This window comes from Nocardia sp. (assembly GCF_025465275.1).
Taxonomy (GTDB): Bacteria; Actinomycetota; Actinomycetes; order Mycobacteriales; family Mycobacteriaceae; genus Nocardia.
In genome coordinates this window covers 1-57671 of sequence record NZ_JAODNK010000104.1, presented here as the reverse complement: position 1 = coordinate 57671, position 57671 = coordinate 1, and the positions used below count along the sequence as shown (strand labels likewise).

Here is a 57671-nt window from a genome sequence, read left to right as displayed (position 1 = left end):
GGCGCCACAGTCGCATCCGAGGTGTTCTCCGCAATAGATTCCAGCGCAGCCCGAGCCAGCCCGTCCGCATCGAGAAACTCCGGATCCCGCCCACACAGCGAAGGCAGCAATTCCCGCGCCCCCACCACATCCCCCGCCTCCAGCCGATCCGCCATCTCCCGCCCCGTCCGCGCCAGCGTGGTCCCACCCAGCACAGTCCAGGTAGCAGCCGCAGTCAGCAGAATCTCGCCCACCGCCCGCCCCGCGCTGCCCCGCCCGCGCCCCGCATTCGAGCGCCTGTGCCCGGCGAGCGCCATCGATCCGGTGCGAGACCCGTCGCGCCCGGATCGTCGTCCGCGAACTGCCGCCCGAGCCCCGATGCCCAGCGTGGTGACGGCCCCGACCAGGGCAATTTCATACACCACCCCGGCCCCGCGCCCGTCCCGGTAAATCACCTTCTCCAAAGCCAGTGCCGCCGACCCGAACCCAGCCACCGGATGCCCCCGCCGCGGATCCCCGAGCCCCCGATCCAGCGCAGCCCCGAGCACCAACCCAGCCGCAACAGCAGTCCCCGTACGCACCCGGCGAGGTTATCCACCCCCGCCCGTCCCACCCTCACCGCCCTCACAAGCCCGGCGCCGACCACCCCAAGCAAGCTATCCGCCCCGTACTCGCGTAAGCCGCACCAGTCGGGCAGCGCTCCCCCTCCGGCGCTATTTCAGCCCGACGGAACAGCCCGTGTCCCCGCGGCACAGCTTCTACACGGCGTGCACGACTGAGACACGGGCTGTTCCGCCGATGCTTCGGGTGATCGCCGCCGGGCGGGACCCTGCGCGGCTGCGCTCGGATGGTCCTGGAGCCCAACGGTGGATCGCGCAGCGCGGGTCTCAGTGGGACAGCGTCTACAGGGTGTGTGCGGCTTGGACACGGGCTGTGCGGTCGATGCTTCGGGTGATCGCGGTCAGGTTGGGACCTTGCGCGGCTGCGCTCGGATGGCCTTGGAGCCCAACGGTGGATCGCGCAGCGCGGGTCTCAGCGGGACAGCGTCTACAAGGTGTGCGTGCCTCGGATACAGGCTGTGCCGTCGACGGGACAGCTTGTGTTCGGCGGTCGATGTGACGGCTGGACGGGTTACGCCGGGGGCAGCGGCGGGCCGGCGGGGTTCGCCGGGGTCAGCGGCGGGTGTCGCCGTAGCGGCTGGCCAGGCGGGCTTCGTTGGTCGGAGGCTTGGGGGCGGGAGGCGTGGTCGGGCTGCCGGGGGTACTGCCGGGAGTACGGGCTTCGAGCGTGGGGGTGGGTTGTTCGGTGGGGGCGGCTTCGGCGCGTTCGCGGCGGCGGGCGCGGATTTCGGCGAAGACGAAGTAGCCGAGGCCCAGGGGGGCCATGATGCCGAAGGCCAGCCACTGCAGGCCGTAGGAGAGGTAGGGGCCGGCGTCCAGTTGGGGGAGGTCTACGGGGGTGAAGGCGCCGGGCTGGTGTTCGTCGAGCTGGAGGTAGCCGCCGCGGGCATTGGTGGGCAGTGGTGTGAGGGGGATGCCCATGACGGTCGATTCCTGTTGGGTATCGATCGAATACACCTGGCGGTAGCCGTCTCCGGTCATGGGTGGCTTGGAGTCGATGATGCCTTCGGAGGCCCGGACCCGCCCTTCCAGATGCTGCTGGCCGGCGGGCGCATCGGGGACCCGCGGTGTGCCCGAGCCGTTGACGGCGGCCAGCAGACCGCGGTCGATGAGCACGGTGCGGCCGTCGTCCAGCTTGAAGGCCGAGAGCACCGAGAACGCGGGCGCGGAGCCGAGATGCTGCAGGCGCACCAGCAGTGTCGATTCGGGGACGTAGCTGCCGTTGGCGGTGACCCGCCGCCATTCGGTGTCCTTGGTCGACCCGCTGAGCAGTGTGCCCACATCGAGGGGCGCGGCGTGCACCGAATCGGCAATGCGCTGATTGCGCGCGGAGGTGGTGGTGTTCTTACCCAGCTGCCACGGCGCGAGCACCGTGAAGCACAGGTACGCGAATCCGGCGACCACGGCGGCGAGGATCAGCCAGCTCGGTCGCAGCAGGAAGGTGAGGCGGCGCAGCAGTGCGGTTTTCGAGCTCATGCGCGATCGCCTGCACCGAGCTGTGCGTGCACCCAGTCCAGCATGCCCGGCATCGCGGCCTCGATCTGTTCGCGAACCAGGACGAAATCGGACTGGTCGCCGTAGTAGGGGTCGGGCACATCCGGCCCGTCGGCGTCCGGGTCGAAACTGCGTAGTAGTCGCCTGCGTTCCGCTGGCACACCCAGGTGCGCCAGCGCCCGCTCGTGCCCGGAATCCAATGCGACCAGCAGATCCGCGTCGAGATGATCGTCGCCGATCACCGCCGCGGCATGCCCGACCGGATATCCGTGCGCACGCAATTCGCCGGTCGTGCGCCGATCCGCCTCGTCCCCGACATGCCAGCTACCGGTCCCGGCGCTGCTCACCCGCACACGATCGGCCAGACCCGCCTGCTCGAGATGCGCCGCGAAGATCTTCTCGGCCATCGGAGAACGGCAGATATTGCCCGTGCAGATGAATGTCACATGCAGCTCGCCCACGACAGCCATTCTGTCCGGTGTGCCCCGAGCCCGGCCACGTAGGGTGTTCGCTGTGCCGCAGAACACGGCGGAAAGCCGCGACCCAGACCCCGCCGCGAGCCGTGAATCGGCCCGCGCGACCGGTCTTGTCGCTGGTACCGCCTCGAACTGCGCGGACAGGGCCCCGGCCACCGCGGCGAACGGTGCGACGGACGTCGGTGCTCGCCGTGATACCGCCGATGTGGTGGGCGGCGAGTCGGTGTCTACCCGCGGGCGAACATCGAACTCTCCCGCAGGCAGCGACCGGATCGTCGCTGCGGATGCGGCAGCCGTGGTGGGCGACGCACCTGGGAGCGAACCAAGTGTCGGGCTGGATCATGGCGAGAGTCCTGTCGACTACTCGAAGCTGCGGCATCACGGGGATGTCGAGGCGTATGCCGGGATGATCGACTTCGCGGTGAATGTGCAGGGGAGTGCGCCGCCGGAGTGGTTGCGGGAAAGGCTGGCCGGGCGGCTCGGGGAGCTGGGGCGGTATCCGGATGCGGGGGAGGAGCGGGCGGCGCGGGCGGCGGTCGCGGCGCGGCACGGGCGGCGGGCCGAGGAGGTGCTGCTGCTGGCGGGGGCGGCGGAGGGCTTTGTGCTGTTGCCGCGGTTGGGGTCGAAACTTGCCGCGGTGATTCATCCTTCGTTCACGGAGCCGGAATTGGCGCTGCGCGAGGGCGGGGTTCCGGTGGCCCGAGTGGTGCTCGAGGCGCCGTACACGCTGGATTCGGCGCAGGTGCCGGAGGCGGCGGACCTGGTGGTCGTGGGCAATCCGACCAATCCAACATCGGTGCTGCATCCGGCCGAGAGCCTGCGGGCACTGCGGCGACCGGGCCGAATCGTGGTGGTGGACGAGGCATTCGCCGATGCCGTGCCGGGTGAGCCGGAATCCCTTGCGGGAGAGTCGTCTTCCGATGTGCTGGTGCTGCGCAGCCTCACCAAGACCTGGGCGCTGGCGGGATTGCGCTGCGGATACCTGCTCGGCGACCCGGCGCTGTTGGCGCGGTTGAATCACGGCCGCCCGCATTGGCCTTTGGGCACACTGCAATTGGAAGCGATCACCGCTACCAGTGCGCCTGCGGCCGTCGCCGAATCACAGCATCAGGCCGAGGCGATCGTCATGAATCGGCGTGCCATGATTCCCCGACTGTGCGAACTCGGTATCGACGTGCACGAACCGGCGCAGGGACCTTTCCTGCTGATTCGGGTCCCCGATGCCGAACTGTTGCGAAAGAAGCTTGCCGACAAGGGAATTGCGGTCCGCCGCGGTGATACGTTCCCCGGGTTGGAAACGGGATTCCTGCGATTGGCGGTACGCCCGGCCGGAGAAGTCGATCGGCTGGTGGCGGCCATTCGGGAAGTCGGTCTGTGAATCACCCGCACTGCGGGTGACATTGGTGAATGTGTCTCGGAGGAGGTTCGGTTGTGGTGACGGCGAGCTCGCAGACGGTACGACTTTCCGATGTCATGGCGGCATTGGATGCGGCATATCCGCCGAGGCTCGCCGAATCATGGGATTCGGTCGGGCTGGTCAGCGGTGATCCGGCCGATTCGGTGTCGCGCGTCCTATTCGCCGTGGACGCCACCGCCGCAGTGGTGGACGAGGCGATCGCCTGGGGCGCACAGGCATTGGTCGTGCACCATCCGCTGCTGCTGCGCGGGGTGGACACGGTGGCGGCGAGCACCCCGAAAGGCGCACTGCTGCACCGGCTCATCCGCTCCGGGTGCGCGCTGTTCACCGCGCACACCAATGCGGACTCCGCCGATCCGGGCGTCTCGGATGCACTCGCGGCTGCCATCGGATTGACGGTGACCGGGCCGTTGGAGCCGAAACCCCTTGCGGCTCTGGATACCTGGGTGGTGATGGTGCCGACGTCGCATGCAGAGTCGGTGCTGGACGCCCTCTTCGCCGCGGGTGCGGGCGCGACCGGGAACTATCGGGACAGCGCCTGGCGTGCGGAGGGCATCGGCCAGTTCCGTCCCATGGAGGGTGCGAATCCGACCCTCGGCGCGATCAGCGAACTGCACAGTTCCGAGGGTTACCGCCTCGAGGTCGTCGCGCCGCCCGCCCGGCGCACGGCGGTGCTGGCTGCGCTGCGCGCCTCCCATCCGTACGAGGAACCGGCCTATGACGTGACCGAGCGTGCGAAGCTGCCGTCCACCCTGGGAATCGGGCGGGTGGGCGAGCTCGCTGCCCCGGAGACGTTGCGCGAGTTCACCGCTCGCGTCCGAGCGGGGTTGCCCGCGACCACCTGGGGTGTGCGGGCCGCCGGTGATCCCGACCGGATCATTCGCACGGTGGCGGTGTGCGGCGGTGCGGGTGATTCGTTCCTGAATACCGTCGCGCGGCTCGGCGTCGACGCGTATGTCACCTCGGACCTGCGCCACCACCCGGCCGACGAACATTTGCGTGCCGGTGGGCCCGCGCTGATCGACGCCGCCCACTGGGCCACCGAATTCCCTTGGTGCGCACAGGCCGAGGGGGTTGTTCGGGCGGCGCTACCGGGGGTGGAGACGCGGATGTCGGGTGTGCGGACGGATCCGTGGAGTATCGGGGCGGCTGAATGACACCGGCCTGAGCGGTCACAAACCGCCGCTGACCGTCAGTATTTGACGCCCTACGGTGAAAATTGACCGCTCCGGCCGGATTTCACGACCCCGCGACGATCGTCGGCTCGTGCCCCACCGGGAAATTCACCGAATTGGCGATGAAGCATTTCTTGTGCGCGTCGGCGTGCAACCGCTCGGCGGTCTCGAGCATGCCGGGTTCGGTCACCGTGATGGCGGGGCGCAGCGTGACGCGCTGGAACCGCTCGTCGTCCATGGTCCCGATGGCGCTGTCGCGGTACTCGGTCACCACCACCCCGGCCTCGGCGCACAGATGCAGATACCAGAGCATGTGACACTCCGACAGTGCTGCGACCAGCAGCTGTTCCGGATTCCACCGGCTCTTGTCGCCGCGGAATTTCGGATCGGCGGTCCCGGGAATCGGCGGGCGACCGGGTGCCAGCACCGCATGGTTGCGTGAGTAGGACCGATAGTCGGTGGTCGCGCCCGACCACGTGACCTCGACCTCATATGTGTGCTCTCCCATGGGCCGACCCTGCCATATTCCCGCCGTCGCGCGCCCGCGGATTTCCGGCCTTCACGATCGAATGTCCAGCTAGATGCGGGGTTGGCCGATCGGGCCTGTTCGGGCGGGTACGCTGGCAGTCTTGAACCGTCCATAGCGTCCAGGAGACACTCCGCGTTGAATGCCGAACCTTCGATCCAGTCCAAGCTGCTCGACCTCGCCGCTGTCGACGCCGAGCTGTCCCGGATCGAGCATCGCCGCAAGGTGCTGCCCGAGGAGCAGGAGGTGCAGCGGCTGGAGACCGAGCGGACATCCCGTAAGGATGCCGCGGTGAAGGTGCAGATCCTCATCGACGATCTGGACCGCGATATCCGCAAGCTGGAGGGCGAGATCGACGCCGTCCGCAAGCGTGAGGATCGCGACCGCACCATGCTGACCTCCGGTTCGGTGGGCGCCAAGCAGCTTTCGGAGTTGCAGCACGAGCTCACCAGCCTGGAGCGCCGCCGCAAGGTGCTCGAGGACGACGAGATCGATGTGATGGAGCGCCGCGAGGCCGCCGCCGCCGATCACGCGCACGCCGGCGCCAACCTCGACCAGGCCGAAACCGATCTGATCGACGCGCAGCGCCGCCGCGACGACGCCCTCGCCGACCTGGCCGTCGCCCAGCAGCGCTGCGACTCCGACCGCGAGGCGCTGTCCACGTCCTTCCCGGCCGACCTGATCGCCGCCTACGAAAAGCAGCGCGCCTCCACCGGCATCGGCGCCGCCCTCCTCCAAGCCCGCCGCTGCGGCGCCTGCCGCATCGAAATCGACCGCGGCGAAATCTCCCGCATCACCCAGACCGCCCCCAATGTGGTCGTCCGCTGCCCCGAATGCAACGCAATCCTGGTGCGCACCAAGCACTCCGGACTCTGATCTGACGGCTGCCGGAGCTCCCCCCGGTGGCGTTCCGTGCTGAGTGGTGACTTCCAGACCCATGGAGGGTGTGTAGCGGTGGTGGACAAGGTGATCATCGAGGCCGATGGCGGGTCGCGGGGGAATCCGGGGCCGGCCGGGTACGGCGCGGTGGTGTGGGATGCCGATCGGCAGCGGGTGCTGGCCGAACGGAAGGAATTCCTCGGTGTCGCGACCAATAATGTTGCCGAATACCGGGGATTGATCGCCGGGTTGGAGGCGGCCGCGGAGTTGGGTGCGCGTGAGGTTTCGGTGCGCATGGACTCCAAGCTGGTTGTCGAGCAATTGTCCGGGCGCTGGAAGGTCAAGCACCCGTCCATGATTCCGCTCGCCGATCGTGCTCGCCGGCTGGTGGCGGGTTTCGATCGGGTGAGTTTCGCCTGGATTCCGCGCGCGGAGAATTCGCACGCCGACCGCCTCGCCAATGAGGCCATGGACGATGCGCCCACCGTCGACGAGGTGCGCACGGCGCTCTTGTCGCCGGCCGACCTCGCCGTGGAATCGGCTCGCGCGGAGGCGTTCTCGTCGCCGACCGATACCGCCGCGAACCCCACCCGAGTGGACGCCGCGGCACCCGGATCACCGGTCGCAGCATCCACAGCGGCGGGATCACCGGCCGGGGCATCCACAGTCGGGGGGGCGCCGGCAGGGGCATCTGCCGTCGCGGGGTCACCGGCTGGAGTATCGGCCATCGCGGGATCGGCACAGGGCGCCAAGGATTCGGCGCCCGGCTGGACCGGTGCGATGGGGAAGCCCACCCGCTTGTTGCTGCTGCGTCACGGGCAGACGGAATTGTCGGTGGAGCGCCGCTATTCGGGCCGCGGTAATCCGCCGCTGACGGAGCTGGGCCGCGAGCAGGCGGCCGCGGCCGCGAAAATGCTTGCGACCAAGGGGAATATCGCCGCGATCGTGTCATCGCCACTGGGCCGGGCCCGCGAGACCGCCGAAGCGGCCGGGCGGGCGCTCGACCTTCCGGTGCGCGTCCTCGACGGCCTGATCGAAACGGATTTCGGTGCCTGGGAAGGACTTACCTTCCCGGAGGCCGCCCAGCAGGACCCGGAACTGCACGCACGCTGGCTGGGTGACGCGTCGGTCCCCCCGCCCGGCGGCGAGAGCTTCGACGAGGTGCGCGAGCGTATCGAAGGCGTCCGCCGCGACCTGGTCGCCCTCTACCCCGGCGCGAATGTCCTTGTGGTCAGCCATGTCACGCCGATCAAAACGCTTCTTCAGCTGGCCCTGGGCGTAGGCCCCTCACTCCTGTACCGCCTGCACCTGGACCTGGCCTCACTCTCGATCGCCGAGTTCTACCCCGACGGCGGCGCCTCGGTCCGCCTGGCCAACGACACCTCATACCTGTAGCCCCCCACCGGCTTTGCGCCGAGACCTACGGGCGGAGAACTGCGGTGAGGAATTCCGTTTGGTCGTAGACGGCCTTCTCGAACCAGTCGTCGAAGTAGATGTCGAAGTGGCCGATCGGGTACTGCTTCACGACCGCGTGCTTGGTGCGCTCGGCCGCGCGCAGTGTGGGGCCGGCGGGCGCGACGCTGTCGTTATCGCAGATCGCGTAGAACACCGGCGCCTTGATGTCCTTGGTGCGCCGAGCAGGGGCGTCGAACAGTGTCGACATGCCGATCCGCGCAGGTACTTTCGGCCGGTAGTGGGTGCTCTCCTCGGCTAGGCGGCCGAAGCCTTCGGGCACATCGGCGGCGCTCATCAAGGCCGACGAGTGCCGCTTGCCGGCCAGGCGAGTCGAGATCGGCCGGCGGATGATCGGGCTGACTACCAGATCCGTGAGGGCGAGGGTTCCCGTCTTCACCAGGCTGATGGGCCCCTTCGCCATGGCCGACGCCCAGCCGCTGGTGAACGGGCACTGCGCGACCACAGCGGCCAGGTAATGGTCGTCCGGCGCCACGGACAGCGCGTGCCCACCACCGAACGAACTGCCCCACAGCGCGATTCGCGTGGCATCGATGCCACGGATCGTGCGCGCGTAGGCGATTGCGGCATGCCAGTCGGCCCGCTGCTTGCCGATATTGATGACCTGCCGGGGTTCACCCGCACTGGCCCCGAAATGCCGATAATCAAAGGCCAGCACCGCGATTCCGGCCGCGGCGAAGCGCCGCGCATACCGGTCGAGTCCCATTTCCCTATCCGCCCCGAGCCCGTGTCCCATCACGACCAGCGGTCGCGGCCGCAACGGCCCATCCGGCATATACAGCCACCCCGCGCACTGTTCCCCACCAGAAGGGAACCCCACCTCGACACGCTCCATGACCCGTTACCGTACCCTGGTGCGCGCGGACGAGTCGGTCGGGCGGCCGCGGCGATGGGAACGGGCATGCGAATGCCGCTGCTCGTCGCCGAGGAAAGTCCGGACTCCACAGAGCAGGGCGGTTGTTAACGGCAACCCGGGGTGACCCGCGGGACAGTGCCACAGAAAATAAACCGCCGGTGGCGCGCTCGCGAGAGCGCAATGCCGGTAAGGGTGAAACGGTGCGGTAAGAGCGCACCAGCGTGCCGGGTGACCGGCGCGGCTAGGTAAACCCCGCCCGGAGCAAGGTCGAAGGTCGCACTCGCGAGAGTGCGGCTGCGCAGGTGCCTGAGGGCTGCTCGCCCGAGCCTGCGGGTTGACTGCTCGAGGCACCCGGCAACGGTGTGTCCAGATGGATGGTCGCCACCCGGTGCTCGCACCGGGGACAGGATCCGGCTTACAGACCGACTCGTCCGCCCCTTTCGGTCATGATCTCGCGGTGCCATGATGGTGGTGGGCTGCGGCCGGATACCCGTGGCACGGTGGGAAATTGGCGCGCTATGGACGTTCTGTCTGTACTGATCGCAGTGATCGCAATTCTGTTCGTGCTGACGGGGCTGGTGCTCGCCTCGGGGGTTCGGGTGATCGCCCAATACGAGAAAGGCGTGGTCTTCCGGCTGGGCCGGGTGCGCGCGGTGCGTGAACCGGGTCTGCGGATGCTGATTCCGGGCGTGGATCGCATGCGCAAGATCTCCACGCAGGTCATCACCATGCCGGTGCCCGCGCAGGACGGTATTACCCGCGACAACGTCACCGTGCGGGTGGACGCGGTCGTCTACTTCCGGGTCGTCGACCCGCTGCGCGCGATTATCGAGGTGCAGAACTATCTGTTCGCCATCGGACAGGTGGCGCAGACCTCGCTGCGTTCGGTCATCGGCAAGAGCGACCTCGACGATCTGCTCTCCAATCGGGAAGAGCTCAATAAGGGCCTGGAGATCATGATCGACAATCCGGCGCTGAGCTGGGGCGTGCACATCGATCGGGTCGAGATCAAGGATGTGGCACTACCGGATTCGATGAAACGGTCCATGTCCCGGCAGGCCGAAGCCGAGCGTGAACGCCGCGCCCGCATTATCTCCGCCGAGGGCGAACTGCAGGCGTCGCAGATGCTGACCGATGCCGCCACCAAGATGGCTGTGGCCCCGGGCGCACTGCAACTACGACTGCTGGAAACGGTTGTTCAGGTTGCGGCGGAAAAGAATTCGACACTGGTGCTGCCGTTCCCGGTGGAGTTACTGCGCTTCCTGGAGAGCAGCACCAAGGCCAATGAGCGTGCGGCGGCTGCGGACTCGGCCGCCGAAGACGCGACTGAGTCGAACTCGAGAGCGCAACAATCGGCGATAGCCGATGGGAATGAAAAAGCGGCGCAACCGCGGGCGGCCGCCCCCGGTGCGATCGAAGAAAAATGATGAGGAGCAAGACCATGTCCGTACTGATCCAGCCGTTGGCGGTAATCGTGCTGTTCGTGATCGCCTACCTGTTCAAACTGCTGTCCACGAAGTACCCGACCGGATTACGCAGCGAGTAGCCGCCGGGCGGGCAGCCGATAACCACCAGGCACGCAGGAGATAGCTGCTGTCCGGCGTGACAGAGCGGCGTGAGCTACACCGCTTTGCCGTACGGGTGCGAAAACCGCCGAGTTGGACAACAATGACAGCGCGTCGCATGGCGTGTATCGGCGCGGCTCGGCGTGTCGACTGGGTGATTGACCCGGGACTGGCACCAGACGTGATCGACGTCATAAAGTGTGCGCGTTGGAAAGTTCCGTTGCGGCCATGCAGCGGGCAAAGGGTGTTCAACAAACGTCGGAAAGCAGGTCTCGTCTATATGCGAATTGCTCGCAAACTGGCAGCGGGTGCGATTCTCGCCGCTGCCGCCTCCGTCTCGGTTGTGCTTGGCTCCGGTGCCGCTTCGGCTCTCGTGGTGACTCCGCTTCCGGGCGGGGTGCAGGTGGATCTCTCCCCGGCGGATACCGCCTGGGTCGCGAGTTCCCACATCGGGCAGGCGATTGCGGGCCTGCCGCATCCGTCGGCCGCGTCTTTCGGTGAGTCGCTGGATTCTGCCGCCGCATTGTCGACGGAGTACCCCAACGGCCGCGTGGTCTTCACTGTCTACGGTCCGTTCGATCAGTTGAACGGCACGATGCTGGCCCTGCAGTAGGGCTGGGCTGACTAAACCCACCCCACCGCAGTGGAATTGCATCAGCGGATCGTGTCGGCGCCGGTTGATTTCGGCGCTGTCCGAACCGAATTCGGATTGGCCTCGGACTATCCGTCCGAGGCCGTCTCGGAAGCCCGCAGCGCGGTCGACGCGTTCGCGGGCGCTCGGGTCGATCGCACCGAGATCCCGCTCGTCACCATCGATCCGCCCGGCGCACTGGATCTGGATCAGGCGCTGGCTCTGGAACGCACCCCCACCGGGTTCCTGCTCTACTACGCGATTGCCGATGTCGCCGCCTTCGTCACTCTCGACGGGCCGCTCGCGCATGCCTCCCTGGCTCGTGGCCAGACCTTCTACCTCCCCGACGGCACGGTGCCGCTGCATCCGCTCGTGCTGTCCGAGGGGCGCGCCAGCCTGCTGCCGGATCAGGATCGCCCGGCGGCGCTGTGGATCATCGAATGCGATGAAAACGCCGAGCCCCAGCGATATTCGGTGACGCGCGCCCTGGTGCGCTCCCGTGCCCGCCTGGATTACGCCGGCGTACAGGGTGATGCCGATGCCGGCCGCCTGCACCCCTCCATTGCCGCACTCCCCGAATTCGGCCGGCTGCGTATCGAAGCCGGTGTGCAGCGCGGCGCGATCTCGCTGCGACTGCCCGCCCAGAGCGTGATCCGCGACGGCTCCGAGGCCGACGGCCGCAATCACTGGCAGCTGGTCATCGAACCGCGCACCGCCGCCGACGACTGGAACGAGCAGGTCTCACTGCTCACCGGCATGTGCGCCGCGCGAATCATGCTGGAATACCAGGGAACCGATCGTCTGGGCCTGCTGCGCACCATGCCGCCGCCCGCCGCGGCCACCGTCGATTCCATGCGCCGCACCGCCACCGCCGTCGGAGTGGACTGGCCCGCAGGTGATTCCGTGGGCCGCATGCTCGCCGGTCTGGACCCCAACTCTCCCGCCGCCCTGGTCCTCATGTCCGAGGCTATCAGCCTGCTGCGCGGCGCCGCCTACACCGTTCTGGATAGTCAGCCCCCGGATACTCTGCAGCACAGCGGAATCGGCGCCGCCTACGCACACGTCACCGCACCGCTGCGCCGCCTGCCCGACCGCTACGCCACCGAGATCTGCCTCGCGCACTGCGCCGGAACCGAAGTCCCGCACTGGGTTCGCGACGGCCTGACCGAGGTCGTCGAATCCATGCGCCGCAGCGACGCCATAGCCGGCAAACTCGAACGCGCCTGCATAGACCTCACCGAAGCCACCCTCCTGTCACCCCGCGTCGGCACCGACTTCGACGCCATCGTCCTGCGCGAATCCAATGGAAACCGCACCGCCGACGTCTTCGTAGCCGACCCACCCGTCCTCGCCAAATGCACCGGCACCCCACCCGAGGGCAAACATGTCACCGTCCGCCTGACGACCGCCGACCCCACCACCCGCACGGTAACCTTCGCCTTCCCTGCCTTACCTGAGCCTTCGGTGACATACTCGGAGCCATGACCGTCGAGCCGTTTCCGCAGTGGCTGCGTCCACCGACCGGGGGATTCGTCGCCGAGGATCTAGATCGCCTGCCCGACCTGCCTCCGCACACCGAATTGATCGACGGGAGTCTCGTCGTCGTGAGCCCGCAGGCGCAGTTCCACGTATTGGCGATCACTCTGCTGGACGGTGCATTGCGCCAGTTGGCCCCGGCGGCGATTCGTATCCGTCGCGAGATGACAGTCACCCTCGGCAGCAATCAGCGCCCCGAGCCGGATGTCATCGCCATACACGCGGACCGAGTCGGCGGGCCCGAACTGACGACGTACCAGGCCGAGGACGTCGTGCTGGCGGTAGAAGTCGTCTCGCCGGAGTCGCGCACCCGGGACCGGGAACGCAAACCGCAGCTCTACGCCAAAGCGGGCATACCGCATTTCTGGCGAGTGGAAAACGTGGACGGTCGGCCGGTCGTGTACGTGTACGAGCTCGATCCCGCGACCAACTGCTACGCACTCGCGGGCATCCATCACGATCAGTTGCGATTGACCGTGCCGTTCGACATCGACATTGACCTCCGCAATATCGATAGCCTCTGACGACCGTGCTCTAGAGGGCGTGGTGGTCGAGGAATTCTGTGGTGGCGGGGTATTGCTCGAGGGCTTTGGCGGCGGCGGCTTCTTCGGCGGCACGGAGGCGTTGGTAGCCGGGTTCTTGTTCGGCGGAGGCGTGGGTGTGGAGGGTTTCCAGACCCTCGACGGCGTCTCGGTGATCGCCGAGGACAGTTTGGAGTTTTTTCGCCTTGCGGGCCAGTTCGGCGGCGGGGTCGCCGAGGACGGTGGTCGCGGCTTCGGCGGAGTAGCGCAATCGCTTGGCGGCCTTGCGGATATCGTGCAGGTGCTCGATGTATTCGTCGCTCGTGGCTTCCGGTTCGGTATGGACCAGGTCGCGGAGTTTGGCGAAATCGTGGTGCAGTACATCGGTGAAGAGGTCGGCAGCGGGCTTGTCGGCCTTGCCGCGCAGCGGGGGATCGGCGAGCAGCGCCGACAGCTTGGTCAGCAGCGTCCGGTAGCGGGGACTGTCGAACGCCTGCACCGCGATCTTGTGCGCCGCAGCATATTTCTCGCGCTCCTCGGCCACCAGTCTTGTCCCGAAATCGACTATGGCAGTTGATTTCTCAGCTGCGCGACCGGCCTTCCCGTTGCCGTTTGCGGAACTCGACCGCTTGCCCGCCGCTGTCGGCTTCTTCCCGGCGGTCGTCGCTGCGAACTTCTTGCTTGCGGTCGATGCAGCGTTCTTCTTGTCCGCGGACTTCTTGCCATCGGCAGCGGATCTGCCGTCCGGAGCGGACCCATCGTCGAAGAGCGCGCCGTTCTCGCCGAGCAGCGCTTCGAACTGGTCGGCGCGGACCTCGGCGTCGCGGGCAACGCCGAGCAGTCCTGCCAGCCAGCGTAATTCGTCGCTGAGCTCGGTGACGGGGCGGCGGGCGAAGGCGGGGCGGTAGGAGCGCAGCAGGCTGCGCAGGCGGCGGGTGGCTACGCGCATCTGGTGGACCGAGTCCGGAAGGTCCTGGCGCACTTCGGGTTCGGCCACCCGCAGCCGGTCCACGTCGGCGGCGAGGGCGTCGACCAGGGCGGGACCGGCTGTGGTGTTCATTTACGTCCTATATTTATCGGTGGCCTCGACCAGATGGTGCGTGATGCCGGGTTCGGCGGCGGCGTGACCGGCGTCGGGTACCAGGTGCAATTCCGAATTCGCCCATGCCCGATGCAGATCCCAGGCGCTGACGGCCGGGCATACGACATCGTGGCGGCCCTGCACGATCACACCGGGAATGTGCGCGATGCGGTCGATATCGCGCAACAGCTGGCCCTCGTCGAGGAAACCGCGATGGTGGAAGTAGTGGTTCTCGATGCGGGCGAAGGCCAGCGCGAACCGCGGATCGGCGGTTTCGGCAACTCGATCCGGTTGGGGCAGTAGGGAACTCGTGGCGCCCTCCCAGGTGGACCAGGCGACGGCGGCGTCGGTGGCGATCTTCTCGTCGGGGGAGTGCAGCAGCCGGTGATAGACCTCGACCAGATCGTCGCCGCGATCGGACTCGGGCACCGGTGCCAGGAACTTCTCCCACTCATCGGGGTAGACGAACCCCGCAGCGCCATTGTAGTACCAATCGATTTCCTTGCGGCGCAACAGGAATATCCCGCGCAGCACCAGTTCGGTCACCCGATCGGGATGGGTCTGCGCATACGTCAGCGCCAGCGTCGAACCCCAGGACCCGCCGAACACCTGCCAGCGCTCGACCCCGAGATGCGCGCGCAGCGCCTCGATATCGGCCACCAGGTTCCAGGTGGTGTTCGACTCCAGGCTCGCGCCGTCCGCGATATGCGGCACGGACTGCCCGCACCCGCGCTGATCGAACAGCACGATGCGATACGCGGCCGGATCGAAGAACTGCCGATGGAACGGCGCGGTGCCGCCGCCGGGCCCGCCGTGCAGGAACACCACCGGCTTCCCGTCCGGATTCCCGCTGACCTCCCAGTAGATTTGCTGACCGTCACCGACATCGAGCAAACCCTGCTCGTACGGCTCGATCGGCGGGTACAGGGTGCGCATCAGCCCACCAGCCCCGCAGCCAGATTCGGGATCTCCAGCGCCGAGATCGCCTGATCGCGAACGTCGGAGCAGCTCTTGGTGGTGACCCGGTCGAGGACTTCCTTGTCGCCGAGCACCTTGAGGTTGATGCCGCCGTTACGCAGCGCCCACTCGTGCACGGACGCATTGAGCGAGATCTTGCCCAGCGTCGGCCCCTGCACCCGCCAGTCCGACAACTGCGGACGCAGCATGTCGCACAGCTGCTTTGCCGCATCATCGGAGACGGTGAGCTGCTCCCCCTGCGTGGATGCGCTGCCACTGGTCGTGGTGGGCGTGCCCGACTTGGTGGTGAGCGGTGCGGACGATCCCTGCGGCTGCGACGATCCGCTGGTCGTGCTGCCACCACAGGCGGCGGTCAATGCGAGGACCGCCGCCGTGGTCACGAAAAGCGGCGCGCGCCGAACTAGGCGAGTGCTGGTCAGGCGGCGATGCGACATGAAGTTCCCTTTGGTCGTTCGAGCTCGTTGTTTCCGAGTCTGCCACCAAACTGTGATGGTGGTCTGTGAAGACCGTAGGGAAATCCGGGACGATAGCGATCGGCTATCGACCGGATTGTGGAACGTCCCCGTTGTGGTTCACGGGGACGAACCTCATGGCGCCGATCAGTAGCTGTGCTCCGGGCCGGGGAAGACCCCGCGCCGTACCTCGTCCGCATAAGTGGCTGCGGCGCTGCGCAATTCGCCACCCACATTGCCGAACTGCTTGACGAACTTGGCCGTCTTACCGCTGGTGTACCCGACCATGTCCTGCCACACCAGCACCTGCGCATCGCATTCCGCGCCGGCGCCGATGCCGACCGTCGGAATGGTCAGCTTGCGGGTGACCTGCCCGGCCAGATCCGCGGGCACCATCTCCATGACGACCGAGAAGGCCCCGGCCTCCTGGACCGAGATGGCGTCGGCGACAAGCTGCTCGGCGCTGTCACCACGCCCCTGTACGCGGAACCCGCCGAGAGTATTGACACTCTGCGGAGTGAAGCCGATATGTGCCATCACCGGGATGCCAGCGGCGGTGATCTTGGCAATGGTGGCGGCCATGCGCTCGCCACCCTCCAGTTTCACCGCGTGCGCGCCGCCCTCCTTCATGAAGCGGACGGCCGTGGCCAGCGCCTGCTCGGGTGAGGACTCGTAGCTGCCGAACGGTAGATCCGCCACCACGAGGGCGTGCGGCGCGCCGCGCACCACGCCGCGCACCAGCGGAATCAATTCATCGATGGAGATGGCCACCGTGGTGTCGTAGCCGTACACCACATTGGCGGCCGAATCGCCGACCAGCAGCACCGGAATTCCGGCCTCTTCGAACAGCCGCGCGGTGGAGTAGTCGTAGGCGGTGAGCATGGACCAGCGCTCGCCGGATGCCTTCAGCTCCTGCAGGTGCGGCACTCGCGTCTTCCGCTTGGCGGGGGTATGCGGTGCAGGTGCTGAGCCGTAAGCGGGTGTTTCCGCATCTGATACGGACATCATCGTCCCTTTCGTCGTTTCCTCGAGGCCCTTGCGGGTCCCCGGGCTTTGCTGACGGTCTAAGTTTGCCACCGCGCGCGCCTCTCGCCTCGATGCAATTCCTCACACTCGCGAACGGCCTTCGCTCCGAACTCCTAGCGGTGCGTGCCCCGTGTTGCGGGTGTGGCCGACGAGCGCGATGTATTCGAAGACGCCGTGGTGACCGAAGGGAATGCGAAGGTGCGTAAAGCGAGATGGCACGATCGGGGCATGGCGTTGAAGCGAACCGGGCGGGTCGTGCTGATAGCGACGGCTTTGGCAATGACTGCGACCGCGTGTTCCACGGTGGTTGACGGGAAGCCGGTGGCGACGGCCCCGGCGGGCATGGGGCAGTACTACAACCAGGCGGTGCAGTGGGGGAGCTGTGCGGAGTTCGGGGACGAGGACATGCCGAAGAACGCGGAGTGCACCCGCGTCACCGTGCCCGTCGACTACGCCAATCCGGACGGCGGCACCGCCAAGATCGCGGTCTCGCGAATCAAGGCCACCGGCAAGAAGATCGGTTCGCTGATGTTCAATCCGGGCGGCCCGGGTGTGCCCGGTATGTCGATCGTGAATATTGCCGACACGACCGCGCTGGCCGACAGCTTCGACCGCATCGGCTTCGATCCGCGGGGCATCGGCGCTTCGCAGCCGTCCATCAAATGCATGACCGCCGCTGAGGACGATGCCCAGCGCGCCGAACCGAACCGGGACAATTCGCCCGCGGGTATCGCGGGCGCGGAGACGGAGAACAAGCAGTTCGCCGACAAGTGCGTGCAGCGCACCGGCAAGGATTTCCTCGCGCACGTCGGTACCCGGGAGGTCGTGCAGGACATGGACGTCATCCGGGCGGCGCTCGGTGATGCCAAGCTGACCTACCTCGGTTACTCGTACGGCACCCGCCTCGGTTACGCCTACGCCGAGAAGTTCCCGGACCACGTGCGCGCTCTGGTGCTCGACGGTGCGTTGGACCCGCAGCAGGATCCGGTGAAGGAATCGGTGGCCCAGGCCGCCAGCTTCCAGAAGGCCTTCGACTCCTATTCCGCCGACTGCGCGTCCAAGGCGGACTGCCCGCTCGGCAATGACCCGGCGCAATCCACGGCCCGCTTCCGGGCGCTGGTGAGTCCGTTGTGGGACAAGCCCGTTCCCACCGACGACCCGCGCGGCCTGCACTACGGCGATGCCATCACCGGCGTGCAGCAGACGCTGTACTCCAACCGGCTCTGGGGCGCGCTGACCAAGGGCCTGCGCGAATTGGCCGCCGGGCACGGCGACACGCTGCTGGCCCTGGCCGATATGTACGACGGCCGGCACGACGACGGCAGCTACGACAACAGCTCCGATGCCTTCAATGCCATTCGCTGCGTGGATGATCCGCCGATCACCGACCGTGCTGTCGCCGCGCAGCAGGATGCCGACTACCGCCGCGTCGCCCCGTTCCTGGACGACGGGCGCGGCAGCAATGCGGCCCCGCTGGAGCTGTGCGCCATCTGGCCGGTGCCCAGTACCAGTAGCCCGCACAAGCTTTCGATCCCCAACCTGCCCAAGACCGTGGTGATCTCCACCACCGAGGATCCGGCCACGCCGTATCAGGCCGGTGTGAATCTGGCCGATCAGCTGGGCTCGGCGCTCATCACCTACAAGGGCACACGCCACACGGTGTCCCTGTCCGGCGTGCAGTGCGTCGACGACCCGGTAATCGCCTACCTCGTGAACTTGACGGTGCCCGCCCAGGGCCTCACCTGCTGAGCAGCTTTTCGAAGACTCGAAGCGAGGTCCCCCGAGTGAACCCGGCAGCCGGAATCATCGGCTCGCCGAGGGCTCGGGGGTAGTTTTCGGAAGTTCGCGAGTGGAGTCTGGGGGCTGTTTCCGGGGTTCGCGAGGGAGTTTTCGGGCGGTTTCCGGGGGTTCGCGGGCCGAGCCCCCGGGAGTCATCGGGGGGTTCGGGGACGCGGCCCCTGAGAGTCGCCGAGAGTTGGAGTCATCCATGTAACACGGATTTAACTCCGGGTGCTTACGCTCGCGGTCATGGACCGTCAGAAGGAATTCGTCCTCCGCACGCTCGAAGAGCGCGATATTCGTTTCGTGCGCCTCTGGTTCACCGATGTCCTGGGCTATCTCAAGTCGGTAGCCATTGCGCCCGCCGAGCTCGAGGGAGCCTTCGAGGAGGGCATCGGCTTCGACGGTTCGGCCATCGAGGGGTTTGCCCGGGTCTCCGAGGCGGACATGGTGGCACGACCGGACCCGTCGACCTTCCAGATTTTGCCGTGGTCCACCTCCAAGGGGCATCAGCATTCCGCGCGCATGTTCTGCGATATCGCCATGCCGGACGGTTCGCCGTCCTGGGCGGATCCGCGGCACGTGCTGCGCCGGCAGCTGAACAAGGCTGCTGACCTGGGCTTCAGCTGCTATGTGCACCCGGAGATCGAATTCTTTCTGCTCAAGAACGGCCCGATCGACGGCTCTATGCCGACGCCGGTCGATCAGGGTGGCTTCTTCGACCAGACCGTGCACGACGAGGCGCCGAACTTCCGCAGGCACGCCATCGACGCGCTGGAGTCGATGGGCATCTCCGTCGAGTTCAGCCATCACGAGGGCGCGCCCGGCCAGCAGGAGATCGACCTGCGGTACGCGGATGCGCTGTCCATGGCCGACAATGTGATGACCTTCCGCTACCTGATCAAGGAAGTGGCCATCGACGAGGGCGTGCGCGCCACCTTCATGCCCAAGCCCTTCGCCGAGCACCCGGGCTCGGCCATGCACACGCATATGAGCCTGTTCGAGGGCGAGCAGAACGCCTTCCACGATCCCGATGACCCGATCAACCTGTCGGAGACCGCGCGGGCGTTCATCGCGGGCATTCTCGAGCATGCGCACGAGATCAGCGCGGTGACCAACCAGTGGGTGAACTCCTACAAGCGCCTCATCCACGGTGGCGAGGCCCCGACCGCCGCCTCGTGGGGCCGGTCGAATCGGTCCGCGCTGGTTCGCGTTCCGATGTACACGCCGAACAAGTCGTCCTCGCGTCGTGTCGAGGTCCGCAGCCCTGACAGCGCCTGCAACCCGTACCTGGCCTTCGCGGTGATCCTGGCCGCCGGCCTGCGCGGCATCGAGAAGGGCTACACGCTGCCTCCGGAGGCGGAGGACGACGTGTGGTCGCTGACCGCCGCCGAGCGTCGCGCCATGGGCTTCCGCGAGCTGCCGGCCAGCCTCGACGAGGCGCTCAAGAACATGGAGAAGTCCGAACTGGTCGCCGAAACCCTCGGCGAGCACGTCTTCGACTTCTTCCTGCGCAACAAGCGCCGCGAATGGGCGGGCTACCGCAACCAGGTCACCCCTTACGAGCTGAAGGAATACCTGGGCTTGTAGTTTCCGCCTCCCCCTCACTCACCCTGCAGCTCCACTCACCCCAAGGTCGCGGCCGTCCCGGTTCTGGACTGAGTGGAGCGGGGGAGCGAAGCGGAGGAGCGGAGGGAGGGAAGAACCGGGACCAGGGGCCGCGACCCCGCCCGGAGCGCAGCGTAGGGCAAAATACTCAGTATGGTCCGGCCACCGACTGCCCGTTCCGCTGTCCCAGGTGTCGGACGGCTCGGTTTGCTCGAGCCGTCGGCCGCCGACTCGCTTCGAGAGTTGGCGTGGGACAACGTCGAGAGTGTTCCACTGCTGTGGGCGCTGTCGCGCTCACCCGACGCCGATCTGGCGCTGCTGACGCTCACGCGTTTGCGGGAGCAGCTCGGAAGCGATTGGGGCGAGCTGGATTCCGCATTGCGGGCGGAGACCGCGCTGCGCGGCAGGCTGTTCGCACTGATCGGATCGTCCAGTGCGTTCGGCGATCACCTGGTGGCAGATCCGGTCGCCTGGCGACTGCTGCGCCGGCCCGAGCTGCCCTCGCGCGAAGAGGTGCTCAGTTCCCTCCTCGACGCCGTGCAGGCGCAACCGGAGACAGGGCCCGATAACGGGCCCATGCTGTTTCGTGCCGCTATCGCGGGTCCGGAGGCAGTCGCGTTGCTGCGCAAGCGGTATCGCGATGAACTCATGCTGCTGGCCGCCATCGATCTGGCTGCCACCGTCGAGAACGAACCGGTACTGCCGTACCAGCAGGTGGGGTGGCATCTCACCGATCTCGCCGATGCCGCACTGACCGCCGCGCTCTCGGTGGCGGTGGCGCGGGTGTGCGTCGACCGCGAGGTGCCGGTGCGGCTGGCCGTCATCGCCATGGGCAAATGCGGTGCGCGGGAACTGAATTACGTCTCCGACGTGGATGTCATCTTCGTCGCCGAACCCGCCGACACCACTGCCACGCGCCTGGCCGCCGAAACGATGAGTGTGGGCGGGGCCGCCTTCTTCGAGGTTGATGCCGGACTGCGCCCCGAGGGCAAGGCGGGGGCGCTGGTGCGCACCCTCGAATCGCATATTGCCTATTACAAGCGCTGGGCGCGCACCTGGGAATTCCAGGCGCTGCTCAAAATGCGGCCCGCCACAGGCGATCTGGAATTGGGGCGGCAGTATCAGGCCGCGCTCATGCCGATGGTGTGGGCGGCGTCCGAGCGCACCGATTTCGTCGCCGATGTGCAGGCCATGCGCCGTCGTGTCGAAGATCTGGTGCCCGCCGATATGCGGGAGCGGGAACTCAAACTCGGGCACGGCAGCCTGCGCGACGTCGAATTCGCGGTGCAACTGCTGCAATTGGTACACGGTAAGGCAGATGAGGCGCTGCATACGCAGGGCACCGTCGAATCGCTGGGGGCGCTGGCGGCGCGCGGTTATATCGGCCGTGACGATGCCGCCAACCTGACCGCCTCCTACGAATTCCTGCGCCTGCTCGAACACCGTCTGCAGCTGCAGCGGCTCAAGCGCACGCACACCCTGCCCGCCCCCGATGACGAGGAGGGCATGCGCTGGCTGGCGCGGGCCGCGCATATGCGCCCCGACGGCCGGCAGGATGCGGTCGGTGTGCTCAGTAGCGAGATCCGGCGCAATGCGGTGCGGGTGCGGCGGTTGCACGCCAAGCTCTTCTACCGTCCGCTGCTGGAATCGGTGGCGCGCCTGGATGCCGACTCGTTGCGGCTGAGTCCGGAAGCAGCCGTGCGGCAGTTGGCGGCGCTGGGTTATGCCGCGCCGGAGAATGCGCTGGGGCATCTGAAGGCGCTTACCGGTGAGGTCGGGCGCAAGGGCCGGATTCAGGCGCTGCTGCTGCCGACTCTGCTCGAATGGCTCGGCGAGACACCGAATCCCGATGCCGGGCTGCTCGCCTACCGGCGGGTGTCCGAGGGCCTGGACAATGAGATCTGGTTCCTGCGTGAGCTCCGTGATGAAGGGGCCATCGCACAGCGTTTGATGATCGTGCTCGGCTCCTCGGCGTACCTGCCGGACCTGCTCATCAATGCTCCCGAAACCATTCGCATGTACGCCGACGGACCGAACGGCCCGCTGCTGCTGGCCCCCGATGTCGGTGACGTCGCGCGCGGAATCCTTTCGGGCGCAAGTCGTTACGACGATCCTCGGCGTGCGGTGGCTACCGCGCGCTCGCTGCGCAGGCACGAACTGGCCCGCGTCGCCTCCGCGGATGTGCTCGGCATGCTGGATGTGCAGCAGGTGTGCAAGGCGCTGTCCTCGGTCTGGATCGCGACCCTGGAAGCCGCACTGCAGGCGGTGATTCGGGCCAGCGGACCGCAGCCCGCCGACTTCGCGGTCATCGGCATGGGCCGGCTGGGCGGTAAGGAACTGGGCTACGGCTCCGACGCCGATGTGCTGTTCGTCTGCGACCCGCGGCCCGGCGTGGACGAGACCGTCGCCGTCAAATGGGCCATCGGCGTCGCCGAGCAGGTGCAGCGGTTGCTGGGCGCACCCAGCACCGATCCGCCGCTCCAGGTTGATGCCGGACTGCGGCCGGAGGGCCGTAATGGCGCGCTCGTGCGCACCCTGGCCGCCTATTCCGCCTACTACCAGCAGTGGGCGCAGTCATGGGAGATCCAGGCCCTGCTGCGGGCCCGCCAGGTGGCCGGTGATCCGGAGTTGGGTGTGCGCTTCCTGCACACCGTCGACCCGGTGCGCTACCCGATCGGCGGCATGTCTCCCGAAGGCGTCCGCGAAATCCGCCGCATCAAGGCGCGCGTAGACGCCGAACGCCTGCCGCGCGGCGCGAACCCCGCCACCCACACCAAACTCGGCCGCGGCGGCCTCGCCGACATCGAGTGGACCGTGCAACTCCTGCAACTCCAGCACGCCCACGAGGTACCCGCACTCCACAACACCTCCACCCTCGAATCCCTGGATGTCATCGAAGCCGCCGAACTCATCGAAGCCGCCGACGTGGCACTCCTCCGCGACGCCTGGCTCACCGCCACCAAAGCCCGAAACGCCCTGGTCCTCGTCCGCGGCAAACCCGCCGACCAACTCCCCGGCCCAGGCCTCCTACTATCGGCGGTAGCCCGCGTAGCCGGCTGGCCCAATGACGACGGCAGCGAATTCCTCGACCACTACATGCGCGTCACCCGCCGCGCGAAAACGGTGGTGGAGCGAGTATTCGGCGGCTAGCACGCCTGATATGAAGCAGCTCTCGGCGGGCTCTCAATGTCAGGGCAGGGTGTCGGTCTGGATGCGGGGATGGGTGGGCCACTAGCCGGGCCGAGCCGGTCCGCGGTGCGGAGTGCCCTTCGCGTTCAGCGGAGTGGTCGGCGAGGAGATGCGTTCTGTGGGAAGGTGATCGGCCGCGCATGCGTAAAAGCAGCTTCGGCAGACAGGTTCTGTTGGTGTGTTCGGCCGGGGCAGTTCGCGGTGCGGGTGGCGGGGAACGCGGTAGCGGTCGCAGCGGGGCGCGTCGGAGGCGGATGAACCTCAGGGGAGTTCGATCCCTCCTCATATGGTGGCGTCCGGGGTGATGAGATCTGTTCGGGCTGCGGGGATCTCGGCTCCGAGGACGGCGGGCACGGTTGGGGGTGGAGTGCCGAGGAGTTCCTGCTCGCGGTTTCGGATCAGCCATTCGGGGGTGCGGTGGGTGCTGTCGGCATCCGAGGCGCTGCGGCCTGCGGGTGGGAACATGCCGGACATTCCGGGTGTCGGCGGTCCTGCTGGTCGCGTGAGCGCGCTGGAAAGTGTTGGTGTGGAGGGTGTTCCGGGGGTGAGTGGAGCCGGGTAGCTGATGCCGGGTCCGCCTGAGGCGGGGGAGCCGGTGGGGTAGCCCAGCGTCTTTGGTCCGTTCGGAACGATGTTTGTGAGTGGGGACAGGGGGCGTTCGCTGTCATCGACGTTCGCGGGTTTGGTGAACACGCCGGTATCGCGGATTGGGGAATCCTGCTTCGACGAAATCGGCTGGGCTTCCTGAACTGACTGTGCTCCAGTGTTATTCGAATCGTCCGTGCGGATATCTCCCCGCTGTTCGGTCTGCTGGTGTGGGCCGCTGGAGGCCACTGAGTCGCCGGAGGCCACTGAGTCGCCGGAGTTCGCGGCGCGGTCTCGGCTTCGCGCGCCGTCGCCGGCCGTCCCGCTACGGCCAACGGGATTCTGGCCGATCCGTGCCGGGGCATTTCCGACGCGCGTGGAATCCTGCCGCAGTGAACTCACGCTCGCGACTGGGCCGGCATCGGCGACAGCGGCTGTTCCGCTCGACCCGAAGGCTGGGACACCCGATCCCGCAGGCGGATACGTTGGTACGTAATTGGCGTCGAGCGCCGCGAGAGCGAGTTGATACTGCTCCGCGCGGGCCGCCTCGAACTGGTGCGCGTCACCGGGTGCGGCAGCGCCGGTCACCAGTGCGGCGTAGGTCGAGATCGGGTCGGACCCGGTGGACTGCAAGGGAACCGGCGGTGGGGGAACGGTTCTGCGCACGGCCTCGGCGCCGTACGCGGCCGCCAGAATCCGATGCCCGGTGCTGTACGCGATCTCGGTCACGTCCAGTGCCCATTGCACGAATTCCCTTGCCGCCGTGTCGGCAGCCGCCGCCGTATGCCCCCGCATCCCGTCGGCCAGCGCACCCTGCACCGTGGTGTACAGCCCGTTCACCGCTCCCGACAGGCTGTCGGCGATCTCCACCCACACCTCGGCGTGCGTATGCATGGCTCCCGGATCCATCGCCTGCACGCATTCATAGATCTCCGCATGGGAGAGCCCGGCGAAATGCTCCAATCGCTGGATGTAGTCAGGATCGACCCCGCCCTGCGAAATCCGCCGCCCTTCGCATTGCGCCCCCTGCTGGGCTTGTCGCGCACTGCGGCGCAGCATATTCGGGTCCACCGGAGTCCTCCCCTCGCCGTGGTCACTCACCGAATTGGACGCGCGAGGCAGGCGCCCGGTTCCCCGGTGTGAGTGATGGTTACCGGGGAGGTGTGCCTACGCGGAGGCGGTTGCCGTCGGGGTCGCGCAGGATGGGGATGAGCTCTTCGTTCATCGGGGTTCCTTACGGGCTTGCAAGGTGTAGGAGAGCGGCACGCGTTCGGGATGCTGGGTGAGCCGCCATTCGCCACCCTCATCGCGGAACATGCGGCCGGGCAGCGCATCCCAGGGCACGCTGTCGTGTTCGACCAGTTCGGTGAGGGTCAGGCCGGCTGTCAGCAGCGCACCGACGATCTGGCCCAGCCCGTGATTCCAGACGTGTGTGACACTGCTGGTGAGTTCGCCGGTCGTCTCGACATAGGTGCCCGTCTCGGCGAACACCATGGGCTCGGGGGTTTCGAAATAGGGATATCCGATGGTCAGCCCGTCGGGCCGGGACTCGTCGATCGACCAGAGCACCGGGTGGCCCTCGCGCAGGAACAGCCGCCCGCCGGGCCGCAGCAGCGCGGCGACGATATCGGCCCAGCGCCGGATATCGGGCAGCCAGCACAGCGCACCGACACCGGTGAAGACCAGATCGAATTGCTCCGTGCCCAGCACCTGCTCGGCATCGTAGACATCGGCTTCGACGTATTCGATTACGGTGCTGTTGGTCTCGGCCAGCGCGCGGGCCTCGGCCAGTGAGGCGGGAGAGAAGTCGAGGCCTGTCATATCCGCGCCGAGTCGAGCCAGCGACAGCGTGTCGGTGCCGATATGGCATTGCAGGTGCACACCGCGCAGTCCGCGAATGTCACCGAGGCGTGGCAGATCGAAGCGGACGACATCGCTGAGGAAGCTGGTATCGGTGCGGAAACGGTTCAGGCCGTATTCCGAGGAGGCGGCGTGCAACGGCGCACGCTCATCCCAATTGGCACGGTTGAGTTTGCGATAGTCGGTCACGTCAACCGACTGTGCCACGGGTTGCCCCGTGACCGTCAGCTATTTTTCCGCGTGGCTACGCCGGAATGTGCGCGTCGAGCCAGTTCACCAGGTCGGTGAGGACCTTGTCCTGCTCGGGTTCGTTGTAGATCTCGTGGAACAGACCGGGGTAGCGGATGACGGTCTTGTCCTTCGACGCCGCATCGCGTTCGAGCAGGTCGGCGCCGGTGGGGGAGGCCAGACCATCGGCGGCGCCGTGCTGGACGAGCAGCGGGACGGTCAGCCGGTCGAGGTGCGACAGCACGAAGGTGCCGGCGCGCAGCATCTCACCGCCGGTGCGGGCCGGGACGCCGCCGTGATGGACCAGCGGATCGGTGTCGTACGCCCGCACCACCTCGGGATCGCGGCTTACCAGCTTCGAATCCAGTTTCAGGACAGGAAGATTCGGGAGGAAGCGGGATACCACCGGGGCGAGGGTCCGCTGCACGATATTTCCGGCCTCGATCACGATCGCGGGACCCGACAACACGATGCCGGTCACCTCCAGCGGTGCGCGGGTGGCCAGATAGGCGGTGGTGAGCCCGCCCATGCTGTGCCCGATCACGAAACGCGGCAGACCGGCATGTTCCGCGGAGGCGAGGGTGAGCAGTGTCTGCACATTGTCGGCAGCCCCGTCGAGCGATTCGATATTCGCGTTCCCGCCGTCGGATCGGCCGTGCCCGATGTGGTCGAGTGCGTACGCCGCGATCCCGGCATCGTTCAACCGCTTCGCCACATGCGCATAGCGCCCCGAATGCTCGGCATACCCGTGCACGATCACGGCCACGGCGCGCGGGTCACCGTCCGGCAGCCACGCCTGCCAGAACACACGCCCGCCATTGCCCTGGAATTCGCCGGTCTCGTTTCGGGTCATCGTCGCTCCCTCTCGATGGGATAGGTGTCGGCACGCTGCCGGGGGCATCCGCACACGTCCCGCGCGGTGCTCCGCCCGAATTGTCGCGTACCGGCCGAGTTATTCTCGCGCACCACCACCGCTCCCGTCGCCGCTCCCGCCGATTCGAGCGCGATGCTCGCCGGACTCCGTAGGTCAGGGCTGGGCGAGGCGGTCGATGAGGCGGCGGTTGAAGGTGATGAGGCGGGCGTAGTTGGCGCGGGAGATGCGCTCGTCGGTGCCGTGAATGCGTGCCAGGTCTTCAGCGGTGAGGATGATGGGGGCGAAATTGCAGCGGGTGGCGGCGAGATCGTCGTAGTAGCGCGCGTCCGTGGCGCCGGGGACGATGCCGACGGTGACCGCGACACCCGGAACTACCTCGCGCGCCAGGTCGGCGACGAGCTCGAAGGCGGGGCCGGCGGCGGGATCCGGGGAGGGTTCGGAGGCGGTGCCGGACAGCTCGATGGCGACGTGCTTGTCGCGGACCACGCGACGGCAGTGCGTCAGCACATCGGCGACCGAATCACCGGGCAGGATACGGAAATTCACGTACGCCTCGGCACGCTGCGGCAGCACATTGGGTTTGACTCCGCCGCTGATCATCGTCGGTGCGGTGGTGGTGCGCACCAGTGCCTCGGTCGTCGGCCGCGCCGCCAGCACCCGTGCCACCACGGGCCCGGCCACGCCCACCAGCCCGAGCAGGGTGCGCCGTGGCTCCGAGATGACACTCCGCAAACGCGAAAGCATGTCGAGCGTCACCGGCGTCAACCGCAGCGGAAACGGGTGATCCTGAATCCGCGCCACCGCCCGCGCCAACTGCCCGACCGCGGTCTGCCGCCCCGGCATGGACGAATGCCCGCCCACCGCGGTGACCGACAGCCGCACCGTCGCAAACCCCTTCTCGCCCACCATGATCGTGGCCACGGGCTGCGCCACTCCAGCAGCCACACCGGTAGTGATCACGCCACCCTCATCGATCAACAGATCGGCTCGAACCCCCGCGGCCCGCAGCCGAGCCGACATCCGCCCGGCCCCACCCTCCCCGAACACCTCTTCGTCATGCCCGAACGCCAAATACACAGTCCCCCTGGGCTGTACCCCTGCTCCCAGCGCCGCCTCGACCGCCTCTAGGATCGCCATCACCCGACTCTTGTCATCGATAGCCCCACGCCCCCAAATGAATTCGTCATCGACCACCCCCGCGAACGGCGGATGCGTCCACCCCGCCTCATCATCCACCGGCACCACATCCATATGCGCCAGCAGAATTGCGCCCACCCGCTCGATGCCACCCGCGCCGCTGCCGATCGCAGCAGTGTCGGCGGCCGTTGCCGGATTCTCTGCAGATGTCGCCATATCGCCTGGACCAGTGCGGGGCGTTGCCGCACTGCTGCCGGCCGGGGCATTGCCATTCGCGAACGTGCTGGGTGCACTGCCGGTGTCAGCAGCCGTTGCTGGACTGTTCGAGGTAGTGGCAGGCCTGCCGGTTGTCGCGTCGCCGGAGGTCCCGGCCCAGCGGTAGAGGCGGCTGTGGCCGAAGGTCTCGCATTCGAGGTGGGTGTGGACCAGGGGAAAGCAGTGTTCGAGATGGGTGGTGAGGCGGTCGAATTCGGCAGGGTCGATTTCGGTGTGGTCCTCGCGGGAGATGGTGGCGCAGCGGAGGGCGGCGGCGAGGCGTTCGGCGGCGGCGGCGTCCACGGTGGGTGTGGTGCGCGAGGCGGTGCGGGTCATCGGTCACCTAACCTGTCCGGGGCGGGAAGTCGACGGTCACAGTCGCATTGTTCAGCAGATCGGCGGGCAGCGAGACGGACTTCTCGTTATGCCACTTCGGGATGCCGTCGGAGACGCCGCCGGGCTGGTCGGGGCTGCGAATGGCGGTGAGCATCGGCAGTTGCACTCGGGCGGAGTTCACTGTGACCTTCGCGAAAGCCGGCGGGTGCGCCCAAATGTCGTCGACCACATCGGTAATGCGGAACCCGATGCGATGCCCGGCGCTGAGCGGCCAATCCTGGGCCAGCAGGCGCAACTGTGTATCAGCGGTCGCCGGTGCGATACCGCGGGTGATGACGGTGGCCAGCCCGTCCGGCGCAATGTCGTACATCTCCAGCGCAACCGTGGTCTGCGGCGGCGCATCGAGCGTCAGGGCTGCCGTGGTAATCCCCGAGAGATGCTGATCCTGCGCCAAAGGCTGGCTGACAGACCAGATTTCGCGATCCGCCCCGGGAACCAGGCCCCGGTCGGTGTAGATCCCGGTGCGCAGATCCACGGGCACCGGCCGGCCGTCGGCAGGCGGCCACGCTGTCTCCGAACGCCACTTCGCGTCGAACTGGCCGACGGTGATTCGTGGCCCGGGCACCGGCGCAGCCTTCCCCGCCACCAGATGATCGAAGAATCCGAGCAGCTCGGAGGTGAATTGTGGGGTGCCGCACTGTGTTTCACACGTCCGATGCCCCCACTGCCCGAACCACGCCTTGTGCTCACCCGGCCCGAGCCCGTTCCACAGCTGGAAGACGCGATCCGCCTTCGTGTTGTAGTCGATGAACCCCTGCCCGAGAAACAGCGGAATGGTGTTCCCGCGCAGCTTCGCCACCAGATCGCGATCCTGCCAGAAGGCCGAGGCGTCATCGTGATTCGTGATCTGGTCGACGTAGTTCGCGTAACACGCCGGGTCGATGCTCACCGCATTCGCCTGGTACTCGGGCGAATCCTCCGGGCGTCCCGGGGTGGAGGCGATGAGCAGATGCTCGAACCCCGCGAGATCCGAGGGCCGCACACCACTTTCGGTGACCGGCTTACCGGAGAACTTCCACGCGATCCCCTGCATGTACAGATACGCGTTCGGATCGACCACCGGCTCGAATGCCGCCACCGCGGCCAGCCCCGCCGGCTTCTCCGCCAAACCCATCAATCCGGTCCACGCCTCGTACGAGGTGCCCACCAGCCCGACCTTGCCGGTGGACCAGGACTGCCCCGCCGCCCACTCGACGGCGGTCTTCACATCGGACCGTTCGCCCGGCCCGCCGAAGTCCGGGCACCCGTTCGACCCGCCGAACCCGCGCAAATCCACGATCACATACGTGTATCCCGCACCGAGGAACATCCCGACATCGAGGTCGACGGTGGACGGCCCGCCATTGAGCCGCGGCTCACTGAGATAGGCGAGATGCGCCCGATACGGACTGACCGTCATGATCACCGGCGTCTTCGCATCGTCCGCCATGCCCACCGGCCGCAAAATATCCGCGTGCAGCCGCGTCCCGTCCGGCGCGGTGATGTACTCCTGCCGCCACTGGTACGGCGCATCCGCTCCGGCCCGAGCCGGTAAAGCCACAACCCCCACCACCAGCAGCACGCCGACCAGGGCCCGCCACAACACCATCCGCATGATCACCATAGTGACCTTGGTGGGTTACCCCGCCGCAGACCAGCCCCAGGAAACGGGGTGTAACAGCGGGGATCGGCCCGGGTATCGCCGTTTTACATGGGGCGCAGGTCGATGATCTTGCGCAGCCGAGCGCGGTCGCGCTCCAGCCGGCGCGCCTCGTAGGCGATGGGGAAGTAGCGAATGCGCTCCGGCAGCGCGGGGACCGTGCGGCCGATGACCCAGCCGAGGGCGCGCAGCGTGCGCTCATCGCTCTCGGTCCAGGTGAGGCCGAGCTTGTCGCGAATGATCTCGGGGGTGGTGCCGACGGTGAAGAAGTACTGCAGTCGCCCGATCGGTGTGGTCGCGGCACGCCAGACCGGTCGCAGCGGCGCCGGAACCTGCTTGGGCGGGGCGATCTTTCGAATGACCTTCAGATAGTCCTCGGCGACAGTGGTTGCCACGAGATGGTTTTCGACCTGGTGTTGGAACCACGGCTCCCATTCGGCGTAGGTCGCGGGAATCTCCTTGGGCGCCACCGAGAAATTGCGCATGAGCTGCACCACCTCCTGGTAGTACGACTCCTTGTCGGCCTCGGTGAGCTTCTCGCTGGAGAAGTACCGATTGCCTTCGGTGAACGCGTGGATCGCGGTGTGCAGCACCCACGCCCACGGCCCGGAGGACAGCGCCTGATGTTTTACGCCGTGCGCATCGGTGGTGTTGAGACCGGCGTGCATAACGCGCAGCCGGTCGGCCTCGGCGAGGGCTTCGTCGCCGCCGTAGATCCACATCATGACCGAGGCGATACTGCGGAACGCGCGGCCGAGCGGATCGGTGCGGAAGGTGGAGTGCTCGTCCACGACCGCGGCAATGCTCGGTTCCATGGTCTGCAGCAGGAAGGCCGAGCCGGCGGTCAGGGAGAAGGTGATGAGACCGGTGTCCTGCCAGACGCGGGTGTCCGGGTCGAAGGGGCGGCGTTCGGGGCGGGCTGCTCTGGACGCATGATCGATCGGCGCGACGGCGGCGGTCATGGTGATCTCCTTTGATCACGATCCTGTCCGAGGGCCACACCCCGACAGGATGAGAGAGTTATGGTCGAATCGTCTCATCTTATCGGTCGAGTGGCAAGCGCCACATACGCGAAAAGCCGGATGACGGGACCGGCCGGGTAGGTTTTTCGGCCCCGTCATCCGGGTCTGGGCGTGATGCGGCGGGCGCTACATCACGATGCGCAGGGGATGCTCGATGAGCTCCTTCAATTGCTGCAGGAAGCGTGCCGCGACCGCCCCGTCGATGGCGCGGTGATCGGCAGAGAGCGTGACGCGCAATATCTTCCGGGCCACCACCTGCTCGCCATCCAGGCGCAGCTCGTCCTGCACTCCGCCGACCGCGAGGATCGCCGACTCCGGCGGGTTGATGACCGCGGTGAACTGCTCGATGCCGAACATGCCCAGATTGGAGATGGTGAAGGTGCCGCCCGACATCTCCTCCGCACGAAGCTTGCGGTCGCGGGCGCGTCCGGCCTTGTCGCGGCTCTCGGCCGCGATCTGGGCGACGCCCTTGTGGTCGGCATCCCGGATCACCGGGACGAGCAGGCCGGTCGGGGTGGCGACCGCGATGCCCACGTGAATCCCGTGGTGCCGCAGCAATTTGTCGCCCGCGAAGCTGACATTCACCGACGGATCGCGGCGCAGCGTGGCGGCCACCGCCTTCACCAGCAGATCGTTCACGCTGACCTTGCCCGCGCCGGCCTCGGCGAGGGTCTCGTTGACCTGGGCGCGGAAGATGAGCAGTTCGGTCACATCGATCGCACTGGTGAGATAGATGTGCGGTGCCTGCTGCTTGCTCTCGGTGAGCCGCTGCGCCGAGACGCGCTGGATATTCGTCAGCGGCACCTCCTCGTAGTCGCGCGAGGCCGGAGCGATGGCCACCGCACCGGAAGCGGCCGGAGACGCCGAGCCGGAAGCAGCCGGGCTTGCCGACGTGGCAGCCGAAGTCGCCGAGGTGGAAGCGGGCGGGCTCGCCGAGGTGGCGGCCGGAGACGTCGAGTCGGCGAGTTCGGCTGTGCGGGATGCGGATTCGACATCCAAACGGGTGACGCGGCCGCCGGGGCCGGTGCCGGCCACGGTCGCGATATCGACACCGAGCTCGGCGGCGATCTTGCGAGCCAGCGGCGAAGATTTCTTCCGCCCACCGGACCCGGCGACGGTCGAAGCGCCGCCCGCGTCATCGATTCCGGCTGCCGACTCGGAATCGCCCGGCGTGCCTGCGATTCCGGCCGCCGACGCCGAATTTCCGGGCGCACCGCCAGATCCCGTGGCGGCGGCTGATCCCGCCGCCGTGGGCTGTGCGGCCGGGGCTGCGGATTCGGTTGCCGGGCTTGCTGGCTGCGAGGTCGCGGCCGCGGCGGACGCACCGCTGCCATCGCCGTAGATGGCGATGGGCTCGCCGATCGGCACCCGTGAACCCACCTCGGCAATGATGCGTTCGAGCACCCCGTCCTCGTAGGCCTCGAGCTCCATGAGCGCTTTGTCGGTCTCGATTTCGGCGACCACCTCACCGCGGGTGATGGTGTCGCCCACCTGCTTGAGCCAGGCGGAGACGACCCCGTCCTCCATGGTGTCGGAGAGCCGGGGCATGGTGATGTCAGGCATGTGTTCCTCCGGTTCTCAGCGTCGCTTGCCCACGGCGGCAAGGGTTTCCAGGGCAGCGGTGTACAGCGAATCGGCCGACGGCAGTGCCAGCTTCTCCAGCGGCTTGGCGTAGGGGAGCGGCACCTCGGCCATGGCCACGCGGCGGACCGGTGCGTCCAGGTAGTCGAAGGCGCCGTCGGAGATGGAGGCGGCCACCTCCGCCCCGATGCCGTAGGTGAGCCAGTCGTCCTCGCCGATCACGACGCAGCCGGTCTTGCGCGCCGAGGCGACAATGGTGTCGCGGTCCAGCGGCCGCAGGCTGCGCAGGTCGACGACCTCCGCCGAAATCCCGTCCGCGGCAAGCCGTTCGGCGACCTGGGTGCAGATGGTCGCCATGCGGGAATATCCGATGAGGGTGATGTCGGAACCCTCGCGGGTGACCGCCGCCTTGCCGATCTCGACGGGCGGAAGGTCCTCGGGCACTTCGCCCTTGGTGTTGTAGAGCGACAGGTTCTCCAGGAACAGCACCGGGTCGTCGTCCTCGATGGCGGCCTTGAGCAGGGCGCGGGCGTCGGCCGGTGTGCTCGGTGCGACCACCTTCAGCCCGGGCACGAACGCGTAGTACAGCTCGATATTCTGCGAATGCGTCGCGCCCAGCTGCTGCCCGCCGCCACCCGGGGTGCGGATGACCATGGGCACATTGGTCTGCCCGCCGAACATGCCGTAGATCTTGGCGGCGTGATTGACGATCTGATCCAGCGCCAGCAGTGAGAAGTTGATCGTCATGAGCTCGACGACCGGGCGCAGTCCGAGCATGGCGGCACCGATGGCGGCGCCGACGAAACCCTCTTCGGCAATCGGGGTGTCGCGCACCCGCTTTTCGCCGAATTCGGCGAGCAGCCCGGCGGTGATCTTGTAGGAGCCTTCGAAGACGCCGATCTCCTCCCCGATGAGGAAGACATCGTCGTCGCGCAGCATCTCCTCGCGGAGGGTTTCGCGCAGCGCTTCCCGGTAGGTCATGACAGCCACAGCGATGTCCTTAGCTGGTGAAGAGCGGGTCGGCGGGCAGGCGGCGGGAGTCGCCGGCCACCGGGGTGGCGTAGTTGTAGTCGAACAGGCTCGACGGATCCGGATGCGGGCTGGAGTCGGCGAATTCGACTGCGGCGGCGACCCCTTCGGCGACCTCGCGCTCCAGGGCGGCGGCCGAGTCCTCGGTCAGCACGCCGGCCTCCAGCAATCTGGTGTGCCACAACATGATCGGGTCGTGCTCGCGTACAGCCGACACCGTGTCCTGGCTGCGATACTTCGCCGGATCGACCACCGAGTGGCCCTTGAGCCGGTAGCTGACCGCCTCCAGCAGCGCCGGTTTCCCTTCGCGCCGTGCGGTTTCGATGAGCTCGCTCGCCATATCGCGGACGGCAAGCACATCGGTGCCGTCCACCCGCTCGCCGCGCATACGGTAGGCGGCGGCCCGCTTCCACAGATCCGGCTCGGCCGAGGATTTCTCCACCGTGGTGCCCATGCCGGTCTGGTTGTTGATCACCAGGAACACCACCGGCAGGTTCCACAGGGCAGCGATATTCAGCGACTCGTGGAACGCGCCGATATTCGTGGTGCCCTCACCCATCTGGCACACCACCACGTCGTCGCCGCCGCGGTAGTCGATGGCCAGCGCCGCGCCGACGGCGAGCGGAACCTGGCCGCCCACAATGGCGTAGCCGCCCAGCAGCCGGGTGGCGGTGTCGTACATGTGCATGGAGCCGCCCCAGCCCCGGGAGGTTCCGGTGGAGCGCCCGTACAGCTCGGCCATGACCCGGCCGGGCTCGATGCCCTTGGCCAGGGCGTAGCCGTGCTCGCGGTAGTTGGTGAACAGGTAGTCGGTGGGCCGCATGGCCGCACCGAGGCCGACGACGGTGGCCTCCTCACCGAGATTCAGGTGGCAGTAACCGCCGATCTTGGCCTGCTGGTACGCCTGCGCGGTGCGCTCCTCGAAGCGGCGCACGAACAGCATGTCGCGATAGAGGCTGCGCAGGGTCTCGGAATCTTCACCGCCGAACGGCATGTCGGCGGCGACTGCGCGCGCGGGCTTGCGGCTGCTCTTGCGCGGGGCCGTTGATGTGGTCACGATGCTGCTCCTGGGCGCTTCCGGGGCGGCGCGATGTGTACCGGCAGGCCGAGCCCGGCCAGCGCCGTCTCCATGCCGATCTCGCCGAGGGTGGGGTGGGCGTGAATGGTCTCGGCGAGCTCATCGAGGGTCGCCTCCAGCGAAATCGCCAGTGCGCCTTCGGTGATCAGATCGCTGGCCGACGGGCCGATGATGTGCACGCCGAGCACCTCCCGATGCCGTTGCCCGGCAACGATCTTCACGAAGCCCTCGGTCTCGCCGAAGGTCTTGGCCCGGCCCAGCGCCGCGAACGGGAACTTGGCGGTGAGTACCTGGTGGCCGGCGGCGCGGGCGGCATCCTCGGTGAGGCCGACGCTCGCGATCTCCGGATGGGTGAAGGTCGCGGCGGGGATGACGGTGTAGTCGATGTGCGCGTCGTGACCGGCGATCACATCGGCGGCGGTCAGGCCCTGATGCGAGGCGACATGTGCGAGCAGCGCTTTGCCGGTGACATCGCCGATGGCGTAGACGTGCTCGACGCCGGTGCGCAGCTGCTCGTCGACCGGGATGAAACCCCGTGCATCCGTGGTGATTCCGGCGATATCCAGGCCGAGTTCCGCGGTATTGGGGCGGCGGCCCACGCCGACCAGCACCACATCGGCGTCGAGTTCCCGCGCCTGGGGCCCGCCGACGGTGACCCGCAGGGCGCCGGTGGCCTGGGCGACGGCAGTGACCGTCGAGCCGGTCAGTACTGTAATGCCGCGCTTGCCGAACGACCGGCCCAGCGCGACGCCGATCTCCTTGTCCTCCAAGGGGACCAGGCGATCCTGCATCTCGACCACGGTCACTTCGCTGCCGAAGGTGGCGAACAGGCTCGCCCACTCCGCGCCGACCGCGCTGCCGCCGATGATCGCGAGACGCTTCGGTACCTCGGTCAGCCCGAATGCGCCGTCGGAGGTGATCACACCGGGCAGCTCCGCGCCCGGGATGGGCAGCAGCGCGGGCACCGAACCGGTCGCGATGATCACATCCGTCGCGCTGACCTGCCGGATCGCGGTGGTCGGAGCGGCGGCATAGCGGGGGCCGCCCTCGAAGATGGGCGATGGGCCCACCTCGTGCACCTCGACCGTGGTCGGCGCGGTGAAGCGCGCATGGCCCTCGATCACGGTCACGCCATTGGCCTTCAGCAGGCCGGCGACGCCGTCGGTGAGTTCTTTGACAATCCCGTCCTTGCGCTGCCGTACGGCCGCGAAATCGAAGCGCACATTATCGGCGTGCACGCCGAAATCGGCTGCCGCCCTGACGGTGTGGTAAACCTCGGCGGACCGCAGCATGGCCTTGGTAGGAATGCAGCCCCAGTTCAGGCAGACGCCGCCCGGGCGCTCCTTCTCCACCAGGCCCACTCGCAGGCCGCGCTGGGCGGCGCGGATCGCGGCGACATAGCCGCCGGGGCCGCCGCCGACCACCAGAAGATCGAATTCCGGCACTCGTGGTGCTCCTCGTCTCGCTGACTCTTCGGCCCGGTGTCGGGTGTGATCCGGGTCATCCTGTTGAGTCTCGCGGTCGTGAATTGCACAAGCAATTCACTCGCAGCCCAGATATCGGAGCGTGAGATTGGGCGCTGAGCACAATTAGTACCGGCGGGTAGGGGTCAGTCTCGGGACGGCTGTCCGAGTTCGAGTGCGGCCAATGCCAGCGAAAGTTCCAGGTGAGAGCGTTGGCCCTCCAGGGAGCGGCCGAGCAGCGTGGTGATGCGCTGCAAGCGGTTGATCACGGTATTGCGATGGCAGTGCAGGCGCGGCGCGGCATTGGCGGCCGACGAGTTCTCCTCCAGCCAGACGGTCAGCGTGCGCAGCAGGATGTCACGCTCCTTGACCGGAAGCTCGAGCACCGGGCCGAGCGTGCGGGTCACCAGTAACTCGGTCAGATCGGGGGAACGCAGCAGTAGCGCCTCCGGATAGCGCTCGTCGAGTGCGACCACCGGATTCGCGGCGTCACCCGTCTCCAGCGCGAGCACCGCCAGCCCGTGCGCCGTATCGATTCCGGACAGTCCGGGCGCCGCCGGTGAGACACCTGCCCGCCACCGCAGCAATGGTCGAAGTTGTTGCAGCACAGCGTCGCTGCCCCGCTGCTCCAGTGATACCAGGCCCACCGTCGAGTCCACCCGGTCGTGCCACACCGATCGGATTCCCGCCGCCGCCAAGGCCGTCTCGGCGCCGGTCTGTAGCGGCCTCCCCTCGCCGCGCGCGACGACCACGAGATACGCGCCGTGCGCCGGCAGATTCAAGTCGCGGGCGGCCCTCGCGGCGAAGGTCGCGTCCCGGGCGCGCCCGGCCAGCAGGTCCTCGATCAGCGCGTGCCGCCGGCGTTCGTCGCCGCGCACCCGCTCGAGTTCGGTATTGCGATAGGAGGTCACCAGCGCCGACGACATCCCGTCCACCACCGCCCACATGACCGAACCGACCCTCCGGATCTCAGCCGGTCCGATGTCATCCGCCTTGTCCAGCAATGCCTCCCACACAATCTGCCCGCCCAGCCGGAACGTGCGGAGCATGGCCTCCAGTGGCACTCCCTGCTCCGCACGATGCCGCCCGATGGCGGCCGCCACATCGTCGCCCTCGGGATCGGCCGGCTGCCCGCCCAGCAGATCCAGAATCCGCGTCAGATAGCGGCGGCACCCGTCCCGCAGATCCGCCCGCGGCACGGCCGTGTAATCCGTCCACTCTGGATTGTCCGTGAATATGGCCGACATCAACCGCCTGGTCAGCGCCGGCACCTCGGCCCGACACGCGGCCGCCAGTTGCTGGGTACCGGGCGCGGGAGCCGGATGCCTGGGTGCTGCCATACCCGCCAACCTACGTCGCGCCTGTCGCATTCGAGCCGTCGGTGCGGTGGAATTGCTCGACTGAAAAGGATTCGTAAATCTGGGCGCGCGAATCTTGCGCGCCCATCGAATCTTCGGGTGTGCTGTAGACATGGCTCTCACCGGCGCACCCCGTGTTGCGCGGAGCCGCGTCTCCGATACTTCCGGAGGACGCGGCCGGGGGCAGTTACGCCCGGAAATGGTGCCCTCGGTACTGGAACGCGACGGATTCGGCTGCGACGACGAACCTCCTCAGCCCGGTACACCGCACCCGCGCTGCTGAACGGCGGCTGCTACCACGGTCGCGACACGATGAAACCGGCTGCGCTGGTGGGGAATTCATGTTCGCCGGACCGGCTGGCAAAGCTCACCGGGCAGCCGCTCGCTGAGCGCTGATATTCACAAGAGATTTACGGCCACCTGGGCTTTTCATTGGAAGAATGGCTGTTTGAGGGCAATGGATTCAGGAACAGGAGTGCAATGAGCGCAGTGTCATCGGTTCTTCCTATCGCGCCGTCGGTGTCGGTGTTCGATACGTTGCGAGTGCAACTTCGAGAATTCGTTGCACGCCATAGTTTCACGGCAGATGAACGCACTGCCCGTTTCTGTGCGCGCACTCCGCTCGCGGTGCTCGGCGCCGTGGACCAGCGGCGATAGCTGGTCATCGAGGGGAGCCGCGGCCGCACGCAGTCGACTCGGTCGCGGTTCCCGCCGATACACAAGTGCGCCAGAATTATTCGGTGACCCGGAAGATTCGACGGCGTATGATCGGCCTCGATGGGCACCCGGGGGCAAGAACAAGATGAGGCATTGGTAACTTCCGACTGGGACGCGTTTGTGCAGGCACTGGCGCGATGTCTGCAGGAATTACCTTCTCGCGCCACCCTCGTCATTACGGCTGCCGGAAACCGATACGTTCAGTTCCAGCAGTTCGACATCAAACTCTCCGCCGAGCTCACCGGCAATTACTATCTGGCCGAACCGATTCCGGAAGCCGCAGCCCAGCGACTACGCGAGCTCGGCTGGTCCGCCCCCGTGGTCCGGCACGAGATCGAGAACTGGCGCCGCTCCCTGCTCTGGCCCATCCCGCCCAGCCGCCTGATGGAACTCGCCCGGTCCGCGGCCATCGGCCTGCACGACGCACTCGGCATCGTCTCACCGAACGAACTGCGCGCCACCGGCTGGACCGAGGCCTCCGGCGACCTCGACCTCAGCCCCCTGGGCGCGATAGCCCGCCGCGGACTCGGCTAGCCGCAGCAGCCCGAAACATGCTTGGACCTGTGGGTTTCATGACCGAAACCGGGTGAAACCGCAGTGCAGCCACGCTGAAACCGGCGCAGCGCAATCTTCTTCTCGACAGCGACCACCACGGTCGCAGAGACCCGAGGAGCAAGACATGACGACCGGTCACCGCCCACCGGCCATTACGGCCACCGGGCTGCGCAAGTCTTACGGAGCGCACACCGTGCTCGACGGCATCGACCTGAATGTGCCCGCCGGGACGATCTTTTCGCTGCTCGGCCCGAACGGCGCCGGGAAAACCACCGCGGTGCAGATCCTTTCGACCCTGATCGGCGCCGACGCCGGTGACATCACCGTCGCAGGCCACGATCTCACCCGGGATCCGGAGGCGGTGCGCGCCGCCATCGGCCTCACCGGCCAGTTCGCCGCGGTGGACAACCTCCTCACCGGCGAGGAGAACCTGGCCATGATGGCCGTGCTGCACCACCTCGGCCGCGCCGAGCGTAAACGCCGGGTGGCCCGGCTCATCGAGCAGTTCGACCTGGTGGACGCGGCCCGGAAGCCGGCCTCCACCTACTCCGGCGGCATGCGGCGGCGACTCGATATCGCCATGGGGCTCATCGGCGATCCGCAGGTGCTGTTCCTGGACGAGCCGACCACCGGTCTCGACCCGCGGAGCCGCCGCGCCGTATGGCGGCTGGTCCGGGAACTGGTGGCGGGCGGTACCACCGTCTTCCTCACCACGCAGTACCTCGAGGAGGCCGATCAACTGGCCGACCGAATCGCCCTGCTCGACGGTGGCAAGGTGATCGCCGAGGGCAGTCCGGAGGAGCTCAAACGCCTTGTCCCGGGCGGGCATATCAACCTGCGGTTCGTGGAGCCGCGCGCTCTGGAGGCGGCGGTGCGGTTGCTCGGCGCGGTGGTCCGCGATGAGGACGAGCTGACCCTGCAGGTGCCCAGTGACGGCGGTGTCGACTCACTGCACACACTGCTCGACACCCTCAAGGCCGCAGGCATTCCCACGGCCGAACTCTCCGTCCACACCCCCGATCTCGACGATGTTTTCCTCGCCCTCACCGGCAAGCCGAAGGAGTCCGTGCGATGAGCACCATGAAATACGCTGCCACCGATTCACTGATGATGGTGCGCCGCAGCCTGCTGCACATCGTGCGCTACCCGGCCATGACCGTGCCCCTCATTGTTTCACCCGTCGTCGTTCTGCTGCTGTTCGTCTTCGTCTTCGGCGGCACCCTCGGCGCCGGGCTCGGCGGCCACTCCGGCGGCCGCGCCGCCTACGTCAATTACGTGGTCCCGGGCATCCTGCTGCTCACCGTGGCCGGGGCGGCGACCGCCACCGCCGTCTCGGTGTGCACCGATATGACCCAGGGCATTGTGTCCCGCTTCCGCACCATGGCCATTTTCCGGCCGTCCCTGCTGACCGGGCATGTGGTCGGCAGCATGGTGCAGACCCTGCTGAGTGTGAGCGTGGTGCTCGCCGTCGCCGGCATCATCGGCTTCCGGCCCACCGCCGGCGTGGCCGAATGGCTCGGCGCCGTGGGCATTCTGGTGCTGCTGATCATGGCGATCACCTGGGTGTCCGTGATCATGGGCCTGGTCAGCGACAGCCTCGAGACCGCCAGCAATCTGCCCATGCTGCTCATGCTGCTGCCGTTCTTCGGCAGTGGCTTCGTCCCCACCGATTCCATGCCCGCCTGGATCGGCTGGATCGCCGAGCACCAGCCCTTCACTCCGGTGATGGAGGCGCTGCGCGGGCTGCTGCTGGGCACCCCGATGGGCAATAGCGCCTGGATCGCCATCGCCTGGTGCGTCGGCATCATCGTGGTCAGCTTCCTGGGGGCCAAGAAGCTGCTCGATCGGGAACCGGGTCGCTAGGAAGCCCTGTCCCGCAGCGCATTCAGCGCGGCGGTGCGCAGAGCCGGAATATCCAAGGCAGCGTATGTCGAGACAGCCTCGGCATACGCTGCCTTATCGGCGTTTTCGGCATGGGTGCGAATTCGGTTGCTGGACATGGTCGGATGGAATTGGCGCGGGGGATCGAAACGCTCGGCCAGTGCGATCAGGCGGGCTCCGGCCGCGGAGTGGCCGCGCTCGATATCCGCCATGGCCAAGGCCAGAAGCACTGCGCCGGAGGCGGTCAGCTCGGCCAGGAATCCGCCGGGCTGGGTGGCGGGGTGGTCCAGCAGCGCGGTCACCTGGCGGGGTAGATCCTCGACGAGGTCCGCTACCAGCGCCGACTGCCCGCGCTGGGCGTGGGCGAGCACCGTGGCCGAGCGAGACTCCAACGCCCACACCTGAACTCCGCGCGGATCGGGCCGGTAGAAGGGGTTCTCGGTGCCGGACGTCCACGCGGCCACCTCGCGCCAGCCTTGCAGGCCGTCCTCGACATCACCACGCGCGAGCCGGATTTCGGCGGCCGCCACCAGCCGGTACGGGTTGGCGAAGGGGTCCTTGGACTCGGGCGCGAGGGCCAGCCATTGCTGGGCGCCCTCGATATCGTCGAGTTGCAGCGCCGCCATGGCGAGACCGACCAGCAGATCGCCCCGATCCGGACGGGGGCCGAGGTCCGCGATCTGCCGCAGGGCACGTTCCAATTGCTGACGGGCCTGATCGCCGTGCTCCGCCAGCAGCGCCAGCTTCCCGATGCGGCAACGCGCCTGATACTGCATGAAGGTGTTCGAGGTGGTCTCGAAGGCGGCGAGCGTGCGGGTGGTGGCCGCGAGCGCCTCGACGCGGTCGCCGATCTGCTCGGCACGGAAGCTCGCTAGCAGATGGGCTACCCCGGCGAGTAGTCGACTGTCGCTGTCGCACAAGAGATTGAGGGCAGTGGGATCTGCCGCCATCACGTCGGTGGCCGCGGCAAAGATCGTGGCCACCGCGCGCACGAAGGTATCCGGTGAGGCAGTGGGCAGGCGGTGCAGGACCAGCTGGGAGCGGAGTTCGAAGCCGCCCTGGGTGACGCCGCTCAGGGCGCACACGACCGCCGCGGTGCGGGTCACCTCCACCAGTGCCGGCTCCGGGCGGTAATGCGAAAGCACCCAGGCGCATTCGGCGGCCCGCTCGGCGATACGGGCGTAGTGCGAGCCGACGAACCATGCGGGGCCCAAGGTCGCCCAGGCGGCGGCTACCGTCGCCCCGTCCCGGCGGTCGAGGCCGAACCGCAGGGCTCGGATGAGATTGTCCTGCTCGGCACGGAATTCGCTGGAGCCGCCCAGTTCGATGAAGGCGGAGCCATTGTGCCGGATGCCGAAATCTCGGGCCCATGCCAGGAATTCGCGTACGGCCTGATCGTCGTCGCCCGCAGCGATCCGCTCGGCGGCGCTGAAATCGCGGACCGTCTCCAGCATGCGGAAGCGGGTGCCGGATTCGCCCTCGCCGACCTGGATCAGCGACTGCATCACCAGATGCTCGAGCAAATCGAGGTTCGCATCGAAGTCGCTGCCCAGCAGTCGATTTGCCGCCGCCTCGGTGAACCCGTCCGGAAAGATCGACAGCAGGCGCATGGCAGTCTGTGCCGGCTCGTCGAGCAGCTTCCAACTCCACTCGACTACCGCATACAGCGTCCGGTGCCGTTGCGGCGCATCCCGGGAACCGCTGCGCAGCAGGGTGAACCGATCCACGAGGCGTTGCGAGACCTCGGCTACGGACATCACCCGCACCCGCGCTGCGGCCAATTCGATGGCCAGTGGCAATCCGTCCAGATGAGAACAGAGCGCGGCCACCTCCTCGCTCGGCAGGTCGACCTCCGGGCGGACCGCGCGTGCCCGCTGCTCGAACAGTTCGGCCGCCGTCTCCGCACCCAGTGCCGGAAGCAGATGGACCGACTCGGAGCTCAATCCCAGTGGCGCACGGCTGGTTACCAGTACCCGCAACTCCGCGGTCAGTGACACGAGCGGGCCGACCAGTGCCGCCACCCCGTCGACCACCTGCTCACAATTGTCGAGAATCAAGAGCACCGGCCCGGACCCCAGTGCCTGCGTTATGCCGGAGACGACACCGCCCTGCGCTCCGGCCGGTGCATCACCGGTCCCGAGGGCGCCGGCTACCTCGGCCGCCACTGCCGCATCGTCATCGACCGCGGCGAGCTGTACCAGATGCACCCGCCGTTGTTCGGCGCGCTGGCCGACGGCATGGGCCAGCCGTGTCTTACCCAGTCCACCCGGGCCGACGATCGACACCACGCGCGCGGACCGTAGCCGAGCGGTGACGGCGACGATATCGTTCGCGCGCCCGAGCAGCGGGTTGGGATCGTGCAGAATGCCCTGCCGCACGATGGGTTCGCTCGACAGCAGCAGCTGCCGGTGCACGGCCTGCAGGGCGTTGCCCGGGTCCGTGCCGAGCTCGTCGCGCAGCCGCCGTCGGTAACCGTCGTACCGTGCCAGTGCGGTTGCCGCGCCCGACGTCTCGGCCTCGGCGCGCAGCAGCTCCGCGAGCACGTCCTCGTTGCTGGGTTCGGTCCGTACCAGCGCCGCCAAGGGCTCTACCGCCTCGGCGTATCTGCCGAGCTGGGACAGTGTCACCGCGTGCACCATTCGGAGTGTGCGATGGGCAGGCTGCCGTGCAATCCGCAACTCGGACAGCGGATCTCCTGCCGCAGAGTCCTCGACCCGGCCGTTCCACAGCGCCAATCCAGCATCGGACCGAGTCAGTGCGGCCGCATGATCACCGGCTCGTGCATGCCGCTCCGCTGCGGCCGCATGCACCTCCACCGCCGTCGCATCGATCTGTTCCGCCGCCAGCGTCAGCCGATACCCCATCTGCGTGCTCGCGATGAGTTCACTTCCGAGCTGCGCACGAGCCCGGGAAACGACCACCTGTAGCGCCTTGGCGGGATTCTCCGGTTGCTCCTCGCCCCACAACCCGTCGACCAGACGCGCGACGCTGGCCCCGTTCCGCAAATCTGCCGCAAGCAGTGCCAGCAACCCGCGTGGTCGTGCTCCGGCGACCTCCCGGCCCTGCACCGCAACACCCGACAGCAGGGTCAACTCGATACTCACCCACTCACCGTAGCGGGCGACGACCGCTCGCTACCTGGTGCTATTGGTGAGAGTGAATTGCTTCTTGACAGTAACTGTCATATGGATAGATGCTGTCATGGTGTCACTACGCGAGCGGCAACGACGTCAGGTCCGATCCGAAATCCAGCGCGCGGCCTTCGAGTTGTTCGCGGACAAAGGATTCGACGAAGTCACCACGGAGGAGATCGCCGCTGCGGCGGGTATCTCGCCCAGCACCTATTTCCGGCATGTGCGCAGCAAGGAAGATCTGCTGCTGGAGCCGGTACGCGAGGGCGGTGCGGGCATTGCCACGCTGCTCGAGGAGCGTCCCGGCGACGAAGCGGCCGATGTGGCGCTCGCGCAGGCCATTCAGACTCGATCCACCACGCTGTCCACCGCTGATCTCGAACAGTGGCGGGCGGCCTTCCGGACCGCACCGCATCTGCTCGACCGCGTCGCGCTGATCACGCCGGAGCATCGCACCCGATTGGTCGAGCTTGTCGCGCAACGCATGTCACGTGATCCGGATGTCGACAGCAATCCCGGGCTGCTCGTGCATCTGATGCTCGCGGCCGCGGAATTCGGCTATCTGCAATGGCTGCGCAATCCGAGCAATCGGGAAGCGTCGCTGCTGCTGTGCGTCGAAGGGGCGCTCAGCGCCGTGCTCGACGACCGCTGGCGCGCAGGCAGCTGACGCCGCATCAACCTTCAGTACCAAAGGATTCGAAGAATATGCACAACGACAATGCCGATACCTTCGACCTGATCGTCGTCGGATCCGGCGCGGCCGGTATGGCCGCCGCGCTCACCGCCGCCCACCACGGTCTGTCCACCGTGATCGTCGAAAAGGCGCGGCACTGGGGCGGATCCACGGCCCGGTCCGGCGGGGGAGTGTGGATCCCCGGCAATTCGGTACTCCGGCAGCAAGCTCCGGCCGACCATATCGAGGCCGCCCGCACCTACCTCACCAGCATTGTCGGTGAATACGGCGACGCCGGACGGATCGACACCTATATCGATCGCGGGCCCGAAGCCCTCGACTTCCTCATCGCGCACTCGGCCTTGAATCTGAAATGGGTGACGGGGTACTCCGACTACTACCCGGAGGCTCCCGGCGGCCGGGCGCACGGCCGGTCCGTCGAGCCGAAACCGTTCGACGCCAAGGGACTCGGCGCGGAACTGGCCACGCTGGAACCCGACTATGTGGTCGCACCGAAGAACTTCGTCGCCACCCAGGCCGACTTCCGGCAATTCCACCTGGGACTGCGCAACCCGCGTGCGCCCTTCCGCGTACTTCGCATCGGTGCGCGCTGGGCGAAGGCGCAGGTGCTGCGGCAGCATCTGCTCGCTCGCGGTCAGGCGCTGAGTGCCATGCTGCGCGCCGGTCTGCTCGAAGCGAATGTGCCGCTGTGGCTTGATACTCCGCTGCTCGACCTGCGTGAACACGATGGCCGCGTCACCGGGGTAGTGGTGCAGCGCGAGGGGGTCGAGCAGGTGCTCACCGCCAGGCGCGGCGTCGTGATCGCCGCCGGCGGGTTCGAGAACAATGAGGCCATGCGCAAGCAGTACCAGCGCGACCCGATCGGCACCGACTGGACCGTCGGCGCCGCGGCCAATACCGGTGACGGCATCCGCGCGGGTCAATCCTTGGGTGCGGCAGTGCAATTCATGGATGACGCCTGGTGGGGGCCCTCCATTCCGCTACCCCGTCAGCCCTGGTTCTGCCTCGCCGAACGCAATCTGCCCGGCAGCCTCATAGTCAACGACCGCGCCGAACGCTTCATGAACGAATCGCTCCCATACGTCGAAGCGACCCACCGCATGTACGGCGGCGATAACGGCCAGGGCGCCGGCCTCGCCGAAAACCTGCCCGCCTGGCTGATTTTCGACCAGCGCTACCGCAACCGCTACCTCTTCGCGGGCCTACCCCCGCGCCAGCCGCTCCCCGGCCGCTGGTTCAAATCCGGTGCCCTCGCCCGAGCGAATTCCCTCGCCGAGCTGGCCGCTGAAATCAACGTCCCCGCCGACACCCTGCAGGTGACGATCACCCGCTTCAACACCTTCGCCCATACCGGCCGAGACGAGGACTTCGGTCGCGGCGAAAGCGCCTACGACCGCTACTACGGCGACCCCCGCCACCACCCGAACCCGAATCTCGGTGCGCTGGAACAGGGCCCGTACTACGCCGCCAAACTGGTCCCCGGCGACCTCGGCACCAAGGGCGGCCTCGTCACCGACACCGCCGCTCGCGTCCTGCGCGAGGACGGTTCGATCATCGAGGGCCTGTACGCCGCCGGAAACGCCAGCGCCCCAGTCATGGGCCACACGTACCCAGGCCCCGGCGCCACCATCGGCCCCGGACTCGTCTTCGGCTACCTCGCCGCCCTGGATGCTGCCGATTCCTGATGACCCCAACCGGATCTACACCGGCGGGAAGGCGTAGATCCGGTCCGGGATGATGCGGACGATCAGCCGCTCGGCTTCGGGCTCGGGCGGGGGCGTGGCGCCGTCCATGTACCGGCCGTAGACCTGGTCGTGGAACTTCTCGCGGTCCTCGGTGATGTCGACCTTGCCGCGGATATTCACGTACTGACTGCTGGTCTTGCTCAAGACGAGCAGGCTGACCCACGGATTTCGTTTCATATTGCGGGTTTTCATGCGACCCTCGATGGTGCTGAACACGACGGTGTCGTCTTCGTATAGTACGAAGATCACCGACGACTGCGGCCGTCCTTCGTCGTCGCTGGTGGAGAGGATGGCGGAGTGCGGGCCGTCGATCAGCTCGCGAGCCAGGGTTTCGAGTTGGGTTCTCATGAAGGGGTAGACCATGCCCCGTCGCCAAAGGAATCGGGCGGTGCCCAGGAATCCCTCCGGATGGGCGAAGCCCCACCCGGCTCAGCGGATGGGGCTTCACGAGAACACTTGCAGTCAGACGATTCAGGTCAGTCGTGCGGAAATGCCCTTCACCAACTGATCAATTCGCGGCGCGAAAGGCCGGGCAGCTGATGTTGGTCGCGCCCTTCGGCCCGATCTCCCCGTCGTATGCCTGCAAGTTGATGACACGATCGTTCGTGTCGAAGGTCGCCAGGAAGATCGTGTTGTCCACGTCCCATTCGGCAAAGGTCATTCCCTGGTCGCCCAGACCGGTCATCCAGGAGTCGGCCTGATGTCCGTCGACTGTGCCCATCGAGGCCAGTACCGCATCCTTTGCGTCACCGAGATTCAGCGAGCACCAGACGGTCGGCAGGTTCGGATCAGCATAGGCGGGGCCGCTGCCGAGGGCGGCTGAAATGAGAACGGCGGGAAGCACTCCCGCGGTCGCCATACTGAGAATGCGGCCAACGGACCGGCGCTGAATCATCTGTTCCCCTCGTGAGCATGCGTCTCTAACCGGCCAAATGTATAGGTTGCGTGCCATGGGTGCGCGAGTAGTGCCCGCCAAGACTTTTCCCAGGGGAAGAGGTGCAGGCTGTTCTCACCTGTGCCAGGTTCGTGCTGTTCGTAGACGTGCACAGTGACTCCCCACTCCGAGAGCTTGCGGACGGCGTCCTGAATCGCGGGAAACCCGAGCTGTGCCCGATTCGAGAACGGCACCGCTACCACCGGCAGTCGCTTACCCACGGCCTCGACCAGCAGACCCACCGGGAGGGTGTCAGAGATACCAGCTGCCCACTTGGCCAACGAATTACAGGTAATCGGTGCGACGATCATTGCGTCGGCCGGGGGCAGTACGTCCGGTGTGCCGGGGTCCTTGTACCGACTACGAACCGGATACCCGGTCCGTGCTTCGAGCCCATCCACATCGATGAACCGCAGACCGTCCGGCGAGGCGATTACGCACACAACCCACCCCTCGGCCTGTGCCGACTCCACCAGCTTCCCCACATCTCGCGCAGCGGGAGAACCGGTGACGATGGCATACAGAACCGGAGCACCAAGCTCATTCATGGCTACATGGTGTCAGTTGCCGGGCGGCACCGCCCCAACTCGTTTCGCCAATCGACCGAGGTCGCCCGTATTCGTCCTGCACTCCGCAACCACCTGCGCCCGATGGAAGACGGGCGGCCCGAGCTGAACGGGGACTGAGTCGGAGCGATCCGGAGGTTGCAGCCCGGAACGGGCGAAGCCCCACCCGCCGAGGCAGATGGGGCTTCACGAGAACGCTTGTAGCTCAGACGATTTAGACGTCGTAGTAGAGCTCGGACTTATACCTGGGCGTTTGCTGGCGTTGGCGAAGTTGATACGTCCCGCTGACCAGCGGTTTCCATGTTGGCATTGTTGGGTGAGTTTGGGTCGCGGCTGATGCTGCTGCGTACTCTCTGCGTACCGAAATGCTGCCCGCACTAGTTGATTCGGCATTCGGCAGTCTCTCGGGCTATCACGCTATCGCGTCTGTCGGCGGCGGTGGGTTCGGCTCGTCGGTGGTCGGCTAGACATGTCCCCCGACTGTTCCCCTGGCCCTTCCTCCGAAGGCTTTGTGAACACGGATCGGTGATTGCTCAAGGGTGGCCGTTAGGCCATCGCCGTAGGCGACGCGACGCAGGAGCGCCCTTGAACAAGCGCCGGGCCGTGATCAGGCTCGTAGCCGAGGAAGGGCCTCCCTCGTGTCACGGCATCGGCTGATCGGCAGTCGATCAGGGCGTGATCGAGGCGCGAAAAACGCGCGAGAAACCCGCGAATCAGGCATACAAGAGGGTGCGGGTTTTTCGCGCCACGGACCACGACACCAACCCTGTCTGAGCTGGGGTTAAGGACATGATTTCTGCTCACTCCCCACCCCCACCCAGTACGACATCTCATCGCCCACTTCGTGTTCAACGAGATGTCGTACTGGGTGGGGGTGGGGAGTAATCAAAAATCAAAAAGAAGAAGTGAAGTGAGAGAAGAGAGTTGGTGTGGTGGTAGAGAGAAAAAGAAGTGGTTGCGTTGGGTAGGTATCGGAAAGTTAGCGAGTGGCTGGGCTGGTATACGGATCGCCTTGCCTTCGGCGGCGCTTCCAGCTGGTCGACTCATGGACGTGCGTGGCGGTCTAGAGACCGGGACTGTCCGTGATCGCCGAGACGTGTTGTGCCGGGGGCGGTATCGCAGCCTTCGTGTGTCTGGCCGGTTACCGCTTAGCGGGTGTTTTGACGCATATGCATCAAGCGTCGATCGTGGACGAGTTGATGTTTATGGATCAATACCGGGTTGAGGCATACGCATCAACGTCGAGATGTCGGCGGCCGCAGGGATTTCGTAACACGAGCCGCAGCGCGTGTGACGGCATGCGAGGGGGTGCGCGGTCGAGCCCGCGGAAGAGCTCGCACGGCCTGGCGGCCGTGTGTCCCTGGGTGGTGTCGCCTGCATTGTGTTCCCGCGCCCCTCACCGGTCAAGGGCGCCTGCGGCGTCGGCTTCGCCGATGGCCTGCGGCCACCCTTGACAGGCGAGCCTCTGCGCGAGAAGAGCAGGCTTTAAGGGGCAGGCCGGTGGCCTGCCCCGGCGTTGGCGCAAGCGCCACCACCCAGGGACAAAGAACCCGCCACCGCTTGCGGTCCACACGTAGAGGGGCGGGCGAGGATCTGCCGGCAGGACTACCGCATTCGAGATTCCGGATCTCGTGATTCCCTCGTACCGAGAGGATTTCAGTTCTACCGCATAAGAGGTGAGCCATGTATTGAGCCGTACCCATCAACCCGAATGATTGAGGCATACGCATCAATCCTGTTGCAGGGGAGCCTTTTATAGGATCGCCTACCCTGATCGGTGGTTACAGGGGTGAGTCGTGAAATCCACCTCTTAGGCGGTGATTTTCATCGATCCGGAAGACTGGTGACGGACCGCGCGCGCCGTTGCCGATGGAAGACATCGACCGACCGTCGTCTCTCGCGGCTGGCCGTCTCCCTGAGTCAGAGGAGGAGACGAATCGAGTCCAGTGCAACGCAACCGAATGGTTGGAGGAGACGATCGAGCGCCCGGAGGAGACGACGGAGGAGACAGTCTAGGAGATCCGCCAGGGTGGGAACTGGGTCGAGATAACAGCTGCTATAGCCATGGTCGCGGCGTCGACTGTTGCGTGCATTGTTTCAGCTATTACGTTGCATCAAAGAGCGCAGAGCGCATATTGCCCGTGGATGTGCAGCCAATTCGCGGCAAAATGCCCGCGACTCGAATCGATCAAACATGCTGCTAGAGGTAAGGATCGGGCCGTACCGATCGGCTGCCGACCAAAACGTGCCGTAGTCCAGCTGCACTCACGCAGCGGTCCGGCATTACAAATCCGATCACTGGCGCAGTCAGGAAATCCCGAGCAAGCCAGGCGCGCAATGGATTTCGATACCTATCAGGTATTGACACCCACCGTGTCTCCAGGAGACGGCTCAGCGTCTCCTGCCGTCTCCAACCCGTCTCCTGGAGACGACCGAGGAGACGGCATCCGTCTCCTGGAGACACCGATCTGGCGTTAGAGGAGACAGCAGATCGCCCCGAGGAGCGCCAAACCGCCGGCGGTTATGCGACCAGCCCCAGTTTCAGCGATGCGTCCCGGTTGAACTGCTGCACCTGCGGCACGCTCGCGTACGGCCGCAGTTTGCGCTGAAGGTCCGTCACGGCTTCCAGCGAACGCGATGAATTGACAGTCGAAGTGAGTTGTATGACGATCTTGCCGCGATCTGCTGCCGCTTCAACTTCGTTGCGCTGCAAGAACGCTGCTGCTACTGCGGCCTGGCTTAGGCTTCCTCGCCGAGCTCGCCGTTGTTCGACACATTCCGCGATCGACAGGTTCGCAAATCGATCAATCTCGGTCGGTTGGCCAAGATCCCGAAAGACCTGCGCGGCCTCTCCGAAGAAGTAGGCACGGTCAATGAATCGAGCCCATTCGGGCTCGGCATCATGATCAACCGTGTTGAAGATGCGCTCTGCCCGAGCGATCGACTTGTTCGCGGCCGTTGCATCGCCGAGGCTGGCCAGGGCTCGTGCTTCAAGAATCCCGAGATCGGCGTAGCAGGCAGGGGAGTTCCCCGGGGTGATCCCGTGCATCCCGGCGCGAGCCAGTGCGACAGCCTCGTACTTGTGCCCCAGTAGATTCGCCTGATCGGCCATCCCAGCGAGAACGTGTGCGCCAAGAACCGGGTTCTCTGCGGCCTGGGAGAGGCGGAGTGCCTGGATAAGGTATCGCTGGGCTAAGCCGTGTTCGCCGTCGTCGTACGCCATCCAGCCGATCAGATATGCCTGTTCGGCCGCCGCGTCGTACAACGCCAGCTGGACGTCTCGCTCGTGTTCGCGCCTTATCAGCGGAATTACGGTCGAATTCATGTAGCTGATCAGCGCCGTCCGCGCATGTCCGCCACCCCTCATGACGTCCATCTCTTGGAACAGGCTGAACATGTTCCGGATGCCTGCAACCTGGTTCATGCCGATTACCCGGGGACCACGGTCGGACGAGACTTCTTCGAAGGTCGAGAGTAGCCAGTCACGACTCGGTGCGGCGAGCGCCGCGAGGATGAAAGGGGCGCTGAACTGCCCGCTCGCGTAGGCGGTGCCCAGATCTTGAATCGTCTCAAGACTCGATTCCGGGTCATGTGGGTACTGGAGGCCGCGTGATGCCACAGACTCGAATCCTTCCATTCCGATGTCAGCCGGACGGATGCGCCGGCCGAGTCGCTCGGAGAGCACTCGACAAATGAGAATAGGCGTTATGCCCCGAGGCTTCTGCCCCTTGGTCACCCATCGGTTCACCGCGGTGTAGTCGTACCGGAGTGCCTCGCCTTCGTCGGCGCCGAGGTCGTTGATACGCTTCGCGAGCCCAGCCCAGGAGACGCCTGCTTCGCTGATCAGTTCGCGGAGCTCGGAGTTCGGTTCACTCATCGACCCACCTCTTTCACGATGTCCGTGACCTTGGGTGATGATACGCCCAAGGTGTTGGCTATCGCTGAGGATGACTGTTCGCATCGGGCAGCGCTGTCGCACATGGGGTTTCACATGGTGCGCTGGCTATACAGGGTGGGCTTTTCTGGATGAATGACACAGAACTCAGGCGAGCAGGGAGCGTTGAACCTACTGTGGTTCGTCGCTTTGCGGGGCAGGTTGATGCCCTGCCAGCTCGAACAGCTTTGCCACCTGAGTTTCAAGTCGCTGAACGCGGGTTTGCAGATCCGCCTCTTGTGCCGGTTCTTTCGCGCGAACGAACGTACCGACACCTTGATGAGACTCGATAAGGCCAAGGTCACGCAGCACGTCCAAAGCCCTGTCAACAGTGTTGAGGGCGACGCTGTACTGCGCCATCAGTTCGGCTTTCGTCGGCAACAAACCGTCCACTTCAAAGACGCCGGTGGCGATCTTCGCTCGAAGGTCGTTTGCGATGGCCTGGTACTTCGACGAGGCAGCAGACTCGGTCATAGCCCCAATGGTAGGGGGTGAGTCAGCGTCACCCACGTCCATCCCTTGTCCCATTCAACTGAGTGACCTATGATTGACCTAGTTGACAACGTTGGAGACGTTGCAACAAAAAACTCCCCGGCAGTGTCTAGCCACCGGGGAGTAAGCACCAAAGCGGTTCACAGCCGCTTCAGCAATCCAATTCACTTCAGGACGGAAGGTCCCAGAAGCATGTCCAGTGTAGAACGGCAGTTATCGCCGAACCAACGGCTGGCGCAGGTCATGAAGGATCTGCAGATCAGCAACAAGGGCTTGGCGCATCGGATGCAGCAATGCAGCCAGCAGGACGGAGGCCAGCCGGTACGGCCGACACATACGACCGTGGCCCGGTATATCGCCGGTCGGAACCGCCCCCGGCCGCGCACGTTGGAAGTCTTGGCTGCGGCGTTGGGCGAGAAGGCCGGACGCTCGGTCACCCCCGAGGAGATCGGCTATCAAGAGATCGCGCCGCCTCCGAACCCATCGGAGGTGTGGTCACGATGGGCAGAGCGGCAGCTTGCCGAGAAGATGAATCGACAGCTGCGCGAGATTGGCATCAACACTGGCCCCGCCGGTGCTGATGCCGAGCGTGAGGCGCAGGCCGGTCGGGGAGCTGAAATCCCTTCCAGCTCAACAGGTAACGCCTCGCTCGATGAACTCGACGTGGTATGGCGCGCAAAGCACCCGGACCGGGAGGGACGTGTCCAGGCGCGACGTGACGCTCAGGCGGTGCATTTCGCGATGAGCAGTGAACTCGATGCCATGCAGGAGGCAGGCATGGCCGAGTTGATGAACTCGATGCCGGGCACTGTCGGGCGGTCGGCACTGTCGGACTATCGGGCGGGCACCGCTCTGGCGGATCGTGGCGACGGCCACGATCGTGGCGGGTGGGAACGATGAGCGCCAATGCTCAACTGCGGCAAGCGATTTTGGATGCTGGATTGTCTAACGAGCAGCTGGCGCAGAAGATCGGCGTCGATCCGAAGACCGTTGAACGGTGGATCACCAAGGGCCGGACTCCGTATCCTGCGCACCAATACGCGGTGGCAAAGGAGTTGGGGACCGCGCAATCGCAGTTGTGGTCAGAGTCGGGGTCTGCTCAGCGGACCCGGCTGGAAGCTGAGAACTCGCGCCTGCGTCACGCCATTTTTGCGGCAGGCATGACCCGTGAGCAGCTGGCCGAGAAAGTGCAAGTGTCCCCGAAGACCGTCGATCGGTGGGTTTCGAACGGCTGGGTTCCGTGGTCGGGTAACCGGCAGGCGGCATCCGTCGCGGTCGGTGTTCCCGAGTCCGAATTGTGGCCCGAGAAGCAGACGCCAGAAGGTTGGCGGTGGGTCGATATGACGGAGGAGACCGGCCGACGCTTTTCGATTCCGGAAGAGCTGCCTGCACCGGCTGCGGCCAAGCCGCTCACAGCAGTTCGTGAGCATATGGAAGCCGAGTACGAGCCACGGGTGAACGCTGTCACTGAGACGCGGATGCGAGAGTTGATGAGCTGGGTGCCGGCGCCGGAGCCGACGCGTTCCGCACTCGCCGGATATCAGCCCGGTAGTGCCCTGGTGGATGTTCTCGTACGCGACGGCCGCGATGGAGTGGAGCGATGATCCGGCCTGCTCCTCGCGAAAACATCGCGACGCTCGTGTCCAGTTGCCCCCGTGCGGTGAACACCGGTGTCCAGGTGGGGCGGCAGAGTGTCCGCACGCCTGGACGGCAGGTTGCCGCTCAGGCGACGTCGAAGCGACAGCGGGGGACAAGACTTGTCGCCTTAGTGTCCGCAGGCGACACGGACTGGACATCGCTGTCCAGGCTGGCGACACTGCGCGGCCGCCCTGTCTACTCCGAGGTGACGGACTACACCTGTGCCCGCGAGCAGGATAAATGTCCTGTCTTGCAACGAACTTCGGGACTTGTACCCCGCTGCTGCGGGGGAGTCCACAGGGCGACGGCCCGGCGACGCTTGCGTATAGAGACCGAGCCGCGCTGGACAGGAACTCGACGGGATTGGACAGCGATGTCCAGTCGACGTCGCCCGCTGTCGCCTTCCTCGCTTCGCCGCTTCCTCAATTCAACTGATTACGAAAGCTGAGAACCGATATGAACACCGACCGCTACTTGCAGGCCAAGGATTGCGAAGCACTTACCGGTATTCCGGCCGCCACATGGCGCTACTGGGCGCATATGAGTGACCGGACCAAGCCGCCGAGTTTCAAGCTCGGGCGGCGTCGGGTCTGGCGTGAGAGCGCAATTCTGACGTGGATTACGGAGCAGGAGGCCGCAGAGGCTCTTGAGCCGAGCCGCAAGGCTGTCTGACATCAGAAGTCGTCCGGCCGTCCGGTCGTTGCCCGAGTGCAGCGCTGGGCGGCCGGACTGCTGATCGGAGCAAGCGCAGTAGCGCAGCGCGGCAACGTCATTCGACGGTTCGCCGTCCAGTTTTCTAGACAAAGTCTGACCACCGACAGCGAGATAACCGAGGGTGTAGCTAATGACAGCGAGACGAAACCGCCGGGCCGGAGTCGAAGATCTCTGGTCTAAAGAAGAACGCGACGAGAGCGGCAAAGTCCGGCGCGTTCCATCAAAGCTGCACGGTACCGGTAAGCGGTGGCGGGCTCGCTACGTCGATGACACCGGTCAGGAGCACACCCAGCGGTTTACCCGCAAGGTGGACGCACAAGCCTGGCTGGACAAGCAGCTGGCGGCGCTGGTGCATGGCACCCACGTCTCACCGCGCGATGCGCAACGCACTGTGGGGGAGTGGTGCGATGAGTGGATCAAGGGCTATGCGGTGCACCGCGACAGCACAGTCCGGCAGGCCAAAACGCACATCGCACAGATCAAAGCGGAGTTCGAAAATATTTCGCTGTCGGCGATACGACCGTCGATGGTCAAGGCGTGGACCGCCAAGCTTAAGGAACGCAAGCACGAGGCCAGCTATATCTACGCATTGCACTCCCGTCTCTCGCAGATTCTCGGCGACGCTGTACTGGACGGAATTCTGGTGCGCAACCCGTGCTCCAAGCGGACCTCGCCGCCCGCCGGGAGACAGAAGGTCTATTGCGCCACTACCGAGCAGGTATGGGCGCTACACGACGAGGTGCCCGAACATCTGCGGGCGGCAATCCTGCTCGGTGCGTTCGCGGGCTTGCGCGTAGCCGAGGTCTCGGGGCTCAGGGTGACTGATGTGGACTTCATCCGTGGCATCGTGCACCCGAAGCAGCAGTGGCCGGCCAAACCACTGAAGACCGATGGATCCGAAGCACCGATCCCGATTCCGAACGAACTCGCACTCATGCTGTCGGCGGCGGTGAAGCAGTGGCCCGGCGAGCGCATGGTATGCAACGAATTCCGCGAGCCGGTACCGCCCTGGCAGATCGATCGCGCGATCCGTGCTGTCCGCGGTGACATCCCGGGCTTGCCGGAGGAATTCAGTTTTCAGGACCTGCGCCATTACCTCGCGTCGCTGCTCATCGGCAACGGCGCGAACATCAAGGTCGTCCAGGCGCGGATGCGGCATGCAACCGCCAAGACGACTCTCGACACGTATGGGCATCTGTGGCCGGATACGGACGAGTCCACCCGATTGGTGATCGCCGAAGTGATCACAACGCGGATGGACTCAATCTCGTCTACTGCGTACCCACTGCGTACCAAACGCCCGAATTAGGCGTAAACGCGCAGGTCAGGCTTACACGTCGTAGTAGAGCTCGAACTCGTACGGGTGCGGGCGCAGGTTGACCGGGGCGATTTCCTGGGTGCGCTTGATGTCGATCCAGGTTTCGATCAGGTCGGTGGTGAACACGCCACCCTCGGTGAGGTAGTCGTGGTCTTCCTCGAGGCGGTCGATGACCGACGCCAGCGAGGTGGGGGCCTGCGGGATGTTCTTGGCCTCCTCGGGCGGCAGCTCGTAGAGGTCCTTGTCGACCGGAGCCTGGGGCTCGATCTTCTTCTTGATGCCGTCCAGGCCGGCCATCATCATGGCGGCGAAGGCCAGGTACGGGTTACCCGAGGAGTCAGGCGCGCGGAACTCGATGCGCTTGGCCTTGGGGTTGGCGCCGGTGATCGGGATGCGGATCGCGGCCGAGCGGTTGCGCTGCGAGTACACCAGGTTGATGGGGGCTTCGTAGCCCGGCACCAGGCGGTGGTACGAGTTGACGGTCGGGTTGGTGAACGCCAGCAGCGACGGGGCGTGGTGCAGGATGCCGCCGATGTAGTGACGCGCCAGATCCGACAGGCCCGCGTAACCGGCCTCGTCGTGGAACAGCGGCTTGCCGTCCTTCCACAGCGACTGGTGGGCGTGCATGCCCGAGCCGTTGTCACCGAAGAGGGGCTTCGGCATGAAGGTGACAGACTTGCCTTCCTGCCACGCGGTGTTCTTCACGATGTACTTGAACAGCTGCAGATCGTCAGCAGCGCCCAGCAGCGTGTTGAACTTGTAGTTGATCTCGGCCTGACCGGCGGTGCCGACCTCGTGGTGGGCGCGCTCGAGGGTGAAACCCGCGTTCTGCAGGTTGGTCGAGATCTTGTCGCGCAGGTCGACGTAGTGGTCGTACGGGGCAACCGGGAAGTAACCACCCTTGTTGCGCACCTTGTAACCAAGGTTCGGGGAGCCGTCGGCGTTGCGCTCCTTGCCGGTGTTCCAGGAACCCGAGACCGAGTCGATCTCGTAGAAGGACCCGTTCATCTTCGAGTCGTAGCGGATCGAGTCGAAGATGTAGAACTCCGCCTCGGCACCGAAGAAGCAGGTGTCCGCGATGCCGGTGGAGGCCAGGTACTGCTCGGCCTTGCGGGCAACGTTGCGCGGGTCGCGGGAGTAGGCCTCGCGGGTGAACGGGTCGTGCACGAAGTGGTTCAGGTTCAGCGTCTTCGCGGCACGGAACGGGTCCAGCTGCGCGGTGCTGAAATCGGGCAGCAACAGCATGTCCGACTCATCGATCGACTGGAAGCCGCGGACGGACGAGCCGTCGAACGCGAGGCCTTCTTCAGCCAGGTCGGCCGTGAAAGCCTTCGCCGGGATCGAGAAGTGCTGCTGCACACCGGGGAGGTCGGTGAAACGAATGTCGACGTATTCGACCTCCTCCTCCTTGATGTACTTGATGACCTCGTCGGCCGTGCTGAACGCCACTTAGTACTCCTTACGGATCGGTTCCCAGCCAGTTCTACTGCATGGGTTCGTCGCGACCAGACGGTATGGACGCGGTGTTTCCCCGCAATCAAGGCTGTGTTTCGCCAGTGTTACACGTACAGCTGGCCGGGGGTTCG

General features: G+C 66.3%; 47 protein-coding genes and 1 other RNA gene (1 of these 48 running past the window's edge). 21 read left to right on the top strand and 27 right to left on the bottom strand.

The annotated features are described in order from the left end of the window. From JWN03_RS24360 to JWN03_RS24350, 3 genes are all read right to left on the bottom strand, one after another. Positions 1 to 560 carry the 5' portion of a cobalamin biosynthesis protein gene (locus JWN03_RS24360; RefSeq protein ID WP_297619393.1) on the bottom strand. The gene continues 472 nt to the left of window position 1, outside the view, so the window shows 560 of its 1032 coding nt (coding positions 1–560); it begins with the start codon at positions 558 to 560; the stop codon falls past the left edge of the window. A 591-nt stretch (positions 561 to 1151) separates the two neighbouring features. Next, positions 1152 to 2054: an SURF1 family cytochrome oxidase biogenesis protein gene (locus JWN03_RS24355; RefSeq protein WP_441343045.1), complete on the bottom strand. Its 903-nt coding sequence runs from the start codon at positions 2052 to 2054 to the stop codon at positions 1152 to 1154. 17 nt (positions 2055 to 2071) lie between these two features. Then, a complete protein-coding gene (locus JWN03_RS24350) occupies positions 2072 to 2563 on the bottom strand; it encodes a low molecular weight protein-tyrosine-phosphatase (protein ID WP_297619387.1) in 492 nt (163 codons plus the stop codon). 340 nt (positions 2564 to 2903) lie between these two features. Here JWN03_RS24350 and cobC point away from each other — a divergent pair, with 340 nt between their 5' ends. Continuing rightward, entirely contained in the window at positions 2904 to 3947 is a 1044-nt protein-coding gene (gene cobC / locus JWN03_RS24345) for an Rv2231c family pyridoxal phosphate-dependent protein CobC (protein WP_297619455.1), read from the top strand. Positions 3948 to 4042: 95 nt separating this feature from the next. Next, on the top strand, positions 4043 to 5143 hold the full coding sequence (locus JWN03_RS24340) for a Nif3-like dinuclear metal center hexameric protein (protein WP_441343044.1): 1101 nt from the start codon (positions 4043 to 4045) through the stop codon (positions 5141 to 5143). An 82-nt stretch (positions 5144 to 5225) separates the two neighbouring features. Here JWN03_RS24340 and JWN03_RS24335 read toward each other — a convergent pair whose 3' ends face one another. After that, positions 5226 to 5669: an OsmC family protein gene (locus tag JWN03_RS24335; protein ID WP_297619381.1), complete on the bottom strand. Its 444-nt coding sequence runs from the start codon at positions 5667 to 5669 to the stop codon at positions 5226 to 5228. Between the two features lie 156 nt (positions 5670 to 5825). On the opposite strand from JWN03_RS24335, the gene JWN03_RS24330 reads away from it, so the two are divergent. Both JWN03_RS24330 and JWN03_RS24325 read left to right on the top strand, forming a co-directional pair. Next, positions 5826 to 6563, top strand: coding sequence for a zinc ribbon domain-containing protein (locus tag JWN03_RS24330; RefSeq protein ID WP_297619378.1), 738 nt, complete (start codon positions 5826 to 5828; stop codon positions 6561 to 6563). Positions 6564 to 6644: 81 nt separating this feature from the next. After that, on the top strand, positions 6645 to 7961 hold the full coding sequence (locus tag JWN03_RS24325) for a bifunctional RNase H/acid phosphatase (protein WP_297619453.1): 1317 nt from the start codon (positions 6645 to 6647) through the stop codon (positions 7959 to 7961). 25 nt (positions 7962 to 7986) lie between these two features. Here the strand turns inward: JWN03_RS24325 and JWN03_RS24320 are convergent, their stop codons facing one another. Continuing rightward, positions 7987 to 8814 (bottom strand): alpha/beta hydrolase, encoded by an 828-nt coding sequence (locus JWN03_RS24320; protein WP_297619450.1) that lies wholly within the window; start codon positions 8812 to 8814, stop codon positions 7987 to 7989. 90 nt (positions 8815 to 8904) lie between these two features. On the opposite strand from JWN03_RS24320, the gene rnpB reads away from it, so the two are divergent. From rnpB to JWN03_RS24295, 5 genes are all read left to right on the top strand, one after another. Continuing rightward, positions 8905 to 9329, top strand: an RNA gene (gene rnpB, locus JWN03_RS24315) — RNase P RNA component class A. 84 nt (positions 9330 to 9413) lie between these two features. Further along, positions 9414 to 10322: a slipin family protein gene (locus JWN03_RS24310; RefSeq protein ID WP_297619375.1), complete on the top strand. Its 909-nt coding sequence runs from the start codon at positions 9414 to 9416 to the stop codon at positions 10320 to 10322. A 418-nt stretch (positions 10323 to 10740) separates the two neighbouring features. After that, a complete protein-coding gene (locus tag JWN03_RS24305) occupies positions 10741 to 11073 on the top strand; it encodes a hypothetical protein (RefSeq protein ID WP_297619372.1) in 333 nt (110 codons plus the stop codon). 30 nt (positions 11074 to 11103) lie between these two features. Further along, positions 11104 to 12576, top strand: a complete 1473-nt coding sequence (locus JWN03_RS24300) for an RNB domain-containing ribonuclease (RefSeq protein WP_297619367.1) — start codon at positions 11104 to 11106, stop codon at positions 12574 to 12576. Beyond that, the gene (locus JWN03_RS24295; RefSeq protein WP_297619364.1) at positions 12573 to 13151 is read left to right on the top strand and encodes a Uma2 family endonuclease; all 579 of its coding nucleotides are present in this window, start codon (positions 12573 to 12575) and stop codon (positions 13149 to 13151) included. The genes JWN03_RS24300 and JWN03_RS24295 overlap by 4 nt, the downstream gene beginning before the upstream one ends. Before the next feature lie 10 nt (positions 13152 to 13161). On the opposite strand, the gene JWN03_RS24290 is transcribed toward JWN03_RS24295, so the two are convergent. The 4 genes from JWN03_RS24290 to panB form a co-directional block, all read right to left on the bottom strand. Beyond that, positions 13162 to 14208: a CHAD domain-containing protein gene (locus JWN03_RS24290; RefSeq protein ID WP_297619361.1), complete on the bottom strand. Its 1047-nt coding sequence runs from the start codon at positions 14206 to 14208 to the stop codon at positions 13162 to 13164. Continuing rightward, on the bottom strand, positions 14209 to 15165 hold the full coding sequence (gene pip, locus JWN03_RS24285) for a prolyl aminopeptidase (RefSeq protein ID WP_297619359.1): 957 nt from the start codon (positions 15163 to 15165) through the stop codon (positions 14209 to 14211). Next, on the bottom strand, positions 15165 to 15641 hold the full coding sequence (locus tag JWN03_RS24280; RefSeq protein WP_297619357.1) for a hypothetical protein: 477 nt from the start codon (positions 15639 to 15641) through the stop codon (positions 15165 to 15167). Before JWN03_RS24280 ends, pip begins: the two co-directional genes overlap by 1 nt. A 165-nt stretch (positions 15642 to 15806) precedes the next feature. Then, positions 15807 to 16664 (bottom strand): 3-methyl-2-oxobutanoate hydroxymethyltransferase, encoded by an 858-nt coding sequence (panB, locus tag JWN03_RS24275; protein ID WP_297619355.1) that lies wholly within the window; start codon positions 16662 to 16664, stop codon positions 15807 to 15809. A 249-nt stretch (positions 16665 to 16913) separates the two neighbouring features. Between panB and JWN03_RS24270 the strand changes: the two genes are divergently transcribed. The 3 genes from JWN03_RS24270 to JWN03_RS24260 all read left to right on the top strand — a co-directional run bounded on the left by JWN03_RS24270 (position 16914) and on the right by JWN03_RS24260 (position 23222). Further along, on the top strand, positions 16914 to 18434 hold the full coding sequence (locus JWN03_RS24270) for an alpha/beta hydrolase (RefSeq protein WP_441343043.1): 1521 nt from the start codon (positions 16914 to 16916) through the stop codon (positions 18432 to 18434). A gap of 279 nt (positions 18435 to 18713) precedes the next feature. Then, a complete protein-coding gene (locus JWN03_RS24265) occupies positions 18714 to 20054 on the top strand; it encodes a glutamine synthetase family protein (RefSeq protein ID WP_297619352.1) in 1341 nt (446 codons plus the stop codon). 171 nt (positions 20055 to 20225) lie between these two features. Then, on the top strand, positions 20226 to 23222 hold the full coding sequence (locus tag JWN03_RS24260) for a bifunctional [glutamine synthetase] adenylyltransferase/[glutamine synthetase]-adenylyl-L-tyrosine phosphorylase (protein WP_297619350.1): 2997 nt from the start codon (positions 20226 to 20228) through the stop codon (positions 23220 to 23222). Between the two features lie 321 nt (positions 23223 to 23543). On the opposite strand, the gene JWN03_RS24255 is transcribed toward JWN03_RS24260, so the two are convergent. The 11 genes from JWN03_RS24255 to JWN03_RS24205 all read right to left on the bottom strand — a co-directional run bounded on the left by JWN03_RS24255 (position 23544) and on the right by JWN03_RS24205 (position 37748). Then, positions 23544 to 24917 (bottom strand): hypothetical protein, encoded by a 1374-nt coding sequence (locus JWN03_RS24255; RefSeq protein ID WP_297619348.1) that lies wholly within the window; start codon positions 24915 to 24917, stop codon positions 23544 to 23546. A 150-nt stretch (positions 24918 to 25067) separates the two neighbouring features. After that, positions 25068 to 25913, bottom strand: coding sequence for a class I SAM-dependent methyltransferase (locus JWN03_RS24250; protein WP_297619346.1), 846 nt, complete (start codon positions 25911 to 25913; stop codon positions 25068 to 25070). Between the two features lie 37 nt (positions 25914 to 25950). Beyond that, positions 25951 to 26787 carry an alpha/beta hydrolase gene (locus JWN03_RS24245; RefSeq protein ID WP_297619344.1) on the bottom strand — a complete coding sequence of 279 codons (837 nt, stop codon included), beginning with the start codon at positions 26785 to 26787 and terminating at the stop codon, positions 25951 to 25953. Between the two features lie 174 nt (positions 26788 to 26961). After that, positions 26962 to 28536, bottom strand: coding sequence for a M20/M25/M40 family metallo-hydrolase (locus JWN03_RS24240; RefSeq protein WP_297619341.1), 1575 nt, complete (start codon positions 28534 to 28536; stop codon positions 26962 to 26964). A 7-nt stretch (positions 28537 to 28543) separates the two neighbouring features. Next, complete coding sequence (locus tag JWN03_RS24235; protein ID WP_297619339.1) at positions 28544 to 30190, bottom strand: CocE/NonD family hydrolase; 1647 nt, start codon at positions 30188 to 30190, stop codon at positions 28544 to 28546. 92 nt (positions 30191 to 30282) lie between these two features. Next, positions 30283 to 31197, bottom strand: coding sequence for an oxygenase MpaB family protein (locus JWN03_RS24230; protein ID WP_297619336.1), 915 nt, complete (start codon positions 31195 to 31197; stop codon positions 30283 to 30285). Positions 31198 to 31383: 186 nt separating this feature from the next. Then, a complete protein-coding gene (locus JWN03_RS24225) occupies positions 31384 to 32820 on the bottom strand; it encodes a dihydrolipoamide acetyltransferase family protein (protein ID WP_297619333.1) in 1437 nt (478 codons plus the stop codon). A 15-nt stretch (positions 32821 to 32835) separates the two neighbouring features. Then, positions 32836 to 33819: an alpha-ketoacid dehydrogenase subunit beta gene (locus JWN03_RS24220; RefSeq protein WP_297619444.1), complete on the bottom strand. Its 984-nt coding sequence runs from the start codon at positions 33817 to 33819 to the stop codon at positions 32836 to 32838. Positions 33820 to 33838: 19 nt separating this feature from the next. Further along, positions 33839 to 34924, bottom strand: coding sequence for a pyruvate dehydrogenase (acetyl-transferring) E1 component subunit alpha (gene pdhA / locus JWN03_RS24215; protein ID WP_297619330.1), 1086 nt, complete (start codon positions 34922 to 34924; stop codon positions 33839 to 33841). After that, entirely contained in the window at positions 34921 to 36390 is a 1470-nt protein-coding gene (lpdA, locus tag JWN03_RS24210) for a dihydrolipoyl dehydrogenase (protein WP_297619327.1), read from the bottom strand. Before lpdA ends, pdhA begins: the two co-directional genes overlap by 4 nt. Positions 36391 to 36554: 164 nt before the next feature. Next, positions 36555 to 37748, bottom strand: coding sequence for a PucR family transcriptional regulator (locus tag JWN03_RS24205; RefSeq protein ID WP_297619324.1), 1194 nt, complete (start codon positions 37746 to 37748; stop codon positions 36555 to 36557). A 795-nt stretch (positions 37749 to 38543) separates the two neighbouring features. Here JWN03_RS24205 and JWN03_RS24200 point away from each other — a divergent pair. The 3 genes from JWN03_RS24200 to JWN03_RS24190 all read left to right on the top strand — a co-directional run bounded on the left by JWN03_RS24200 (position 38544) and on the right by JWN03_RS24190 (position 40901). Continuing rightward, complete coding sequence (locus tag JWN03_RS24200) at positions 38544 to 39017, top strand: TY-Chap domain-containing protein (protein WP_297619322.1); 474 nt, start codon at positions 38544 to 38546, stop codon at positions 39015 to 39017. Between the two features lie 145 nt (positions 39018 to 39162). Beyond that, complete coding sequence (locus JWN03_RS24195; RefSeq protein WP_297619319.1) at positions 39163 to 40113, top strand: ATP-binding cassette domain-containing protein; 951 nt, start codon at positions 39163 to 39165, stop codon at positions 40111 to 40113. Continuing rightward, positions 40110 to 40901 carry an ABC transporter permease gene (locus tag JWN03_RS24190; protein ID WP_297619316.1) on the top strand — a complete coding sequence of 264 codons (792 nt, stop codon included), beginning with the start codon at positions 40110 to 40112 and terminating at the stop codon, positions 40899 to 40901. The genes JWN03_RS24195 and JWN03_RS24190 overlap by 4 nt, the downstream gene beginning before the upstream one ends. Here JWN03_RS24190 and JWN03_RS24185 read toward each other — a convergent pair. Further along, positions 40898 to 44023, bottom strand: coding sequence for an ATP-binding protein (locus JWN03_RS24185; RefSeq protein ID WP_297619313.1), 3126 nt, complete (start codon positions 44021 to 44023; stop codon positions 40898 to 40900). The genes JWN03_RS24190 and JWN03_RS24185 overlap by 4 nt on opposite strands. A gap of 97 nt (positions 44024 to 44120) precedes the next feature. On the opposite strand from JWN03_RS24185, the gene JWN03_RS24180 reads away from it, so the two are divergent. Further along, the gene (locus JWN03_RS24180) at positions 44121 to 44717 is read left to right on the top strand and encodes a TetR/AcrR family transcriptional regulator (RefSeq protein ID WP_297619310.1); all 597 of its coding nucleotides are present in this window, start codon (positions 44121 to 44123) and stop codon (positions 44715 to 44717) included. 38 nt (positions 44718 to 44755) lie between these two features. After that, positions 44756 to 46429 carry a 3-oxosteroid 1-dehydrogenase gene (gene kstD, locus JWN03_RS24175; RefSeq protein ID WP_297619308.1) on the top strand — a complete coding sequence of 558 codons (1674 nt, stop codon included), beginning with the start codon at positions 44756 to 44758 and terminating at the stop codon, positions 46427 to 46429. A 15-nt stretch (positions 46430 to 46444) separates the two neighbouring features. Here the strand turns inward: kstD and JWN03_RS24170 are convergent, their stop codons facing one another. From JWN03_RS24170 to JWN03_RS24150, 5 genes are all read right to left on the bottom strand, one after another. Further along, positions 46445 to 46837: a PPOX class F420-dependent oxidoreductase gene (locus JWN03_RS24170; protein WP_297619305.1), complete on the bottom strand. Its 393-nt coding sequence runs from the start codon at positions 46835 to 46837 to the stop codon at positions 46445 to 46447. 160 nt (positions 46838 to 46997) lie between these two features. Next, positions 46998 to 47348: a hypothetical protein gene (locus JWN03_RS24165; RefSeq protein WP_297619300.1), complete on the bottom strand. Its 351-nt coding sequence runs from the start codon at positions 47346 to 47348 to the stop codon at positions 46998 to 47000. 32 nt (positions 47349 to 47380) lie between these two features. Further along, positions 47381 to 47971 (bottom strand): flavoprotein, encoded by a 591-nt coding sequence (locus JWN03_RS24160; RefSeq protein ID WP_297619296.1) that lies wholly within the window; start codon positions 47969 to 47971, stop codon positions 47381 to 47383. Between the two features lie 2539 nt (positions 47972 to 50510). Next, positions 50511 to 51866, bottom strand: a complete 1356-nt coding sequence (locus tag JWN03_RS24155) for a hypothetical protein (protein ID WP_297619293.1) — start codon at positions 51864 to 51866, stop codon at positions 50511 to 50513. Between the two features lie 189 nt (positions 51867 to 52055). Continuing rightward, a complete protein-coding gene (locus JWN03_RS24150; protein WP_297619290.1) occupies positions 52056 to 52397 on the bottom strand; it encodes a GntR family transcriptional regulator in 342 nt (113 codons plus the stop codon). Between the two features lie 210 nt (positions 52398 to 52607). Between JWN03_RS24150 and JWN03_RS24145 the strand changes: the two genes are divergently transcribed. From JWN03_RS24145 to JWN03_RS24130, 4 genes are all read left to right on the top strand, one after another. Next, positions 52608 to 53315, top strand: a complete 708-nt coding sequence (locus tag JWN03_RS24145) for a hypothetical protein (protein WP_297619287.1) — start codon at positions 52608 to 52610, stop codon at positions 53313 to 53315. Then, positions 53312 to 54019, top strand: coding sequence for a helix-turn-helix domain-containing protein (locus tag JWN03_RS24140; protein ID WP_297619284.1), 708 nt, complete (start codon positions 53312 to 53314; stop codon positions 54017 to 54019). The genes JWN03_RS24145 and JWN03_RS24140 overlap by 4 nt, the downstream gene beginning before the upstream one ends. Positions 54020 to 54509: 490 nt before the next feature. Next, a complete protein-coding gene (locus tag JWN03_RS24135) occupies positions 54510 to 54725 on the top strand; it encodes a helix-turn-helix transcriptional regulator (protein ID WP_297619281.1) in 216 nt (71 codons plus the stop codon). A gap of 172 nt (positions 54726 to 54897) precedes the next feature. Beyond that, a complete protein-coding gene (locus tag JWN03_RS24130) occupies positions 54898 to 56076 on the top strand; it encodes a tyrosine-type recombinase/integrase (RefSeq protein WP_297619276.1) in 1179 nt (392 codons plus the stop codon). A 21-nt stretch (positions 56077 to 56097) separates the two neighbouring features. Here the strand turns inward: JWN03_RS24130 and glnA are convergent, their stop codons facing one another. Then, complete coding sequence (gene glnA, locus JWN03_RS24125; RefSeq protein ID WP_297619273.1) at positions 56098 to 57534, bottom strand: type I glutamate--ammonia ligase; 1437 nt, start codon at positions 57532 to 57534, stop codon at positions 56098 to 56100. Positions 57535 to 57671 lie beyond the last annotated feature (137 nt).

Coding starts and splice junctions, on each gene's coding strand:
- JWN03_RS24350 (WP_297619387.1), bottom strand. CDS start 2,563: ATGGCTGTCGTGGGCGAGCTGCATGTGACATTCATCTGCACGGGCAAT.
- JWN03_RS24340 (WP_441343044.1), top strand. CDS start 4,043: ATGGCGGCATTGGATGCGGCATATCCGCCGAGGCTCGCCGAATCATGG.
- JWN03_RS24335 (WP_297619381.1), bottom strand. CDS start 5,669: ATGGGAGAGCACACATATGAGGTCGAGGTCACGTGGTCGGGCGCGACC.
- JWN03_RS24320 (WP_297619450.1), bottom strand. CDS start 8,814: ATGCCGGATGGGCCGTTGCGGCCGCGACCGCTGGTCGTGATGGGACAC.
- JWN03_RS24310 (WP_297619375.1), top strand. CDS start 9,414: ATGGACGTTCTGTCTGTACTGATCGCAGTGATCGCAATTCTGTTCGTG.
- JWN03_RS24305 (WP_297619372.1), top strand. CDS start 10,741: ATGCGAATTGCTCGCAAACTGGCAGCGGGTGCGATTCTCGCCGCTGCC.
- JWN03_RS24295 (WP_297619364.1), top strand. CDS start 12,573: ATGACCGTCGAGCCGTTTCCGCAGTGGCTGCGTCCACCGACCGGGGGA.
- JWN03_RS24290 (WP_297619361.1), bottom strand. CDS start 14,208: ATGAACACCACAGCCGGTCCCGCCCTGGTCGACGCCCTCGCCGCCGAC.
- pip (WP_297619359.1), bottom strand. CDS start 15,165: ATGCGCACCCTGTACCCGCCGATCGAGCCGTACGAGCAGGGTTTGCTC.
- JWN03_RS24280 (WP_297619357.1), bottom strand. CDS start 15,641: ATGTCGCATCGCCGCCTGACCAGCACTCGCCTAGTTCGGCGCGCGCCG.
- panB (WP_297619355.1), bottom strand. CDS start 16,664: ATGTCCGTATCAGATGCGGAAACACCCGCTTACGGCTCAGCACCTGCA.
- JWN03_RS24270 (WP_441343043.1), top strand. CDS start 16,914: ATGGCGTTGAAGCGAACCGGGCGGGTCGTGCTGATAGCGACGGCTTTG.
- JWN03_RS24265 (WP_297619352.1), top strand. CDS start 18,714: ATGGACCGTCAGAAGGAATTCGTCCTCCGCACGCTCGAAGAGCGCGAT.
- JWN03_RS24260 (WP_297619350.1), top strand. CDS start 20,226: ATGGTCCGGCCACCGACTGCCCGTTCCGCTGTCCCAGGTGTCGGACGG.
- JWN03_RS24245 (WP_297619344.1), bottom strand. CDS start 26,787: ATGACCCGAAACGAGACCGGCGAATTCCAGGGCAATGGCGGGCGTGTG.
- JWN03_RS24240 (WP_297619341.1), bottom strand. CDS start 28,536: ATGACCCGCACCGCCTCGCGCACCACACCCACCGTGGACGCCGCCGCC.
- JWN03_RS24235 (WP_297619339.1), bottom strand. CDS start 30,190: ATGCGGATGGTGTTGTGGCGGGCCCTGGTCGGCGTGCTGCTGGTGGTG.
- JWN03_RS24230 (WP_297619336.1), bottom strand. CDS start 31,197: ATGACCGCCGCCGTCGCGCCGATCGATCATGCGTCCAGAGCAGCCCGC.
- JWN03_RS24225 (WP_297619333.1), bottom strand. CDS start 32,820: ATGCCTGACATCACCATGCCCCGGCTCTCCGACACCATGGAGGACGGG.
- JWN03_RS24220 (WP_297619444.1), bottom strand. CDS start 33,819: ATGACCTACCGGGAAGCGCTGCGCGAAACCCTCCGCGAGGAGATGCTG.
- JWN03_RS24205 (WP_297619324.1), bottom strand. CDS start 37,748: ATGGCAGCACCCAGGCATCCGGCTCCCGCGCCCGGTACCCAGCAACTG.
- JWN03_RS24200 (WP_297619322.1), top strand. CDS start 38,544: ATGGGCACCCGGGGGCAAGAACAAGATGAGGCATTGGTAACTTCCGAC.
- JWN03_RS24195 (WP_297619319.1), top strand. CDS start 39,163: ATGACGACCGGTCACCGCCCACCGGCCATTACGGCCACCGGGCTGCGC.
- JWN03_RS24190 (WP_297619316.1), top strand. CDS start 40,110: ATGAGCACCATGAAATACGCTGCCACCGATTCACTGATGATGGTGCGC.
- JWN03_RS24180 (WP_297619310.1), top strand. CDS start 44,121: ATGGTGTCACTACGCGAGCGGCAACGACGTCAGGTCCGATCCGAAATC.
- kstD (WP_297619308.1), top strand. CDS start 44,756: ATGCACAACGACAATGCCGATACCTTCGACCTGATCGTCGTCGGATCC.
- JWN03_RS24170 (WP_297619305.1), bottom strand. CDS start 46,837: ATGAGAACCCAACTCGAAACCCTGGCTCGCGAGCTGATCGACGGCCCG.
- JWN03_RS24165 (WP_297619300.1), bottom strand. CDS start 47,348: ATGGCGACCGCGGGAGTGCTTCCCGCCGTTCTCATTTCAGCCGCCCTC.
- JWN03_RS24160 (WP_297619296.1), bottom strand. CDS start 47,971: ATGAATGAGCTTGGTGCTCCGGTTCTGTATGCCATCGTCACCGGTTCT.
- JWN03_RS24155 (WP_297619293.1), bottom strand. CDS start 51,866: ATGAGTGAACCGAACTCCGAGCTCCGCGAACTGATCAGCGAAGCAGGC.
- JWN03_RS24150 (WP_297619290.1), bottom strand. CDS start 52,397: ATGACCGAGTCTGCTGCCTCGTCGAAGTACCAGGCCATCGCAAACGAC.
- JWN03_RS24145 (WP_297619287.1), top strand. CDS start 52,608: ATGTCCAGTGTAGAACGGCAGTTATCGCCGAACCAACGGCTGGCGCAG.
- JWN03_RS24140 (WP_297619284.1), top strand. CDS start 53,312: ATGAGCGCCAATGCTCAACTGCGGCAAGCGATTTTGGATGCTGGATTG.
- JWN03_RS24135 (WP_297619281.1), top strand. CDS start 54,510: ATGAACACCGACCGCTACTTGCAGGCCAAGGATTGCGAAGCACTTACC.
- JWN03_RS24130 (WP_297619276.1), top strand. CDS start 54,898: ATGACAGCGAGACGAAACCGCCGGGCCGGAGTCGAAGATCTCTGGTCT.